At 69.2% G+C, this 57,070-nt stretch carries 54 protein-coding genes and 3 tRNA genes (1 of these 57 cut by a window edge); 21 read left to right on the top strand and 36 right to left on the bottom strand.

The window, feature by feature from the left end; translation table 11 throughout:
* From M9914_00285 to M9914_00260, 6 genes are all read right to left on the bottom strand, one after another.
* On the bottom strand, positions 1-696 hold the beginning of the coding sequence (locus M9914_00285) for a DUF3084 domain-containing protein (protein ID MCO5172608.1). 1,140 nt of this gene lie to the left of the window's left edge; the window shows 696 of its 1,836 coding nt (coding positions 1-696); the start codon lies at positions 694-696; the stop codon falls past the left edge of the window.
* Positions 697-741: 45 nt separating this feature from the next.
* Complete coding sequence (gene lptB, locus M9914_00280; protein MCO5172607.1) at positions 742-1,515, bottom strand: LPS export ABC transporter ATP-binding protein; 774 nt, start codon at positions 1,513-1,515, stop codon at positions 742-744.
* Between the two features lie 60 nt (positions 1,516-1,575).
* Positions 1,576-2,937, bottom strand: a complete 1,362-nt coding sequence (locus M9914_00275) for a 2-oxo acid dehydrogenase subunit E2 (protein MCO5172606.1) — start codon at positions 2,935-2,937, stop codon at positions 1,576-1,578.
* 22 nt (positions 2,938-2,959) lie between these two features.
* Complete coding sequence (gene aceE / locus M9914_00270) at positions 2,960-5,686, bottom strand: pyruvate dehydrogenase (acetyl-transferring), homodimeric type (GenBank protein MCO5172605.1); 2,727 nt, start codon at positions 5,684-5,686, stop codon at positions 2,960-2,962.
* Between the two features lie 186 nt (positions 5,687-5,872).
* Complete coding sequence (locus M9914_00265; GenBank protein ID MCO5172604.1) at positions 5,873-6,556, bottom strand: 5'-methylthioadenosine/adenosylhomocysteine nucleosidase; 684 nt, start codon at positions 6,554-6,556, stop codon at positions 5,873-5,875.
* Between the two features lie 48 nt (positions 6,557-6,604).
* Entirely contained in the window at positions 6,605-7,198 is a 594-nt protein-coding gene (locus M9914_00260) for a hypothetical protein (protein ID MCO5172603.1), read from the bottom strand.
* A 75-nt stretch (positions 7,199-7,273) separates the two neighbouring features.
* On the opposite strand from M9914_00260, the gene lysA reads away from it, so the two are divergent.
* The 3 genes from lysA to M9914_00245 all read left to right on the top strand — a co-directional run bounded on the left by lysA (position 7,274) and on the right by M9914_00245 (position 10,531).
* Positions 7,274-8,485 carry a diaminopimelate decarboxylase gene (lysA, locus tag M9914_00255; GenBank protein ID MCO5172602.1) on the top strand — a complete coding sequence of 404 codons (1,212 nt, stop codon included), beginning with the start codon at positions 7,274-7,276 and terminating at the stop codon, positions 8,483-8,485.
* 184 nt (positions 8,486-8,669) lie between these two features.
* A complete protein-coding gene (locus tag M9914_00250) occupies positions 8,670-10,109 on the top strand; it encodes an NAD-dependent succinate-semialdehyde dehydrogenase (protein MCO5172601.1) in 1,440 nt (479 codons plus the stop codon).
* Entirely contained in the window at positions 10,106-10,531 is a 426-nt protein-coding gene (locus M9914_00245) for a hypothetical protein (protein ID MCO5172600.1), read from the top strand. Before M9914_00250 ends, M9914_00245 begins: the two co-directional genes overlap by 4 nt.
* Positions 10,532-10,541: 10 nt before the next feature.
* Here M9914_00245 and M9914_00240 read toward each other — a convergent pair whose 3' ends face one another.
* Entirely contained in the window at positions 10,542-11,099 is a 558-nt protein-coding gene (locus tag M9914_00240; GenBank protein ID MCO5172599.1) for a hypothetical protein, read from the bottom strand.
* Positions 11,100-11,229: 130 nt separating this feature from the next.
* Between M9914_00240 and M9914_00235 the strand changes: the two genes are divergently transcribed.
* Together M9914_00235 and M9914_00230 are read left to right on the top strand one after the other, a co-directional pair.
* Positions 11,230-11,874: a MarR family transcriptional regulator gene (locus M9914_00235; protein ID MCO5172598.1), complete on the top strand. Its 645-nt coding sequence runs from the start codon at positions 11,230-11,232 to the stop codon at positions 11,872-11,874.
* Positions 11,875-11,975: 101 nt separating this feature from the next.
* Positions 11,976-13,295 carry a hypothetical protein gene (locus tag M9914_00230; GenBank protein MCO5172597.1) on the top strand — a complete coding sequence of 440 codons (1,320 nt, stop codon included), beginning with the start codon at positions 11,976-11,978 and terminating at the stop codon, positions 13,293-13,295.
* A 28-nt stretch (positions 13,296-13,323) separates the two neighbouring features.
* On the opposite strand, the gene M9914_00225 is transcribed toward M9914_00230, so the two are convergent.
* Entirely contained in the window at positions 13,324-14,982 is a 1,659-nt protein-coding gene (locus M9914_00225; GenBank protein MCO5172596.1) for an aminotransferase class V-fold PLP-dependent enzyme, read from the bottom strand.
* 236 nt (positions 14,983-15,218) lie between these two features.
* Here M9914_00225 and M9914_00220 point away from each other — a divergent pair, with 236 nt between their 5' ends.
* Entirely contained in the window at positions 15,219-16,169 is a 951-nt protein-coding gene (locus tag M9914_00220) for a TerC family protein (GenBank protein MCO5172595.1), read from the top strand.
* 89 nt (positions 16,170-16,258) lie between these two features.
* Here M9914_00220 and M9914_00215 read toward each other — a convergent pair whose 3' ends face one another.
* Positions 16,259-16,867, bottom strand: coding sequence for a dihydrofolate reductase family protein (locus M9914_00215; GenBank protein ID MCO5172594.1), 609 nt, complete (start codon positions 16,865-16,867; stop codon positions 16,259-16,261).
* A gap of 29 nt (positions 16,868-16,896) precedes the next feature.
* On the bottom strand, positions 16,897-18,312 hold the full coding sequence (locus M9914_00210) for a glycoside hydrolase family 5 protein (GenBank protein MCO5172593.1): 1,416 nt from the start codon (positions 18,310-18,312) through the stop codon (positions 16,897-16,899).
* Between the two features lie 174 nt (positions 18,313-18,486).
* Between M9914_00210 and M9914_00205 the strand changes: the two genes are divergently transcribed.
* The 7 genes from M9914_00205 to M9914_00175 all read left to right on the top strand — a co-directional run bounded on the left by M9914_00205 (position 18,487) and on the right by M9914_00175 (position 24,860).
* Entirely contained in the window at positions 18,487-19,380 is an 894-nt protein-coding gene (locus M9914_00205; GenBank protein MCO5172592.1) for a hypothetical protein, read from the top strand.
* Between the two features lie 104 nt (positions 19,381-19,484).
* Entirely contained in the window at positions 19,485-20,240 is a 756-nt protein-coding gene (locus M9914_00200; protein MCO5172591.1) for an ATP-binding protein, read from the top strand.
* Positions 20,237-20,953 carry a response regulator transcription factor gene (locus M9914_00195; GenBank protein ID MCO5172590.1) on the top strand — a complete coding sequence of 239 codons (717 nt, stop codon included), beginning with the start codon at positions 20,237-20,239 and terminating at the stop codon, positions 20,951-20,953. Before M9914_00200 ends, M9914_00195 begins: the two co-directional genes overlap by 4 nt.
* A 149-nt stretch (positions 20,954-21,102) precedes the next feature.
* The gene (locus M9914_00190; protein MCO5172589.1) at positions 21,103-21,993 is read left to right on the top strand and encodes a phosphate/phosphite/phosphonate ABC transporter substrate-binding protein; all 891 of its coding nucleotides are present in this window, start codon (positions 21,103-21,105) and stop codon (positions 21,991-21,993) included.
* 132 nt (positions 21,994-22,125) lie between these two features.
* On the top strand, positions 22,126-22,875 hold the full coding sequence (phnC, locus tag M9914_00185) for a phosphonate ABC transporter ATP-binding protein (protein MCO5172588.1): 750 nt from the start codon (positions 22,126-22,128) through the stop codon (positions 22,873-22,875).
* Positions 22,876-22,896: 21 nt separating this feature from the next.
* Complete coding sequence (gene phnE / locus M9914_00180) at positions 22,897-24,558, top strand: phosphonate ABC transporter, permease protein PhnE (protein ID MCO5172587.1); 1,662 nt, start codon at positions 22,897-22,899, stop codon at positions 24,556-24,558.
* Positions 24,559-24,620: 62 nt separating this feature from the next.
* Positions 24,621-24,860, top strand: coding sequence for a helix-turn-helix domain-containing protein (locus M9914_00175; GenBank protein MCO5172586.1), 240 nt, complete (start codon positions 24,621-24,623; stop codon positions 24,858-24,860).
* A gap of 155 nt (positions 24,861-25,015) precedes the next feature.
* On the opposite strand, the gene M9914_00170 is transcribed toward M9914_00175, so the two are convergent.
* Positions 25,016-25,645: a dihydrofolate reductase family protein gene (locus M9914_00170; GenBank protein ID MCO5172585.1), complete on the bottom strand. Its 630-nt coding sequence runs from the start codon at positions 25,643-25,645 to the stop codon at positions 25,016-25,018.
* A gap of 143 nt (positions 25,646-25,788) precedes the next feature.
* Here M9914_00170 and M9914_00165 point away from each other — a divergent pair, with 143 nt between their 5' ends.
* Entirely contained in the window at positions 25,789-26,466 is a 678-nt protein-coding gene (locus M9914_00165) for a Type 1 glutamine amidotransferase-like domain-containing protein (protein MCO5172584.1), read from the top strand.
* A 109-nt stretch (positions 26,467-26,575) separates the two neighbouring features.
* Here the strand turns inward: M9914_00165 and M9914_00160 are convergent, their stop codons facing one another.
* The 3 genes from M9914_00160 to M9914_00150 form a co-directional block, all read right to left on the bottom strand.
* Entirely contained in the window at positions 26,576-27,253 is a 678-nt protein-coding gene (locus M9914_00160; protein ID MCO5172583.1) for a S41 family peptidase, read from the bottom strand.
* Entirely contained in the window at positions 27,220-27,741 is a 522-nt protein-coding gene (locus M9914_00155; GenBank protein ID MCO5172582.1) for a hypothetical protein, read from the bottom strand. Before M9914_00155 ends, M9914_00160 begins: the two co-directional genes overlap by 34 nt.
* Positions 27,742-29,133: 1,392 nt before the next feature.
* Positions 29,134-29,397, bottom strand: coding sequence for a hypothetical protein (locus M9914_00150; GenBank protein ID MCO5172581.1), 264 nt, complete (start codon positions 29,395-29,397; stop codon positions 29,134-29,136).
* 74 nt (positions 29,398-29,471) lie between these two features.
* Here M9914_00150 and M9914_00145 point away from each other — a divergent pair, with 74 nt between their 5' ends.
* From M9914_00145 to M9914_00135, 3 genes are all read left to right on the top strand, one after another.
* Positions 29,472-29,669, top strand: a complete 198-nt coding sequence (locus tag M9914_00145; GenBank protein ID MCO5172580.1) for a hypothetical protein — start codon at positions 29,472-29,474, stop codon at positions 29,667-29,669.
* A 107-nt stretch (positions 29,670-29,776) separates the two neighbouring features.
* A complete protein-coding gene (locus tag M9914_00140; GenBank protein ID MCO5172579.1) occupies positions 29,777-29,992 on the top strand; it encodes an AbrB/MazE/SpoVT family DNA-binding domain-containing protein in 216 nt (71 codons plus the stop codon).
* Entirely contained in the window at positions 29,979-30,320 is a 342-nt protein-coding gene (locus M9914_00135) for a type II toxin-antitoxin system PemK/MazF family toxin (GenBank protein ID MCO5172578.1), read from the top strand. The genes M9914_00140 and M9914_00135 overlap by 14 nt, the downstream gene beginning before the upstream one ends.
* A gap of 144 nt (positions 30,321-30,464) precedes the next feature.
* Here M9914_00135 and M9914_00130 read toward each other — a convergent pair whose 3' ends face one another.
* Together M9914_00130 and M9914_00125 are read right to left on the bottom strand one after the other, a co-directional pair.
* Entirely contained in the window at positions 30,465-30,749 is a 285-nt protein-coding gene (locus M9914_00130; protein ID MCO5172577.1) for a hypothetical protein, read from the bottom strand.
* Positions 30,750-31,248: 499 nt separating this feature from the next.
* Positions 31,249-32,109 (bottom strand): AMP nucleosidase, encoded by an 861-nt coding sequence (locus M9914_00125; GenBank protein MCO5172576.1) that lies wholly within the window; start codon positions 32,107-32,109, stop codon positions 31,249-31,251.
* Between the two features lie 243 nt (positions 32,110-32,352).
* Here M9914_00125 and metH point away from each other — a divergent pair, with 243 nt between their 5' ends.
* A complete protein-coding gene (gene metH / locus M9914_00120; GenBank protein ID MCO5172575.1) occupies positions 32,353-36,033 on the top strand; it encodes a methionine synthase in 3,681 nt (1,226 codons plus the stop codon).
* A gap of 8 nt (positions 36,034-36,041) precedes the next feature.
* On the opposite strand, the gene M9914_00115 is transcribed toward metH, so the two are convergent.
* The 20 genes from M9914_00115 to M9914_00020 form a co-directional block, all read right to left on the bottom strand.
* On the bottom strand, positions 36,042-36,785 hold the full coding sequence (locus M9914_00115) for a methylenetetrahydrofolate reductase (GenBank protein MCO5172574.1): 744 nt from the start codon (positions 36,783-36,785) through the stop codon (positions 36,042-36,044).
* 122 nt (positions 36,786-36,907) lie between these two features.
* Positions 36,908-38,317, bottom strand: coding sequence for a tryptophanase (locus M9914_00110; GenBank protein MCO5172573.1), 1,410 nt, complete (start codon positions 38,315-38,317; stop codon positions 36,908-36,910).
* 73 nt (positions 38,318-38,390) lie between these two features.
* Complete coding sequence (locus M9914_00105) at positions 38,391-39,545, bottom strand: pyridoxal phosphate-dependent aminotransferase (GenBank protein MCO5172572.1); 1,155 nt, start codon at positions 39,543-39,545, stop codon at positions 38,391-38,393.
* Positions 39,546-39,547: 2 nt separating this feature from the next.
* A complete protein-coding gene (gene ndk / locus M9914_00100; GenBank protein ID MCO5172571.1) occupies positions 39,548-39,964 on the bottom strand; it encodes a nucleoside-diphosphate kinase in 417 nt (138 codons plus the stop codon).
* 42 nt (positions 39,965-40,006) lie between these two features.
* Positions 40,007-40,480 (bottom strand): DinB family protein, encoded by a 474-nt coding sequence (locus M9914_00095; GenBank protein MCO5172570.1) that lies wholly within the window; start codon positions 40,478-40,480, stop codon positions 40,007-40,009.
* 34 nt (positions 40,481-40,514) lie between these two features.
* A complete protein-coding gene (locus M9914_00090; protein MCO5172569.1) occupies positions 40,515-41,558 on the bottom strand; it encodes a response regulator in 1,044 nt (347 codons plus the stop codon).
* A 203-nt stretch (positions 41,559-41,761) separates the two neighbouring features.
* A complete protein-coding gene (locus tag M9914_00085; GenBank protein ID MCO5172568.1) occupies positions 41,762-43,219 on the bottom strand; it encodes an NADH-quinone oxidoreductase subunit N in 1,458 nt (485 codons plus the stop codon).
* On the bottom strand, positions 43,216-44,691 hold the full coding sequence (locus M9914_00080) for an NADH-quinone oxidoreductase subunit M (protein MCO5172567.1): 1,476 nt from the start codon (positions 44,689-44,691) through the stop codon (positions 43,216-43,218). The genes M9914_00085 and M9914_00080 overlap by 4 nt, the downstream gene beginning before the upstream one ends.
* Positions 44,688-46,610 (bottom strand): NADH-quinone oxidoreductase subunit L, encoded by a 1,923-nt coding sequence (gene nuoL, locus M9914_00075; protein ID MCO5172566.1) that lies wholly within the window; start codon positions 46,608-46,610, stop codon positions 44,688-44,690. Before nuoL ends, M9914_00080 begins: the two co-directional genes overlap by 4 nt.
* Positions 46,607-46,927, bottom strand: a complete 321-nt coding sequence (nuoK, locus tag M9914_00070; GenBank protein ID MCO5172565.1) for an NADH-quinone oxidoreductase subunit NuoK — start codon at positions 46,925-46,927, stop codon at positions 46,607-46,609. The genes nuoL and nuoK overlap by 4 nt, the downstream gene beginning before the upstream one ends.
* The gene (locus M9914_00065; GenBank protein MCO5172564.1) at positions 46,927-47,535 is read right to left on the bottom strand and encodes an NADH-quinone oxidoreductase subunit J; all 609 of its coding nucleotides are present in this window, start codon (positions 47,533-47,535) and stop codon (positions 46,927-46,929) included. The genes nuoK and M9914_00065 overlap by 1 nt, the downstream gene beginning before the upstream one ends.
* Before the next feature lies 1 nt (position 47,536).
* A complete protein-coding gene (gene nuoI, locus M9914_00060) occupies positions 47,537-48,064 on the bottom strand; it encodes an NADH-quinone oxidoreductase subunit NuoI (GenBank protein ID MCO5172563.1) in 528 nt (175 codons plus the stop codon).
* A gap of 42 nt (positions 48,065-48,106) precedes the next feature.
* Positions 48,107-49,126 (bottom strand): NADH-quinone oxidoreductase subunit H, encoded by a 1,020-nt coding sequence (locus tag M9914_00055; GenBank protein ID MCO5172562.1) that lies wholly within the window; start codon positions 49,124-49,126, stop codon positions 48,107-48,109.
* Positions 49,123-51,570, bottom strand: a complete 2,448-nt coding sequence (nuoG, locus tag M9914_00050) for an NADH-quinone oxidoreductase subunit NuoG (GenBank protein ID MCO5172561.1) — start codon at positions 51,568-51,570, stop codon at positions 49,123-49,125. The genes M9914_00055 and nuoG overlap by 4 nt, the downstream gene beginning before the upstream one ends.
* Positions 51,567-52,916, bottom strand: a complete 1,350-nt coding sequence (gene nuoF, locus M9914_00045) for an NADH-quinone oxidoreductase subunit NuoF (GenBank protein MCO5172560.1) — start codon at positions 52,914-52,916, stop codon at positions 51,567-51,569. Before nuoF ends, nuoG begins: the two co-directional genes overlap by 4 nt.
* A gap of 1 nt (position 52,917) precedes the next feature.
* The gene (gene nuoE / locus M9914_00040; GenBank protein MCO5172559.1) at positions 52,918-53,517 is read right to left on the bottom strand and encodes an NADH-quinone oxidoreductase subunit NuoE; all 600 of its coding nucleotides are present in this window, start codon (positions 53,515-53,517) and stop codon (positions 52,918-52,920) included.
* Between the two features lie 8 nt (positions 53,518-53,525).
* Positions 53,526-54,749 carry an NADH dehydrogenase (quinone) subunit D gene (gene nuoD / locus M9914_00035; GenBank protein ID MCO5172558.1) on the bottom strand — a complete coding sequence of 408 codons (1,224 nt, stop codon included), beginning with the start codon at positions 54,747-54,749 and terminating at the stop codon, positions 53,526-53,528.
* Positions 54,746-55,387 carry an NADH-quinone oxidoreductase subunit C gene (locus tag M9914_00030; GenBank protein ID MCO5172557.1) on the bottom strand — a complete coding sequence of 214 codons (642 nt, stop codon included), beginning with the start codon at positions 55,385-55,387 and terminating at the stop codon, positions 54,746-54,748. Before M9914_00030 ends, nuoD begins: the two co-directional genes overlap by 4 nt.
* Positions 55,384-55,920: an NADH-quinone oxidoreductase subunit B gene (locus M9914_00025; GenBank protein MCO5172556.1), complete on the bottom strand. Its 537-nt coding sequence runs from the start codon at positions 55,918-55,920 to the stop codon at positions 55,384-55,386. Before M9914_00025 ends, M9914_00030 begins: the two co-directional genes overlap by 4 nt.
* A gap of 2 nt (positions 55,921-55,922) precedes the next feature.
* A complete protein-coding gene (locus M9914_00020; GenBank protein ID MCO5172555.1) occupies positions 55,923-56,270 on the bottom strand; it encodes an NADH-quinone oxidoreductase subunit A in 348 nt (115 codons plus the stop codon).
* A 325-nt stretch (positions 56,271-56,595) separates the two neighbouring features.
* Here M9914_00020 and M9914_00015 point away from each other — a divergent pair.
* From M9914_00015 to M9914_00005, 3 genes are all read left to right on the top strand, one after another.
* Positions 56,596-56,671, top strand: a tRNA-Lys gene (locus M9914_00015).
* 28 nt (positions 56,672-56,699) lie between these two features.
* Positions 56,700-56,774, top strand: a tRNA-Glu gene (locus M9914_00010).
* Between the two features lie 154 nt (positions 56,775-56,928).
* A tRNA-Val gene (locus tag M9914_00005) sits at positions 56,929-57,003 on the top strand.
* The last annotated feature ends 67 nt before the right edge of the window (positions 57,004-57,070 follow it).

Raw genomic sequence — 57,070 nt, 5'->3', positions numbered from 1 at the left:
CAACTGCGACCTGGCATCCGCCAGGCCGAGTTCCAACGTCGCCGTCTCCTCCTGAGCCTGCGCCGCGGCCGCGCGCGCCTCGTCGGCCTCCGACATGGCCCTGTCGCGGTCCGCCCTGGCGTCGCCGAGGGCCGCGGTGGCGTCGTCCAGCTCGATCTGCGTGTCGCGCAGCCGCTCCTCGGCGGCCTTGACCTCCGCATCCGCGTTCACCACGCGCTGCTCGGCGTCGGCCACCTGGCTCGCCAGGTCGTCGCGCTGCGTCTGGAGGGCGTCGCGCTCCTGCATGGCGGTGTCGCGCGCCTCTTGCGCGGCGTCGCGCTGCGCCTCGGCGGTCGCGATGGTCCGCTGCGCCTCCTCGAGTTGGCTCTCCACCTCGGCAAGCTGCTGGTTGGCGTCGGCCACGTTCTGGTTGAGCACGCGCTGCTGGGCCCTGAGCTGGTTGAGCTCGTCCAACGTGCGCTGCACGTTGAGGATCGTACGCGTGGCGTTCTGGAACGCCAGCGCGAGCACGCCGATGGTCGTGAGCATGATCAGGATGCCGGACAGGACGCCGACGAGTTGGCCCGTCGTGCGCGGCCGCGTGCCGAAGAGGCTGAGACGCCGCCTGCCGACGTACGTGCCGAGGCGGTCGCCCAGGTAGGCGATGACGCCTGCCAGGAGGACGAGCAGGAGGACGAGCAGGGCTACGAGGGTCATGCCTTGGCCCCGCGCGCGCCGGGCTCATCGCCCCTTACGCCGCGGTCAGAGCTGGAACTCATTACCGAGATAGTACGTGCGGACGTCCGGGTCGGCGGCGAAGTCCGCTGGTGTGCCGTCGAAGCGGACGCGGCCGTCGAACATCAGCACGACGCGATCGGCGATGGCGAGGGTCTCCCTCACGCTGTGGTCGGTGAGGAGCACGCCGAGCCCACGCCTGTCGCGCAGGTCTCGGACTATGGTCTGGATCTCCCTGATGGACTTGGGGTCCACGCCGGTGAACGGCTCGTCGAGCAGCAGGAAGTCGGGGTCGACGGTCAGGCTCCTGGCGATCTCCAGGCGCCTGCGCTCGCCGCCCGACAGCGTGTCGGCCCGGCTCCTGGCCAGGTGGGCGATATGGAACTCCTCTAGGAGCGCCTTGGCGCGCTCCTCTTGCTCGGCGCGACCGAGGCCCTGGAACTCGAGGATGGCTAGGAGGTTGTCGAGGACGCTCAGGCGCCGGAAGGCGCTCGGTTCTTGCGCCAGGTAGCCGAGGCCGATCCGCGCGCGCTCGTGCATGGGCCAAGCCGTTATGTCCCGGCCGCCCAACGTTATGCGGCCCGAGTTGGGGCGCACGAAGCCGACGACCATGTAGAAGCTCGTCGTCTTCCCCGCGCCGTTGGGGCCGAGAAGCGCGACGATCTCGCCCCGCCTGAGCACCAGGTCGACCCCGTCGACGACCCTACGCCTGCCGTAGCGCTTCACTAGGCCGCTCGCGCGCAGCTCTACCCCGTTCGGGGCCGGCGAGACACCGTTGGAGACGCTAGCAACGGCCCGCATACCGGGGCATGGTATCACGCGAGGTCGTGAGAGCCGGGTGAAGCTCTTCGTACGGCCGGGTCAGCCCTCCAGCGCGATGAGGAACGGGTCCTCGAGTGCGGTGCAGACCCAGCGCAGGAACCGGGCGGCGGCGGCGCCATCGATGAGCCGGTGATCGTAGGTGAGCGACATGGGCAGCATGAGGCGCGGCTCGAACTCGCCGGTGGCGGCGTTCCATACGGGCTCCATGCTCGAGCGCGAGACGCCGAGGATGGCCACGTCCGGCGGGTTGACGATCGGCGTGAAGCCGTACCCGCCGATGCCGCCGAGGTTCGAGATGGAGAAGTTGCCGCCCTGCATCTCGTCCGGCGAGAGCTTGCGGTTCCGCGCCTTGACGGCCAGCTCGCCGAGTTCGACGGCCAGCTCGAGCATGTTCTTGCGATCGGCGTTCTTCACGACCGGCACGAGGAGGCCCGCGTCCGTGTCGACGGCCACCCCGACGTTCACGTAGCGCTTGTGGACGACCTCCTGCGCGGCGACGTCGATGCTGGCGTTGAAGTCCGGGAAGCGCCTGAGGGCGCCGGCCACGACCTTGAGCAGGATGGCGGTGGGGGTCAGCTTCGCGCCGAGGGCCTCGGCCTTCGGCTGGTAGCGCTTGCGGACGACCTCCAGCTCCGTGATGTCGGCCTTGTCGAACTGGGTGACCATCGGCACGCTCGACCAGGCGTTAGTCATCGACCGCACGGTGGCCTTGCGCACGCCGCTCATGGGCGAGCGCTCCGTCTCGCCCCAGCGCGAGAAGTCGGGCAGCGCGACCGGCTGCACCGCGGCGGGCGCAGCCGCCGGGGAGGCGGCCTCGGCGCCCGCGACGGTCGGCGCTACGGCGCCGCCGTCCGCGTACGCGCGCACGTCGGCGGCCGAGATGCGGCCGAGGACGCCGCTGCCTGGCACGGCGCGGATGTCGACCCCGAGCTCCCGGGCGAGCCGCCTGACGGACGGCGCCGCCGGCACCGTCCCGCCGGTCTCGTGCGCCGGCGCGGCGGCCGGCTTCGCGGCCGGGTCGGCCTGTTCTGGGGCCGGGGCTTCTTGCGCGGGGGGCCGGGAGGCAGGTGTAACGGGGGCCGGTTCCGCGCTCGACGTGGTGGCTGGGGCGGCAGGGGCGGTGGCCGGCGCGACCGGCGCCGGGCTCACGGCCTGCGCGGAGGCCTCCTCGTCGACGACGACGAGCACGGAGCCTACCCGCGCTTCCTGGTTCTCGCTGACGTTGATCTTGCTCACGACACCGCTGGCCGACGAGGGGATCTCCACGACGGCCTTGTCGGTCTCCAGCTCGACGAGCGGCTGGTCCTTCGCGACCGTGTCGCCGACCTTCACGAGGACGCCGACGACGGTGCCCTTCTCGATACCTTCGCCGATGTCGGGCAGCTTCACTTCAGTTGGCACGAGCGGTTCCTTTCGGCGTGCTTCAGTCGACGTAGGGGTCGGCCTTGGCCGGCTCGATCTCGAGGGCGTCGCGGGCCGCGACGAGCGCGGCGGTGTCGACGAGCCCGTCGCGGTGCAGGGCGGTCAGCGTGGCGTAGACGATGTGGCGGGCGTCGACCTCGAAGAAGTCGCGGAGCTCGCTGCGCGCCTCGCTCCTACCGTAACCGTCCGTGCCGAGGGAGAGCATCGGGCGGGGTAGGTAGGCGGCAAGCGAGTCGGGGAGGATCTTCATGTAGTCCGAGGCGGCCACGAGCACGCCCTTCGCCCCCTCGAGCAGCTCCGTGACGTACGGCTTGTGCTGCTCCTGGTCCGGGTTGAGGCGGTTGTAGCGCTCGACCTGCAGGGCGTCGCGGTGGAGCTCCTTGTAGGAGGTGACGCTCCAGACGTTGGTCGCGACGCCGTAGTCGCGTTCCAGGATCTCCTGGGCCTCGAGCACGCAGGTCATGATGCTGCCGCTGCCGAAGAGCTGGGCGTGCAGCTTGCTGCGCTTCCGGCTGGCGGGGCGGAAGAGGTACATGCCCTTGAGGACGCCCTCCTCGAGGGCCTCGCGCGAGAGGTGGGCGGGCGCGCCCGGCTGCAGGTAGTTCTCGTTGCCGACCGTGACGTAGTAGAAGACCTTCTCCTGCTCCTGGTACATGCGGCGCAAGCCGTCGCGGACGATGATGGCGAGCTCGTGCCCGAACGCCGGGTCGTACGAGAGGAGGTTAGGGACGGGGTAGGTGAGGACGTGGGAGTGGCCGTCCTGGTGCTGCAGGCCCTCGCCCGCGAGCGTCGTGCGACCGGCGGTGGCGCCGACGAGGAAGCCCCTCGCGTGGCTGTCGCCGGCAAGCCAGATGAGATCGCCAACGCGCTGGTAGCCGAACATCGAGTAGTAGAGGTAGAAGGGCACCGTGTTGACACCGTAGTTCGCGTAGGCGGTGCCGGCCGCTATGAACGAGGCCATGCCGCCGGCCTCGGTGATGCCTTCCTCGAGGATCTGACCGTCGCGCGACTCCTTGTAGTACATGAGGTGCGCGCTGTCGACGGGCTCGTACAGCTGCCCGACGGGCGAGTAGATGCCGATCTGCCTGAAGAACGCCTCCATGCCGAAGGTGCGCGCCTCGTCGGGGATGATCGGCACGACGAGCTTGCTCCAGTTCGGGTCGCGCAGGAGCTTGCGCATGATGTTCACGATCACCATGGTCGTCGAGACGGTGTGATCGCCGCTCGAGGCCATGAACTCCTCGAAGGCTTCGGCGGGCGGGGGGGCCAGCGGCTCGGACTGCACGCTCCTGGCGGGCAGGAAGCCGCCTAGCTTCTCGCGATGCTCGACGAGGTACTGGTGCTCGGGGCTGTCCTCCGCCGGGCGGTGGAACGGCTCGTTGGCGATCTGGTCGTCGGTGATGGGCAGGTTGAAGCGGTCGCGGAACGCGCGCATCTCGTTCTCGTCGAGCTTCTTCTGCTGGTGCGTGATGTTCTGCGCCTCACCGGCCGTGCCGAGGCCGTAGCCCTTGACCGTGCGGGCGATGATGACCGTCGGCTGGCCCTTGTGCTTGACCGCGCGGTCGAAGGCCGCGTACACCTTGACCGGGTCGTGACCGCCGCGGTTGAGCTTGGCGAAGTCCGCGTCGGTCCAGTCGCTGACGAGCTCCTTGAGCTCCGGCGTGTTGAAGAACCGCTCCTTCAACTCCTGGCCGCCGAAAGCCGCGTAGCGCTGCGACTCCCCGTCGACGAGCTCCTCGAAGCGCTTCACGACGATGCCTTGCGTGTCGCGCTTGAGCAGGTCGTCCCAGGCGCTGCCCCACGCCACCTTGATGACGTTCCAGCCCGAGCCGCGGAAGATGCCCTCGAGCTCCTGGATGATCTGGCCGTTGCCGAACACGGGCCCGTCGAGGCGCTGGAGGTTGGCGTTCAGCACCCAGATCAGGTTGTCGAGCTTGCTGCGGGACGCGACGCGGATGGCGCCGAGCGTCTCCGGCTCGTCGGTCTCGCCGTCGCCGATGAACGCCCACACCTTGCCCGTGCCCTTCGGGTACAGGCCGCGGTCCTCCAGGTAGCGCCTGAACCGCGCCTGGTAGATGGACGTTATGGGGCCGAGGCCCATGGAGACAGTGGGGTAGCTCCAGTAGTCCGGCATGAGCCAGGGGTGCGGGTAGGACGAGAGGCCCGGGCCTGCCTGCAGCTCACGGCGGAAGTTGTGCATCTGGGCGTCGTCGAAGCGATGCTCCAGGTAGGAGCGGGCGTAGATGCCCGGGCTCGCGTGACCCTGGAAGTAGACGAAGTCGGAGTCCGGCCCCAGCTTCGGACCGCGGAAGAAGTGGTTGAAGCCGACCTCGTAGAGGATGGCGGCCGACGCGTAGGTGGCGATGTGCCCGCCGATGCCGGGCGAGTGCTTGTTCGCCTGCACGACCATGGCCATCGCGTTCCAGCGGATGAGGTTCGTGATCTTGCGTTCCAGCGCGAGATCGCCCGGGTACTCCGGCTGCTCCTCGACGCTGATGGTGTTGACGTAGGACGTGTCGGACTCGAAGGGCAGGCGGATGCCGTACTTCTCCGCGTGCGCCTCGAGCCGCTCCAGGATCTCGACGACGCGTCCGGCGCCGCCGCTGGCGAGAACGTAGTCGAGCGACTCCAACCACTCGCGCAGTTCGACGGCGTTGAGCTGCGTGAGCTCGTCCGGCGCCAACTGGGAGCGGTCCAGGTCTAGTAGTCGATCCAGGACGTCAGCCATTCTCATCACCTTCTCGTGCGCACCCTCGCCTGGGGGCGGCCTTCCAGCCGCTCGAGCAGGTCTCGCCCGAGACCGGCCCCACGCGCGTCACGCATCGGCCCGACCAGCGGTCGGCGCCGCAGTCAGACCATGTTACGCCATCGGGGGCTCGGTTTCCGCGTTCCGGTTAAACGTTTCACCACTACGTCAGCACGGCGGGTCTCCGGCGGCCAGGCGTCGCAACAACCCTCGCACCACGCTTTCGGCGCGCTCGGCGGCCACGCGCGTGAAGGCCCTGAAGTCGACGCCTGCCGAATGGTCGGCCGTGTCGGAGATGCTCCTGACTATCACGAACGGCACGCCCCACCGAGCGCAGACCTGTGCCACGGCGGCCCCCTCCATCTCCGCGCACGCGGCGCCGAAGGTCTGCCGCAGTTGCAGCACGCGCGCGGGGTCGGAGACGAAGGCGTCGCCGGACGCTACCCGGCCCTCGACGACCCGCACGCCCGCCAGCGCGCGCGCCGCCGCCAGCGCCGCGGAGCGCAGCGCGGGGTCGGCCCCCCATACCTTCCCAACCCCGGGCACCTCGCCAGGCTCGTAGCCGAGGCCGGTGACGTCGACGTCGTGCTGCACGGCGTCCGAGCTCACGACCACGTCGCCGATGCGCAGCGAGTCGGCGACCGCGCCGGCCACCCCGGTGAACACGACGCGAGCAGCCCCGGCGGCCAGGAGCGCTTGCGTGAGGGCGGCGGCGTTGACCTTGCCTACGCCGCATTCGGCGAGCAGAACGGGCACGCCCTCGAGCGACCCGCTCTCCCAAGCGAACGGCCCGCAACGAGCGGCCGCCGCGTCCGCCAGGCCGGCGCGCAACCGCGCGACCTCCTCGGTCATGGCGCCTATGACCGCCGTAGGGCGGCAGGCGGTCTCAGTCGGCACCGGTCAGCGGCGCGGTGCGGGCGGCGCGGCGTAGAAGACGAGGCGCCCGAGGTAGGCGCCGGCCACGACGCCGACGGCTCCGACACCGACGAGCAGGAGGAAGTTGAGATCGAAGCCGGCGTTCGGCCCGAAGAGCCTGGTGGCGAGCATGCCGAGCGTGAGGGCGAGACCCGTGATGAGCGTGAAGGTCAGGGCGTTGCCGCGCCCTTGGCGGAGCTGGAACAGCACGGAGAAGTAACCGAACAGGAGGTAGAAGCCGGCGCCCGTGAGGCTCGTTCCGACGGTGCTCTCGGTGGGGGGCACGGCCGCTTGCAGGACGATGAAGAAGACGGTGGCGATCATGAGCGCGCCGGAGAAGCGCCCCGGCAGGCGCTTGCGCTGCTCCGGAGTTAGCGACTTGACGTTCACGGTCTTCAGGTCGGGCGCGGCTTCGCCGCCGGCCTTCGCGGCCGCCTTCGCCCCGCTCTTGGTGGACCTGGCGCCGCGCTGGGCCCTCAGCGCGGCGAGCCGCGCACGGCGCTCCTGGCGCTTCCTGTCCTTCTCCTTGGCGGCCTTCTCGTCGAGCTTCGCCTGCGCTCTGCGCAGCTGTCGGTTCATGCCGGTAGCATAACCGGACGGCCTCGGAGCCTCGCGGTCCGGGCTCCGCGGCGCCGTGCTAGGCTCGCGCAACCGATGACGGACGCCTTGTTGAGCCTCATTGCAGGACGCTTCGGCACCCCCACCTACGTCTACGACCTGGACGTCGTGACCGAGCAGGTCGCGCGCCTCGCAGCCGCGTTCCCCTTCGCGGACATAAGGTACGCCGTGAAGGCCAACGCCAACGGCGCGCTGCTTCGGCACCTCGTCTCCCTGGGAGTCGGCGCCGAGGCCCTCACCGAGGGCGAGCTGGAGCGCGCGCTGCGCGCGGGCTTCGCTCCGGCGCGCATCGTCCTCGGCGGCCCCGGGCATACCCCCGCGCTCGCGCGGAGGGCTGCGGAGGCCGGCGTCGGACTCGTCAGCCTCGACTCGGTCGGAGTCTGGCGGGTCTGGCGCGAGGCGGACGCGCCCGACACGCGTTTCCTCGTGCGCGTCAACCCCGGCTTCGACCCCCATACGCACGAGCACCTAGCCACGGCCGCCGCCACCTCCAAGTTCGGCGAGCCGGCCGCGGCCGCCCTCGCGGTAGCCGGCGAGGTGGCAGCGACCGGTCGCTTGGCCGGCTTCCACGTCCACGCCGGCTCGATGCTCGACGACGAGACGGTGGCCGACCTGGTGGTCGCCGCCCTCGAGCCGCTCTACGCGGACTTCCCGGATGCCGACCTCGTGGACTTCGGGGGCGGGCTCGCCGTGCCGCACGCGCCCCTCGTGGGCTTCGCGGCGGCTTACGAGCGGTTCGTCGAGCGCTCCGGCAAACGCGTGCTGCTCGAGCCGGGCCGCTTCGTGATCGCCGAGGCGGGCACGCTCCTCACCCGCGTGCTGCACGTCAAGGAGGGCGCGAGGCGGCACGTCATCGCCGACGCCGGCATGGCCGACCTCCTGCGACCGGCGCTCTACGGCGCCCGCCATCCGGTCCACCTCGTCGAGGCCGGGGGAGGCTCCCGCGGGAGCGAGGGCAGCAGCGTCGAGGAGGGCGGCCGCGGGGGCGTCCAGAGCGGTCTGCCGACGGACGTCGACGGGCCCCTATGCGAGAACGCCGACCGCCTAGGCCAGGACGTCGAGCTCCCCGCAGCCGCGGCGGGCGACCTCCTGGCCGTAGGGACCGCGGGCGCCTACGGCTTCGCCATGGCGTCGAACTACGCCGGGAGCCTGCGCCCCGCCGAGGTCGCCGTGCGCGCGGGCGAGGCGCGCCTCGTGCGCCGGCGGGAGCGGCCCGAAGACCTCTGGCGCCTGGAAGACGAGGCGTAAGCGCCGGGCGCTTGGCGGGTCCGGCGGCTGGACGCCCGGCTGGACGCCCGGCCGGAAGACCGGCCGGAAGACCAGCCCAGGCGGGCACGGCCGGCGCCCAGATCGCCGCGACCCGGGACTGGCCGCGGCGCTACACTCGGACCATGGAACCGCGCCGACTCAACCCCGATCGTGAACCGGCAGCATGAAGACGCTCGCCGACGTCACCGCCAAGTACCTCACCGACGAATGGCAGGCCGCAACGAGGACCTTCGAGGTCGTCGAGCCGGCCTCGGGCAAGGTGCTCGCCAACGTCGCCGACTGCGACGCGCAGACGGCCCGCCGGGCCGCCGACGTGGCGTGGGGGGCCTTCGAGAAATGGCGGGCCACGAGCGCGTTCGAACGCTCGGACGTGCTCACCCGCTGGCATGACCTGATCATCGAGAACACCGAGGCGCTCGCGACGACCATGACGCGCGAGATGGGCAAGCCCCTGAAGGAGTCCCGCGGGGAGGTCAAGTACGCCGCCGGCTTCGTCAGGTGGTACGCGGAGGAGGCCAAGCGCGTCTACGGCGACCTCTTCCCCGCCCAGGACCCGAGCAAGCGGCTGCTCGCCGTCCCGCAGCCCGTCGGCCCGGCCTTCGCCATCACCCCGTGGAACTTCCCGCTGGCCATGGTCACGCGCAAGGCGGCACCCGCGCTCGCCGCCGGCTGCACGTTCGTGCTCAAGCCGGCGGAGCAGTCGCCCGTCTCCGCGCTCCTCCTCGCCGACCTGTGGCTGGCGGCCGGCGGGCCCGCCGGTACGCTCCAGGTGCTGCCCACGTCCGATCCGGCGCCCCTCTCCACCGTGCTCATAGAGGACCCGCGCATCCGCAAGCTGACGTTCACCGGCTCGACCGAGGTCGGACGCATCCTCTACGCCCAGGCGGCCGCCACGGTGAAGCGCATCTCGCTCGAGCTCGGCGGCCACGCCCCGTTCCTCGTCTTCGCGGACGCCGACCTCGACGACGCCGTCGCGCAGGTGATGGCCAGCAAGTTCCGCAACGCCGGGCAGACCTGCGTGTGCGCCAACCGGATCTACGTCCACTCCTCGGTAGTCGAGGAGTTCACCGAGCGGTACGCGGCCGCGGCCGCGCGTCTCGTGGTCGGCGACCCCTTGGACGCAGCGACCGACGTCGGTCCGCTCGTCGACGCCCAGGCGGTCGCGAAGGTCGAGCGCCACGTCGCCGAGGCGGTCGGCGGCGGTGCGCGGATCGTGACAGGCGGGAAGCGACTCGACGGGCTCTACCACGCTCCCACGGTGCTGGCGGGTGTACGGCGCGACGCGCTGCTCATGCGCGAGGAGACGTTCGGGCCGGTGGCGCCCATCGCGGCGTTCGAGACTGAGGACGAGGCCGTGAGGCTCGCCAACGACACGCCCTTCGGCCTGGCCGCCTACTTGTACACGCGCGACCTCGGGCGCGCCTTCCGCGTCTCGGAGGCCCTGGAGTACGGCATCGTCGGCGTCAACGACGGCGTGCCGTCCGCACCGTACGCGCCGTTCGGAGGGGTGAAGCAGTCCGGCATCGGGCGTGAGGGCGGGCCATGGGGCATCCACGAGTACCTGAGCGTCAAGTACGTGGCCATGGGGCTCGGGCGGGCTTGAGCGACCGCTATGTCGCGGGGGCGGCAGCCGGCGAGCCGGACGGCACCGGCGCAGACGGAGACGGCGGGGTGGCCGGCGAGGCCATGGCGCTGCTCAGCGGGCTGGCGGCGGCAGTGGGCGGCGGGGAGAAGGCGGCCGCGCACTTCTACGCGCACGCTTCCGACCGGATGCGCGGAGCGCTCGGCAGCGAGACGCATTTCGTGCGCGCGTTCACCAACGAGCGCTTCGCCCCCCTCGCGCACGGCAACGCCGCCAGGCTCACGGAGGTCAGACAGGTCGGCGATAGCGCGAGGGCGACGCTTGCGGTGGACGCGGGGGCCGGCACGGTGACCTACATCGTGGCCGTGGCGAGGGCGCGCTTCGGCGAACGCGCCGGCATGTGGTGCCTCAGCGGCGTGGCGCGTGAGGGCGTCGACCTATAGCCGTTGACTGCTACTTCGGCTGCACGTCCAGCGTGGCGGCGAGCGGCACGCTCTTGCCGCCGCGCGCCTGCAACGTGGCGCGCAAGCGGTAGGGGCCCGGGATGATGTCCTGCGGCACCACGACCTTCACCACGGACCATAACGAGTAGTCGGTCGTAGTGGTGTTGAACGACGCGCTCGTCGAGTTGCGCTGCTCCACCATCACGTTACTGAGCGTCACCTGCCAGCCGTCCGCCACGCGCGCGTCGAGGAGACCGAACATGCTGGCGGCGTCGCCGCGCGACGCGTTGTAGCCGGACGGCACCCACAGGCTGACCTCGAGGTCCTTCGGCGCCAGGTCGAACTGGGCCAAAGAGTGATCGAAGCGTAGGTAGTAGGTCTGGCCCTGCTCGACCCTGATCGAGGAGCCGGCCACGACTATCGGCGTGAAGCTCGAGCTGGAGGTCGCTGGAGCGCACGCCGCCACCGCCAGCGCGAGCGCGACGAAGGCTAACGCGGTGAGGTACGAGCGCCCCGTTCGCCGGCCCGTCGTACGCCTCTCAGTTGTAGTAGCGCTGGTTCGCGTCATGGCCCGAGGCTACCAGAGGCTCATGAGCGGCGCCGCGTACGTACACCGCGCCGACATGAGGACAAGCGCACATGCCATGATGCCCCGGAAGGCGCAGGCGTAGCTCGTCTCGCTACGGCCCACCAGGACGATGAACCAGACCGACACTCGCAGGATCCCGACGAACCGCCACCTCTCCGAGGCACGGTGGCGCCTCCTCGGCCAGGTACTGCGCCACCGCGATCGCGGTCAGACCGTCGAGGAGTTGGCGGAAGCCTTGTCGGTATCCCGCAACGCCGTGCAGCAACATGTCACCTCGCTCGAACGGGACGGTCTCCTCCGCGTCCTCGGACACCGCACGACCGGGGGTCGGCCAGGTCGGGCGTTCACGTTGACCGAGGCCGCGCTCGAGCTCTTCCCCCGGAGTTATGCGAAGCTCGCTGACGACATGCTGCGCAACGTGCGCGAGCTGTTCGGCGAGAGCGGGCTCGATCAGATGCTGGTGAAGATGGCGGACGAGGTCGCGAACGAGCTGGAGCCACGGCTGGCCGGCAAGCAGGGTGGTGAGCGGATCGCCGAGGTCGCGGCCATCCTTCACGAGCTCGGTTACGAGGCCTCCGTCGACGAGGGCGGTCGACTGCTGGCCGCCAACTGCGTGTTCCACCGACTCGCCCACTCTAGCCAGGCAGTGTGCCGGTACGACCATGTCCTACTGAGGCGATTGCTGGGCGACGAGGTCGATCAGCTGGCCTGCATCACCGACGGTTCGGCCGCTTGCGTGTTCACGCTGAGGTAGGCCGACTCCAGCGCCTCCTCGAAGGCCGGACGGGCAGCGCGACGTAACTCCCGGTGGCGCAAGCCACCCGCGACCCCACGGCGGATGTACAGTTCTCGCCAGTGACAGAAGCCGGCCAGCCCGTCCGCTTGGGAGACGTCTTCAGGACGTGGCTCCCGCTCGCGGCGAGCTGGTTGGTGATGGCCATGGAACTGCCGGCGGTCAGCGCCACCGTGACGCGCCTCACCGACCCGGAGCTGCACCTCGCGGCTTACGGCGGCGTGGTCCTCCCCGTCTCGCTCATCATCGAGGCGCCCGTGATGATGCTGCTGGCCGCCAGTGTGGCCCTGGCCAGAGACCGGGCCTCCCACCGACTCATCTACCGTTTCATGATGGCGCTCGGCGTGGGGCTGACGGCGCTGCACGCCTTGCTGGCGTTCACGCCCCTCTTCGACCTCGTCATCGTCCCGCTACTCGGGCCACCCGCGAGCGTCGTCGAGCCGGCCAGGCTGGGCCTGAAGCTGATGCTCCCCTGGACGTGGGCGATCGCCTATCGGCGGTTCCATCAGGGTCTGTTGATCCGGTTCGGGCGTTCTCACCACGTCACCATCGGCACGGCGCTGCGCCTCGTTACCGTCGTCGGCGCGGCGGCCTTCCTCGGCTTCGCGCTCGGCGCCCCCGGCGTGGTGACCGCGACGTTGGCTGTCATCTGCGGCGTGACGGTGGAGGCGCTTTACAGCGGTCTCGCCGCCCTACCCGTAGTGCGCAAGCAGCTCGACCAGGCCGTGACCGTCACGCCTCCCTTGACCGTCGGCGCCTTCCTGGCCTTCTTCCTCCCCCTGCTCCTCACGAGCCTCCTGTCGCTCCTCGTGCAGCCGCTAGGCAGCGCGGCGCTGGCGAGGATGCCGGAGGCGCTCGCGTCGCTCGCGGTCTGGCCGATCGCGAACGGCCTACTGTTCATGCTGCGGTCGGTGGCGTTCGCCCTCAACGAGGTGGTCGTCGCGCTCCTAGACCGTCCCGGTGCCTACCGCACGCTGCGGCGCTTCACGTGGCTACTGGGAGGCTCTCTCCTGCTGATCATGCTGGCGGTCGCGTTCACGCCCCTCTCCCGCTTTTGGTTCGGGACGGTCTCGGGCCTCAGCCCGTCCCTGGCCGCCCTCGCGACCGTCGGGTTCACCTGGGCGCTCCTCTGGCCGTCCCTCGACGCCTTCCGCAACCTCCTACAAGGCGTGGCCGTGCATGCCAAGCGCACGGCCGTCATCGGCTCGGCTACCGTCGTCTTCCTCGGTGTCAGCGCGGCCCTGCTCGTAGCCGGCATCGTTGTCCAACGCTTCCCGGCCCTGCCCGTCGCGATGTTCGCGTTCGTGGTCGCCACGCTGGCACAGGTGGTCTGGCTGAGCGTCAACCTGCGGCGCGAGACCGCTGCCCTGGCCGGACGCTAGCTTCCGGGACGCCGGAACCCCGGCCCGGTCAGTACTGGAACCGCGCTAACGCGGTGTCGGCCGCAGTGGCGCGGTCCGGGGCGACGGGCGGGGCGATGCGCAGTTGGGCCGCCAAACGCCGCGCTTCGGCGAGGTAAGCAGCGTAGTCCTCGGGGCGTCTGCGCGGGGAGGTCGCGACGGGCGCCCAGGACTCCGGCTCGAACGCCCCTTCCGCATACCCGTCGCCCGCCCTGGACGCATGCCGCCACGCGCCGCTACGCCAGTCGAAGTCGTAGAGGGGTAGGAACGCGTCACCCTCCTCGGCCAGGAACTCGACGGCCGACAGGAGGAAATCGAACTCCGCCTCGTCGATCATGAAGTGGAAGCTCAACCGGCACCACCCAGGCTTCAGGCCGTCGTAGCCGGCCTCGATCTGTCCCAGGTACCTGTTCGAGACCGTCTCGTCGATCCCGAGGAGGTCGTGTCCGTAAGGGCCGGCGCAGGAACAGCCGGCCCGCCCCTGGATGCCGAAGAGGTCCGAGAGGAGCCTGACGACGAAACGCGGGTGGAGGTAGCGTCCGGCGGGCTTCAGGAGGAACGACACCACGGCCAGGCGCGGCGCCTCCAGGTTCCCCAGGATCTCGACCTTGGGGTTGCCGACGAGCCGCGCGATGGCCCGGCGGATGTAAGCCTCCTCGCGCTCGGCGATCAGGTCCTCACCGACGCGCTCTTTCACGCGGAAGGCCATGGCGGCGCGGAGCTTCTGCAGGATGCCGGGCGTGCCGGCGTCCTCCCTCGTCTCCACGTCGGCGACGTAGCGCTGCTGATCGCGGTTGACGAAGGTGACCGTGCCGCCGCCGGCCGTCGTCGGGCAACTGAGCGAGTACAGCGACTCGTGGATGAGGAGCAGCCCCGTGGAGCCCGGGCCGCCGAGGAGCTTGTGGGGGCTCAGCACCACGGCGTCCAGGCCATCGTTCGCGCCGGGAGCCGACTCGCCCACGTCGATTTGCACGTATGGCGCGCTGGCGGCGAAATCGAAGGCGGCGAGGGCGCCGTGCTCGTGAAGCAGCTTGGCCACCGCCCTTACGTCGGTCAGGAGACCGGTCACGTTGCTGGCCGCCGAGAACGACCCTAGGCGCGGCCGGTTCAGGTAGCGTGGATCGCTGAGCGCGCGCCGCAACGCGGCGAGGTCGAGCGTGCCATCGCGCGCCAACGGGATCGGCACCCGCTCGGCCAACGATTCGCGCCACGAGACGTCGTTCGAGTGATGCTCGTAAGGCCCGACGAAGACGACCCAGCGGTCGTGCGGCTCGAGCATGCCGACGACCTTGTCGCGCAAGTGCGGAGCCACGCTGACGCCGAGCACTTCCTGCAGCCGCTTGAGCGCGCCGGTGGCGCCGGTGCCGGCGAAGATGAGCTTGTGGCGCTCACCGCCGCCGAGCCGGCGCTTGAGGTAGGCGCGCGCCGACTCAGTCAGCTCCGTCGTATGGGCGCCCGTGGCGCTGTCCTCGGTGTGGGTGTTGGCGTATAGAGGGAGCACGGCGCGCGCCAACGCCTCCTCGATGGACGCGAGCGGGCGGCCCGAGGCGATATGGTCGGCGTAGGTGAGGCGCCGTGCCCCGAAGGGCGTCGCGAAACACGCCCCCTCGCCTATGACGTCGGCCCGCAGCTCCTCCAACGTGAGCCGCACCTGCTTCTCGGTAGCCATGGCCTGCCTCCGCTCGACTTGCTCCCAGGTTACAACCTGCCGCATCCGGTGGCCGGACGTGCCGCATGGGCCACGTGTCGGTCCGCTCGCTCGCTCCCCCCTGTCCACGGGTTACACTCGTTGGCCGTTGAGGGGGAGTAGCCGCCCGCACCCCGCGGGAGCCCGCCATCGTCAACACGGCGACCAAAGGTCGTCCGGTGGCGCGCGTTCAGGCGAGACCCTAACGGGAGGTCATCATGACCGAACCGCTATGGGCCTGGTTCGCCTTCATCGGCTTCGTCTTCGCGATGCTTGCCATCGATCTCGGCGTCTTCCAGCGCAAGGCGCACGTCGTCAAGCCCCAGGAGGCCGCGCTCTGGACCGGCGTCTGGGTGAGCCTGTCGCTCCTCCTCGGACTGGCCTTCAACTTCTGGCTCGGCCCCGAGAAGGCCATCCAGTACGTGACGGGGTACGTGCTCGAGTGGTCGTTGTCCGTCGACAACATCTTCGTGTTCGTGCTCGTGTTCTCGTACTTCAAGACGCCCTTCAAGTACCAGCAGCGCGTCCTTCTGTGGGGCATCGTCGGCGCGCTCCTGCTGCGGGGCATCATGATCGTGGTCGGCGCCACGCTCATCCAGGCGTTCAGTTGGGTGCTCTACATCTTCGGCGCCTTCCTCCTCTTCACCGGCGCGCGGATGCTCTTCCAGAAGGGCGACGGCGAATCGGACCTCGAGAAGAACCCCGCCCTGCGCCTGGTCAAGCGCCTCATGCCGGTGAGCGCCGAGTACGACGGCCAGAAGTTCTTCACGATCAGGAACGGCGTGCGCATGGCGACGCCGCTGCTCCTCGTGCTGGTGGTCATCGAGTTCACCGACCTGCTCTTCGCCGTCGACTCCATCCCGGCCATCTTCGCGGTGACCACCGACGGCTTCATCGTGTTCACGGCCAGCATCATGGCGGTGCTCGGCCTGCGCTCCATGTACTTCCTCCTCGCGCACGTCGTCCACCGCTTCGTCTACCTGAAGACCGGCCTGGCGATCATCCTCGTCTACATAGGCGCCAAGATGTTGCTCCTCGACGTCTTGCACATACCGAGCCTCGTGTCGCTCGCGGTGGTCGTCGGCATCCTCGCGCTCAGCGTCGTGGCCTCGCTCATATGGGGCAAGCCGCAGGCGCCGGCACACCAGGACTCGCTTCCGCCCAGCTGAGCGCCGGCCGAGCCGTCGCCAGGGCGACCGGACCCTCTACCCGACGGTCGCCCCGGGCGGCGGCGGCGTCGCCGCGCGCCGAAGACCGGTCAACCGACTTCGTAGCGGTGGGTCACTATCCCGGAACCCGGGTACGTCCTCACGTCCAAGAGCTTGAAGGGCACTTCGGGCCGGCGCTCGAACAGGGGCACGCCGCCGCCCGCCACCAGGGGGAAGTAGGTGATGTGCAGCTCGTCGACGAGAGCCTCGGCCAGCAGGTGGTTCCAGAGCAACCGCCCCATCAGGACGAGGATGTCGCGTCCCTCACCGGTCTTGAGCGCCGCGACGTGAGCGACGGCGTCCGCGACGGGCACGACGGTGGTCGTGCCTCGCCAGGCGGCGAGGTCGCCGCCGGCCAGCTTGTCCGAGACGGCCACCTTCTCCACTTCCCGGATGAGCCTGGCGAACTCTCGCCTCACGGGCGTGGCGGCCGGGTCCGCCTCGACGCCCGTCCAGTACGCGTAGTTGCCCAGGAACGAGGTCCTGCCGCTCAGCAACAGGGTGTCGGCCGCGCCGAGGCGCTCGACGTTGTAGTGGTCGAACGCCCCGTCACCCCGGTAGTCGGGGTGGAAGTACTCGAAGAACGGCTCGATGCTCTTGTCGAGCGCCTCGTAGTAACCGTCCAGGGTCGCGAAGTTGTTGACGACGACCTTGCGCAAGGGCAGCCTCCAAAGTTGTCGAAGCGGCGTCAGTCCCCGACGAGCGCCCCGAGCAGCCCGGTGCGCCACGCGCCGGCCACCGGGTCGTACGCCCCGAAGCCGTCCGCGAACTCCCAGTACGCCCAGTTGAGACCGCGCGCCTCGGCCGCCTGGCGAACGGCGCGGGTCCACCGGACGCGCGAGGCCGTGTCGGCCTTGCCGTACGCTCCGAACTCGCCGACGAGAACGGGTGGGGCGCCGTGCGCTTCCGCCCACTCCCTCACGAAGTCGAAAGCCGCCTCCACCGCCTCGGTCTCGGTGACGAGAAGCGGCAGGCGCTGCCCGTCCGCCCTGAGCTCGAGGCCTTGCAGGACGAAGGGCGTCTGGGGCACGGCCGTGCGGTTCTGGAGGATGACCCGCTCCACCCCTCCTGCGCCGCCACACTCCGCCAGGTCTACGACCGTCTCGACGCCGGCCTCGGTGTCCACCGGCACCGTCGCGTTGTCGGCTTCCGGCCCGCAGGCGACCAGGAGCTCCACGGCGCGCGACGTCGTGAACGCGAGCCGGTCGTAGCCGAGTAGAGCCCCGAACGGTTGCAGGTAATAGCCCGCCCAACCGGCGTCGAAGGTGAGCGTGAGCTCGTCGCCGTAATCCCGCGTCGTGTCCCACGACCAGTCGGCCCAGGCCGGGTTCGGCGTCAGCCGCGAGCCGGTCCAGGTCGTGCCGACGGGCGGCGCGGGCTCGACCCACTCGGCACCTTGGTGCGTGAAGTAGAACGGGTCGTAGTAGTGCACGGTGAGAACGAGACGGTCGTCGTCCGGCCACGCGAGACCCGGCAGGTTGCCGATGCCGTTGAAGCCCGTCGGTCCGACCACGACCCAGCGGGTCGGGTTGGTCTCGCGCACCACGGCCAGCGCCTGGGAGACGAGGGCGTTCCAGGTCGCGTCGTCCAAGGCGTCGTGCGGCTCGTTGAGGAGCTCGAAGAGGACGCCGTCAGGGGCGTCCCGGTAATGCTCGGCGATCTGCCGCCAGATGGCGAGCCACCGCTCCGTGTGGCCGCCCGGGTCCTCGTGCAGCTCGTCGTAATGGTGAAAGTCGACGATGACGTTCATGCCGCGCTCGACGATCCAGCCGACGACCTCGTCAACGCGGGCGAAGAAGTCGGGATCGACGGTGTACGGTGCGGCGGCGGAAGCGTGCGCCGACCACTTGATCGGCAACCTGACCGTCTGGAAACCGGCGCTCCCGACGGCCTCAGCGTAGCCTTCTTGCAACGTGACGCCCCAGTCGCCTTCGTTCGGCGCCTCGAGGGCGTTGGCGAAGTTGATGCCGCGGCCGAAGGGCTCTGGCACGCCGCCGCCGGGAGGCGGGAGCGGCTGGCCGGCACAAGCGACGAGAAGCGTAAGGGCGAGGGTGAGGCTGAATGCGACGGCCAGGGCGGCGACGCGACGCGGTTCCTTGCGCATGGGCGAGTATAAGACCGGCGAAGTGCGTGCGAGCCCACCGCCGACGCGGCTTTCGACCCGTACGGCGGCCTCGCCGCCGGTGCGAGCTAGGACGCGTCCCGGCCAGGACCGGGACACGGCCCCATGACACCGGGACTCCCGGGCGCAGAGTATGCGCGTTCGGAGGTACTGATCATGTACGACCGTCAGACAGATCACCATGCGCCACGCGCGCTGGCCGCGCGGTTCGCGTGGCTTCCATTCCTCACCGTCGCGCTGGCCTCCGGCCTCGCGCACGCGGCAGCCGATGTACGCACCGAGTACGCCGACGGCAGCCTGCGGGGGCCTCAGGTGTACGCCGGGGAGGGCTTCCATTCCGTCGGGCTGGTCAACGAGAGCGCGGAGGCCGTCACTTTCAACGTGTACCGGTTGCACGATGGCGTCGGGCTCGGGGCGTTCGAGCAGACCGACGCCACACTGCAAGCGGCGCTCCAGGCCCAGACGGACGCCTCGGTCGCGGCGATGCAGGCGTTCATGGAGCAGGCCGACGCCCTCGGCGGCACCGTCGTGAAGGCGCGTGACGAGACCGACATGTTCGTCGACCTAGAGGAAGGGACGTACGTCGTATCGGCGAGCGTTGACGGGAACGACGCGAGCAAGCCGGTGTACACCTCCTTCATGGTCACGGAGGGCGGCGATCAGGGCACGGCCCCCGAGGTGGCCAACGTGGTGCACCTCTCGGACTTCGCCTTCGACTTCCCGGCTACCATAGCGGCGGGCGAGAACCTCTGGGAAGTGAGTAACACGGGCGCGCAGCCGCACATCGCGGCCTTCTTCAAACTCCTGCCCGGCAAGACGACCGCCGATCTCGAGGCGTTCCTCAACGGCGCCACGGACGAGAGCACGCCGCCGCCGTTCGACACCGGCACGGACCTGAGCATCGAGGCGCTTACCCCAGGAGCCACCGTCTACCTGCCCCTCGACTTCTCCGCCGGCACCTGGGTGGCCGTCTGCTTCGTGCCGGACATGCACGACCCTTCTACGGCGCATTACATGGAAGGGATGATCGAGGAGTTCGTCGTCGACTGAGCGCGTAGCCCGTTCCGCAGCCGCGAGGGTACGGAGCCTCATCCGTACCCTCGCTCTCATGTTCCGGGCGTAGCCTGGGCGTCGCTTAAGGAGCGGTGACCCAGGTGTTAGAACGCGCCCCCTTCAGCCGCCCGAACCGGGCCCGCCAACCGTGCCATGCCGATCGGCCACGCGACGTAGCCGCGAGCGCCGCTTCGACCCAACCACAACCGGACGACCTGCGCTGCGCTCTGCACGACCGCCTCGGCCCCGGCCTGGCCAACCTCGAGGTGAGGCTCGAGCTCCTCGAGGTGACCGCGGAGGGGCTGCCCATCGCCGCCGACGTGGCCGCGCTGAGGCTCGACGCCGGCCGACTGGTTCGTGAGCTCCGCCGCATCGTGCACGACGAGCCGCCCGCGCCGCTCGGCATGGGGCTGGTCGCAGCCATCTCCGAGGCCTGCCACGGTGCCGAACGGCCCGGCCTGCGCGTAGGGCTCCGCATCGTAGGCACACCGTGCGAGCCCTCGGCCGCGCTCGCCGAGCTGCTCTACCGCGCGGCGCTCGAAGGGATCGCCAACGTGGCGCGCCACGCCGAAGCCAGTCGCTGCTCGGTGACGCTGCGCTTCGGCCCCACCTCCATTTGCTTCCAAGTACGCGACGACGGTATCGGCCCCGCCGGCGCCTCGCACGGCGTCCGCGCCGGTCGGCGCGGCCTCGGCCTCGCCTCGCTGCGCCGCACGGCACGACTGCTCGGCGGCACGGCCCACTTGCTTCCCTCGCCGGCCGGCGGGTCGTGTCTCTCGGTGACGCTGCCGCTGCTACCGGCGACACGCGCGAGGCGTGGGCAGCACCCTCAGCCGCTCGAGCGCCGCCTACCGTGAGGGAGCCGGGTACCACCCGGGCGGGGCTCGGCATGCCCGTGGCCGGACCCGACGCGACCGTTCCCGTCACCGTCCTGGTGGCAGACGACCACGAGCTGTTCCTCGAAGGCCTCTCCCTGCTCGTCGCCGCCATGCCCGGCTGCGAGGTCGTCGGGACGGCGCACGACGGCGCTCAAGCCGTCGAGCTGGCCAAGCGGCTGTCTCCTCGCGTAGTCCTCATGGACGCGCGCATGCCCCGGCTGTCGGGGCCGGAGGCCATCGCCCACCTGGTGGCGGAGCTCCCGGGAACGGCCGTCGTGATGGTGACGATGTTCGCGGACGACGAGCTCGTCTTCCACGCCATGCGCGCGGGCGCCAAGGGCTACGTCCTGAAGGGCGCCTCGAAGGCCGAGCTGGAGCGGGCGATCATGGCGGCGGCGAACGGCGAGGCTCTGTTCGACCACGACATCGTGGAACGGTTCAGCCGCTACTTCGCGGCCGGCGCGGCGAGCGGCGCCCTACCGTTCGACCTGACGCCACGCGAGCGCGAAGTGCTGGCGCTCCTGGCACGCGGCCTGCGCAACCCCGCGCTGGCCAGGGAGCTGCGGGTGACGACCAAGACCGTGAGGAACCACGTGTCCAACGTCATCGGCAAGCTCGGGGTCAGCACTCGGCAGGAGGCGGCCGCGAAGGCGCGGGAGGCGGGCCTCGGAGGGGACAAGGAGCCGCTCTGACCGCGCGGGAGCGAGTGAAGCATGTCCGTTGGCCGCGCGCCCGACGCGGCATGGCCGTCACGGCAGCCGCCGACTGCCCCCGTGCTACAGTCTCCCTGCGAAAAGCATCCATAAGCGCAACGCAAGTCGTTGAACCTGGGAGGCGTTCAATGAAACAGGCCCTCGTCAAGCTCGTGTTCCTTGCCGCGGCGATCACCACGCTGTTCTCCGTCGCGATCGCTCAGGCCCCTATAACGGTGAGGATCGGTTTCAACCCGACCCAGAACTCCGACCTGCTGACCGCCGCCTCCGAGGGCATCGCCAACTACCTCGAGTCCCAGTTGGGCGGCGCCGTCGAAGTGCAGGTCTTCATCCCCACGGACTACCGCGGCCTGATCGAGGCCATGGGCTCCGGCAACCTCGACTTCGCCTTCTTCCCACCCGACGGCTTCGTGGTGGCGAACCAGGAAGTCGGCGCCATGGTCCTCCTCAAGTCCGTGCGCTCAGGCAACCCGTACTACTGGTCCGCCATAGTCGTGCGCAAGGACAGCGGCATCGAGAACATCGGCGACCTCGAAGGCAAGTCCATCGCCTGGATCGACCCGAACTCGGCCGCCGGCTACACGTTCCCGCGCGCCGAACTGATCACGGCCGGCATCAACCCGGACGACTTCTTCAGCAACCAGGTCTACGCCGGCGGGCACGACGCCGCCGTTCTGGCCGTCCTCAACGGCTCCGTCGACGCGGCGGCCACCTTCGCGAACGACGACCAGAACATCTCCGGCGCCTGGACGCAGTTCCTCGACGCCGACCAGGCCAGCCAGATCACCGCGATCTTCTACACGCGGCCCATCCCCGGCGACACGTTCAGCGTCTCGCAACAGTTCGCCTCGGAGCACCCGGCCCTTACCTACCAGATCGCCGCGGCCATCGCCACCATCAAGGCGCCCGACAACAACCTGCTCACCGACCTCTACCGCATCGACTACATGATCCCGGCGGACAGCTCCGACTACGCCGTGGTGCGCGACACCCGTCGCATCCTGGGGCTCGACCAGTAGCCGACGGCGGACGCGGGGTGGGCGCCACTTGTGACAGTGGCGCCCACCCCGCGTCGCTCCCTGGCCGGCACGCGCACACGATGACCGCTCTCACACGTCGGATCCCATGCCGCAACTGACCCAGCCCATCACATGATCGAGGTCTCGAACCTCGGCAAGGTCTTCCCCGACGGCACGCAGGCGTTGTCCGGCGTGAACGTCAGCGTGCCGGACGGCGACTTCATCGCGGTCATCGGCCTGTCCGGCGCCGGCAAGTCGACCTTCCTGCGCTGCCTGAACCGGCTCGTCGACCCGAGCGAGGGCTCCATCACGGTGGGCTCCAAGGACGTCGCGCGGCTGCGTGGCAGGCAACTGCAGCACTACCGCCGCACGGTCGGGTTCATATTCCAGCAGTTCAACCTCGTCCAAAGGCTATCGGTCCTGGACAACGTCCTCAGCGGACGCCTCGGCTACCACCCGACGTGGCGCGGCCTGCTCGCGCTCTACACGGAAGGCGACAGGGAGCTCGCCATGTCCGCCATCCGCGAGGTGGGCCTGAGCGGCAAGGAGGACGCCAGGGTCGACCAGCTCTCGGGCGGCCAGCAGCAGCGCGTGGCGATAGCGCGCGCCATGGCCCAGGAGCCGCAGCTCATCCTCGCCGACGAGCCCATGGCCAGCCTCGACCCGCGCCTGTCGGACGTGATCCTAGGTATCTTGCGCGACTACAACGAGACCAAGGGCGTGACCGTGCTCGTCAACATCCACGTGCTCGACCTGGCCAAGCGCTACGCCAAGCGGGTGTTGGCCTTCAACAAGGGCAAGCTCGTGTTCGACGGACCCGTGTCGAGCTTGGACGACGACCTCGAGACGCGCATCTACGCGGGCTCGTTGGAGGCCCTCTGATATGGGTAGCCTGCCGATAGCGTGCAGCTCGCCGACGAAGGCGGTCCGCTGATGTGGGGCGCGTTGGCGGTCGGCGCGCTCGTGGCCGTACTGGCCGGGTTCGCGCGCGCTTCGATGCGCCGCCTCGTGGTGACGGCTAGCCTCGCGCTGATCGTCGCCTATCTCGCCTTCCCGTTCTCCACCACCGTCGGCTTCGTCAGCCGCGACACCATCCGGCCGACCCTCTTAGGGCTGACACCGTTGCAGCCGCTCCTGGCGGTCGTCCTCCTGGCCGCCCTTGTCGCCCTGGTGGTGGCACTGCGGAGCCCGCGCGCTGGAGGGCTCGTCGCCGTGATAGCGGCCGCCGCGAGCCTGGCGGCGATCCTGGTCTGGCGCGCCCAGACGCCCGTGCTCGTCCACCTGCTCCCGCTCGGCGGCCTCATGGAGGTGCTCACGGCGGCGGTGCTCGGTGCGGCCATCGCGGCAGCCGGCTGGGGCGCGCGACGCCTACGTTGGCCGCTCCTGGGGCTCGGGCTCGTGGTGGGCGTCCTCGCCGGCGTCCTGCTCCTCTCACCCGCCGGCCATCGGCTGTTCCCCAACGCGGTCGGCTACTACCGGCTCGTGACGAAGACGTCCGCGAACGAGCAGGAGACCATCGTCGAGGCTTACAACGCCAACCTCGACGTCACCAATGCGCAGCGCCAACGCATCGGCCTGCGCCCGCTGCCGCCCATCGAGAGCACGGCGGGGCTCGCCACCGAGCGCCTGCCCGAGGAGGCGGCCGCGACCGGCTACCGGATGCTCAGGCCGGCGGAGGGCGGCTACGGCGTCGGCGTTGCCTTCCTCCTCTGCGGGCTGCTGCTCGGCAGCGGCGCCATGCTGGCCGCCAGACCCAAGCTCAAGAGCGGTAACGACCTCGTGACCGGCCTGGTGTACGCCGCCGCGCTCGTCGTCCTCGCCCCCGCGTTCGCCTCTACGAGGTTCAGCCTGGGGAAGATCGTCGAGGGCTGGCCGTTCCTCCTCAACTTCCTCGACCGCGCGTGGCCCCCGCTCCTCGCGGACCCGAGCTACGGGCAGTTCGGCCTCTTCCCGCTGCAAGAGGTCGCGAGCCAGATGCTGATAACGCTGGAGATCGCGCTCGTCGGCACGTTCCTCGGCGCCATCTTCGCCGTTCCCTTGAGCTTCCTCGCCGCCCGCAACCTCACGTCCGGCAACCCGCTCATGCGCGCCGCGTTCGTGATCACGCGCGGCTTCTTCAACCTGGACCGCGGGGTCGACACGCTGATCCTCGCCCTGATCTTCGTCGCCGCCGTCGGGCTGGGGCCGCTGGCCGGCGTGCTCGCCATGGCCATCCACTCGATCGCGGACCTCGGCAAGCTCTACTCGGAGTCCATCGAGAACGTCGACCGAGGCCCCATCGAGGCGCTCGAGTCCGTAGGGGCCGCTGGCAGCAACGTGGTCCGCTGGGCCATCCTCCCCCAGGTGTCGCCCCTGTTCCTCGGCTGGACCCTCTACCGCTTCGAGATCAACTTCCGCGTCTCGATCGTCCTCGGCCTCGTTGGCGCCGGTGGCATCGGCTTCTTCATCCAGGACAAGATGGCCTCCGGTAAGTACGACCAGATGATCATCGCCATCATCGCCATCGTGATCGTGGTGAACATCATCGACTTCGTGTCCTCCTGGTTGCGGGGGAAGTTGGTTTGAGGCGCTTGACTACCGTTTAGTAGTCGACTACTCTGACTACGATGTAGTAGTCAGGAGGCGGCGTGAAGTACAGCGGGAAGGTCACCGGTCCAGAATCGCTGGGAAGGATCCTGCAGCAGGCCAGGTTGCTCGGAGGGCTTAGCCAGCGCGAGCTGGCCAAGCGCCTCGGGACGACCCAGCGCTACGTTTGGGAGATGGAGGCCGGCAAGCCCTCCATATTCGTCGAGCGCCTCTTCGCGATGATGAAGGAGACCGGGGTCGAGCTGACCGCCACGATAACGACGGGCGATCACGATGCCTGAGTTGGTGGTGGAGCTGTACGGAGTGCAGGTTGGCGTGCTCCGTGAAGAACGAAGCGCGTTCGACTTCATCGCCACTTCCGACGCTCTCAGAACCTTCGGCATCGATAGCTTGATTCTTTCCGTAGCCGCCCCGCTCACGCAGCCTCGCCCGAAGCTCACTCGCCGTCATGCGGAGGATCGCCCTGGACTTCCGGCCGCGTGAATCCAACCGACTCGACCGCAGCGCCGGACGCCAACCTGTAGGTATGCACAACGACGCCGTTCCTCCAGCGCTCGGATTCGACCAGGTCCAGGTCGACCCGCTCGGTGAACAGCGGTCGACCACGCCCTAGCGCGACCGGATGGACCATGAGCCGGTACTCGTCTATCAAGCCCAGCTTAGTTAGCTGCTGCACGACACTTATGCTGCCGTCGACGCGGACACCCTTCTTCGACTCCGCCTTGAGTTCGCGGACGCGGTCGGGCTCGATGCTGTGCATGACGGTCGTCTCGAGCCAGTCGGCTCTCGTCAGAGTCGTGGAGAACAAGACCTTCCGCATGGCGTTGTAGTGCTGCCCGATGGTCTTCTCCGCCGGCGTTGCATTAGGGTTATTCGGAGCGCCCGGCCAGAACGTGATGAAGCCTTGGTAGCTCCGACGCCCCAAGAGGAGCGTGTCGGCACGCTTGCTCCACTCGGCCATGTAGTCCGCGCGCTCGTCACCCATGATGAGCCAGTCCAGGCTGCCGTCCTCACCGGCGATGAAACCGTCAAGCGTTGTCGCCAGTATCACGTTCAGTTCGGCCATAGCGTCGGCACCTCCCGTCCCTTGGTCGAGAGACAAGGTAGCACCGCCGGGGGATCTTTCAGAGGGCCGCTTCGTCCGCGCCTCGGCACCGGCTGGATCGGCGCTATAGTCGGCGAACCGCATCACGGCCAGGAAAGGACCTCATGCGACTCCTTCTCACCTCCGGCGGGGTCAAGAACAAGAGCATCAACGACGCGCTCGTCGACCTGCTTGGCAAACCGATCGCCGAGTCGAACGCGCTATGCATACCCACAGCCTCCTATGGGCATCCGTGGGTCAAGCCGCAAGGGACATGGCGCTTCATCAGCGGGAACTCCCCCGCGCCGATGTGCGACCTAGGGTGGAACTCCGTGGGGATGCTGGAGCTCACGGCGCTGCCCAGCATCGGGGCCGAGCGCTGGGTTCCCTGGGTCAAGGAGACCGACGCGCTGCTGGTGGACAGCGGCGATGCGCTCTACCTATGCCACTGGCTGCGCGAGTCCGGCCTGGCCGACCTCATGCCGTCGCTCGACAACCTCGTCTGGGTCGGACTCAGCGCCGGCAGCATGGTGATGACGCCCCGCATAGGCGAGGAGTTCATCGCGATGAAACCGCCCCTCACCGGCGACGACCGGGCGCTTGGGATGGTCGACTTCTCGATCTTCCCGCACCTTGACCATCCGATGCTGCCGTCCAACACGATGGCCGCCGCCGAAGCTTGGGCCTCGTGGCTGGGAGTGCCGGCCTACGTGATGGACGACGACACCGCCATCAAGGTGGTCGACGGCGCCGTCGAAGTCGTGTCAGAGGGGAAGTGGCGGTTCTTGGGCCTCGCGGGGTGACCGTGAGCCCGGCCGGCTGCGGAGGGACTCTAGGCCAGGGCGTCTTGCCTGTCGGGGCCAACCCTCTTCACAAGGCAGGTCGAGCGGAGACCGGCGCGGGGTAAGGCTCTCATGCCGCTCCGGCGACGACTTCCAACCCCTTCTCGAGGACCGCGTCCGCGCCTCCGACGAGGAAGAACTCGTAGGCCGGCGTCGCGACCACGTCCGGCAGGACGCCCCGTCCGTCGAACAGCTCGCCCGATGCCTGGAACGACGCCATGGACGCGAAACGGACCTTGAGGCCCGAGGTTGGCAACTCGACCACCTGCGCCCTAGCGCTGCCGCCTCCGCTCGCCTCTCCCATCAGCGTCACGTTCGGCAAACCCTTGAGAGTCGACAGGAACACGTCCGTGGCGCTGAAGCAGGCCGCGTCCATCAGTACGACCACGGGTCGACCAAGGTAACGCGACCTCTCGTCCGCCTGACCGGGCGACACCACCATCGCATGCCATGGACTGAACCGTTCAGCAGGCGGCGACCACTCCGGCATGAAACCGACCAAGAACAGCTCCAGCGCCTCCCTCTCAGGCGCTGACCAGTGGTCCGAAGCTACCGGGAACAGATACCGGTTGGCCAGATGGTCCGCCGGGAACCCTTCCCAAGCGCGGTAAGCAGCCACGTTCGCCACGCGCGGCTCCGCCTGCGGCCGCATGAGCAGCGGCACGAGCGCCCGCAGCGCCTCGCGGCTGCCACCGCCGTTGCCGCGCACGTCGATCACGAGCCCGTCGGTCCGGGCGAACCGCGCCATCGAACCCGGGAGTCTTCCGCCGCCTCGCTCGTCATGGTCTCCAGACGCAGATAGCCCACGTTGCCATCGAGCGTTCGCGACTCGCCACGTGGCCATGTGCCGAACTGAGGCGCCCTATCCGCAACGGCTAGTCGCAACGTTCGCTTGGACGCGCCGCCCGCCCCCGCCACGGTCACCGCCACGTCCTCGACTTGCGGCAGCCCGAGATCGGCCCGCAACATCTGCACGGCTCGCAACCACCGCAGCGAGCCGCGTTTCACGAACTGCGGCGAACCCGCCGGCACGTAAGCCGCGGCCGCGGTGAGCCAACTCGCGACGTCCACGCCGTCGATGGCGACGAGATACGGCCGCTCGGGGTCCAGCAAGGCGGAGCGGTCGGCCTCGAACGCTACGAGGGTGTCGCCCGTCCAGCCGGTCAGGAACGGCAGAAAGCCGCGCGGGTGGGGCGGGGCGTTGACCGCCGCGTGACCGTCGATGAACCTGGCCATCAGCTTCTGCAGCCTAAGGCCTAGCCACGACGTTTCCAACTCGGCCGGTAGCGCAAGGCGCAGGTCCTCGAAGAGGACACGGTGATCAGTGGAACCAACATCCAAGTATGCGAAGCGGTCCTCCAAGACATGCTCCAGGAAGCTGATATCAGCAAGCGCATCGTCCCTAGTCAAGTCGTACCTCCGAGCTGGGGTTTCTTGGAGGTTAGCACGGTCGGTGATGTCGTCTAGGGACTTAGGTGGTGCTGCCCGGCGCACGTTGGAGGACGTGTCAGCGGCTAGCTGGTGCGCAGCGCCAACCGTAGGTCTTCGTGCTCGAACGCGGTGCTCATGCGTTCAATCTCGTAGCCCGGCGCCCCAAGGCCCGCAGCCACGTCGCGCCAAGTCCGAGTCGCGCGCCCGACTTCCTTAACGATCTCGCTCGCAGCCTGAGGACTCAACCCGAAGTATCGAGCCGATCCGAGCGCGAGTTCCAGATCGCAAACGCGCTCCTCACCGTCGATGGCCGTCGTCAGAACCCTAGGCCGGACATCGGCTGGCGTGGGGTTCAAGTCGTAGGCCGGCGAGAGCGTCCATCCTCGCCTGGTCCGACACACCAAGGAGGACGTCGAGTTCTTGCAGGGCGCGGACGGGACGGTTCTCGCGTCTCGCGTTTCTGCGCTCGGCTCGCCGCAGCAGGCTGCGCCCCCAGGTATCTGGCGCTGAATCGCCGAACGCCCCTAACACCACCTGTCCCCGGTTTGGCACGAACGGGGGCAGGATCTAGCCGAAGTGTCGGTCGGGGGGAAAACGCATTCGGGTTCGCAAGCCAAGACGACGCGTACCTGAAGCCGCTAGCTTCGAATCCTTTATGCGGTCGTCGATACAGTGAGCCTACGAGATAGTCCTCGCCAGCTTGTTGGATGAAGACCTCGATCTCATCCTTCATCGCTAGCACCCTTCGACGTGTTCCGCTTCGACCTGGCTCGCCGAGGAAGCGCCTGCTCGGCATGGGCCAGCCCGATCTCGTCGACTCCTGGACCAGCAAGCTTGCCGAGGTTCTCGAGGAGGCCCAGCGCTTGAAGGACACTCGCGTAGATCCCCATGCCGACTCCGGGGTCGCCAGCCTCTAAACGCTGGAGCGTTGGGCGGCTGGTGAACGCGCGCTCGGCAACGGTATCCATCGTGAGGTTCCGCCGCAGGCGGGCCACCTTAACGTCGTGCCCAAGCTCTCGCAAGGCGCGGCGCACCGCTAAGGACGGACGATGAGGGGTGGCCATATGTAAACATCCTATGTCATTAACTAGACTTAGCGCAATGCCAAGCTTACGTTACTGGAGCTGCGTCGAGGGTGCGCCGGGTAATCGACTTCTCGGCGCCACAAGGCAGCAGCGCCGACGCGCCGATCCGACCCTAGCCCCGCCCCGGCCCACCCTCGTCCAGCCTGCGCTGGATGACCACGACCGCACCGAGTAGTAGGGCCGGAAGGACGTACTGCAGAGCGTCGGAGAGCCCGTACCAGAAGCCGGCTTGAAGCGGAGCCGGCTCCCCAGGTCGACCGAGCAGATCCCGGGTGAGCGAGAGCGCCGCGACCGCCAGGTAACCGGCACCCAGCTGCCAGGCCACCATCCCAACCAACGCCAGCGCCGACCAGAGCGAAGAGCCGATAGCGCTCACGTCTCGGTGCCGATCTGGGCGCCGAGGCCCGGAGCAGCGTTCGCAACCAACCCCTCGAGTACTACCTGGGGCGCATGGCGGTAGTTCGCTCGAGGACCCTGGGGGAGTTCGCGAAGCGCGACGATGCATGGCTCTTGGAAGCCACTCCCTTCCGCGATGGGGCTTTGGCGAACAACTACTGGAAGTGGTTCCACGTCATGGAGGACGAACTCTCGCATCGAGGGCAGATCCGGCTGATCCGCAAGCGCCTCCCGAAACTTCCGAGAGCCTAGGTTCGCCGGACGACGCTATATAAACCGGATCGAGCCACAGAGCCCTGCTAGGCAACCGACCCTGGCGCCAAGTAAGGAAGCTCCTTACAATGTCCTAGGAGGTCTTCATGGTCACTAGCCGCCTTACCAGCAAAGGTCAGACGACCATCCCGAGAAGCGTGCGCCAAGGGCTGCAGCTCCGCGAAGGTGACGCACTCGAGTTCGAGTTGATGGACGGTTACGTCATCCTTCGCAAGGCACAGCCCTCCCACAGCGAAGACCCGTTCGTCACGTTCGAGGAGTGGGCCAGTGAGGCAGACCAGCGCGCCTATGCCGACCTTTGAGCAAGGCGCCGTCATCCGCGTTCCGTTCCCCTACACCGATAGACCCGTACGCCAGTACCGTCCCACTCTCGTGGTCTCCAGTACAGGCGTGGGTGAGAACCAGAGTCTCTTGTGGGTGTTGATGATCACAAGTGCAGAGAACCGTCGCTGGCCAGGAGATGTGGATGTGGGTGAGCGGCATAGGGAGATGGGCCTGCCCGCGCCGTCACTGGTCAGGACGGCGAAGATCGCCACGATCAAGGGCACGCAAGCGGATCAGATCGGTCGTCTGCGCGGCGACATCCTCGACGAGGTGCTCGACAACGTGGGCGCGACGCTACGACGGTAGCTTGGCTGCACCAGAGGAGCCGGCCACTTCACCTCAGGCCCTCCAACCCCCAGCCTGAGGAACCGCCGTAGGATCCATACCAGGAACGCCGGCCTGCCCGCTGAGGGCTCGGCGGGGTACTCCCGCAAGAACGTCCCCAGGTGTCTACGGAAGTAACGTTTGAAACGCGATACCCGTTCCAAGCTTGAACGGCTCGATACGCTCGGCCAGGTCCTTCCCATACACGCAGCCGGACTCGACCTTTAGGACGAACGCGTCTGGCCCGGCGCCGTCGGCTACCGCTTCGAACGACACCGTGCCGACTTCCACACCGGTCACGGCAGCGTCCCAAGGCACCTGGACGGGCCGGTCCTTCGCGACACATTGCAGGTAGCCGTCTGCGTCCGCCTCCAGGTGAACGCCGATGCGCCTTGGGCTACGGTCCGTCACTCCGACACGATAGCGGCATGAGCAACGCTCGTACGGTTTCGTGTCATCGCGCCGTGAGATCGCGCCGTGAGATCGCGTCGTTAGCGGACTCTAGCTCGATACTCGCCGCGCGTCTCCGCCAGTTCCTTGGTTCGGCGAGGCCCCCACCGGATCTTGCGCATGACTCTTGCCCGACCAACTAGCTTCACATCCAGTCCGTACCCGCCCTACCCCGCGGGCCGATACGGCAGGGCTCGCTAGAGCCCGACTCCAAGCGGCTCACCGCGTACCTTAACTTCGTTCCCCACGCATACGTTGCGGGATGCGCTTAATAGGACCGAACGCCAACCTCGACGGTGGCAACCCTGTGCACTCGGACCCACGTATGGTCGGCGACCAGGGCCCACCGCGCATGACACCGCGCGCCTAGCCTGCTTCCGTAGCGGCGGGCCAGCCAAAACCCCGAATGAACTGGGACGTAGCAACCTCGCTTCACGACCCTTGCATACAGGGTTGCCGCTCACCACCGATAATGCCGAATATGCTCCCCACGCTCCGCGATCTCGCTCATGGACTGGATGCCGATCTCGATGTGCCTGTCCGTGAACTCGCGGAAGACGGCCCGGGCGGAGTCCTTCGTCTTGATGCCGTCCTTCCGCAGGGGTAGGTCGGAGACGAGGAGGAGCGCCCCAATGGGCACCTTGCTCGCGAAGCCCACGGAGAAGAGCGTGGCCGTCTCCATGTCTATCCCGAGCGCCCGCTCGTCGTAGAGCTGCTGCTTGAACCCCTCGTCGAACTCCCAGAAGCGGTAGTCGGTCGTGTGGACCACGCCCGTGCGGTAGTCGAAGCCGCGCTCGACGATGATCTGCGAGACGAACTTCTGCACCTTGAACGTCGGCAGGGCCGGCACCTGCGGCGGCATGAAGTGCGTGGAGGCGCCCTCGTCGCGGATGGCGGCCGTGGGCAGCACGAAGTCGCCGATCTGCAGCGACCGGTGCAGGCCGCCGCACATGCCGAGGAACAGGACCGCCTTCGGGTCGGCGGTGGCGAGCACCTCGATGATGAGCGCCGCCACCGGTGAGCCGACGGAGAAGTTGATGATCGACACGCCCAGCTTGGCGCTGTGGCGCGCCATCATGGCGGAGCCGCGCGTCGTGACGACGTCGTCGGCCATGCCCTCGAAGCGGTCGAGGTAGTACTGGAAGTTCGTGAGCAGGATCTGCTTCTGCAACGCCTCGGGGGCCGCGCCCGTGTAGCGCTCCAGGATCTCGCGACCGATGCGCCACTTCTCCGGGTTGTTGTAGATGAGGTTCGGGTTCAGTACCGGGCTATCGCCGTAGGCGTCCGCGTGCCCGTGCTCCGCCGGCTGCCTCGGCTCCACTGCGTGCCGGGCCTCCGCGGCGGTCTGACCGGGCCCGACGGCAGCGGCCCGACCCGTCCCGGCCGCCCCGGATCCACCGGACCCGCCGTCCGCAAGACCCCTTGAAGGAACGACCTGCCCAGTGGGAGGCGACTGCTCACCGTCGTGCGACATGCGCCATCATAGCGCCGCGCAACACTACGCCGCAGCCCCGCGCAGCGCCGCCACCGGCCCGAACGGCGAACGGGGTTACTATTGCCCCTCATGAGCACCCCAGCCGACGCCGCGGCCGCCCTGAGGCAGCAACTGCAAGAACGAGTCCTGATCCTGGACGGCGCCATGGGTACCATGATCCAGGCAGCGCGCCCCACCGAGGCGGACTTCCGAGGCGACCGGTTCACCGCGCACCCCAAGGACCTGAAGGGCGCGAACGACGTCCTGGTGCTCACCCGACCGGAACTCATACGCTCCATCCACGAGGCGTACCTGCGCGCCGGCGCGGACATCATCGAGACGAACACGTTCAACGCCACGCGCCTGGGCCTCGCCGAGTACGCCTTGGGCGACGTCGTGGCGGAGATCAACGAGGTCGGCGCCCGCCTGGCGCGCCAGGCGGCGGATGCGTTCTCGACCGCGGAGCGCCCCCGTTGGGTGGCCGGCTCCATCGGTCCGACGAACAAGACGTTGAGCTTGAGCCCCCGCGTCGAGGACCCGAGTTACCGCGAGGTGACGTTCGAGCAGGTCTACGAGGGTTACCTCGAGCAGACGCGCGCGTTGATAAGAGGCGGCGTCGACCTCCTCATCGTCGAGACGGTGTTCGACACCCTCATGGCCAAGGCCGCCATCCTGGCATGCGAGGATGCCGCCGCCGAGGCGCCGCGCCGCGTGCCGCTCATCGTCTCCGGGACCATCACGGACGCGTCCGGTCGCACCCTCTCAGGCCAGACCCTCGAGGCGTTCTGGACGTCGGTAAGCCACGCCGACCTGCTCGCCGTCGGCCTCAACTGCGCGCTCGGGCCGAAGGAGCTCCGGCCGCACGTCGAGGAGCTCGCCGGGCTGGCCGACGTGTTCACGATCGCGTACCCCAACGCCGGCCTCCCCAACGCGTTCGGCGGTTACGACGAGACGCCCGAGAGCATGACGTCCGTGCTGCGCGAGTTCGTCGAGCGCGGCTGGGTCAACATCCTGGGCGGCTGCTGCGGCACCACGCCCGATCACATCAGCGCGTTCGCCCGTGCCGCGGAGGGTGTGGCGCCGCGCAGACCCACCGCGCAGGACCCGCGCCCGCGCTTCGCCGGGCTCGAGCCGCTCGTCATACGGCCGGACACGAACCTCGTGAACGTCGGCGAGCGCACCAACCTCACCGGATCGAAGCGCTTCAAGCGCCTCATCGCGAGCGGCGACTTCAACGCGGCGCTCGAGGTCGCCCGCGACCAGGTCACGGGCGGCGCGCAGCTCATCGACCTGAACTTCGACGAGGGCCTCATCGACGGGCCCGCCACCATGGCGCGCTTCCTCGACCTCCTCGCGGCGGAGCCCGACATCGCCAAGGTGCCCGTCATGCTCGACTCCTCGAACTGGGCGGTACTGGAGACGGGTCTCAGGCACCTGCAGGGCAAGGGCGTCGTCAACTCCATCTCCCTCAAGGAGGGCGAAGCCCAGTTCCTGGCCCAAGCGCGCGTCGCCAAGCGTTACGGCGCGGCGGTCGTCGTCATGGCCTTCGACGAGCAGGGTCAGGCGGACACGTTCGAGCGGCGCTGCACCGTCTGCGCGCGGGCGTACCGGCTCCTCGTCGAGGAGGCCGGCTTCGCGCCGCACGACATCATCTTCGACCCGAACATCCTCACGGTCGGCACCGGCATGCGCGAGCACGCGCGCTACGCCATCGACTTCATCGAGGCCGTGCGCTGGATCAAGGCGAACCTGCCCGGCGCCCTCACGTCGGGCGGCGTGTCGAACGTGTCGTTCTCCTTCCGCTCGAGCCCCCAGGTGCGCGAGGCCATACACGCGAGCTTCCTCTACCACGCCGTGGCGGCGGGCCTGGACATGGCCATCGTCAACCCCGAGACCCTCGGCGTCTACGAGAACGTTGAGAAGGGCTTGCTGGAGCTCGTCGAGGACGTGCTCTTCGACCGTAGGCCGGACGCCACGGAGCGCCTGGTCGCGTTCGCCGAGACCCTCGCCCCGGGCGCCGAGAACGCCAAGGCGAAGGACGTGGAGTGGCGCGCGTGGCCCGTGCAGCGGCGCCTCAGGCACGCCCTGGTGCTGGGCCTCGACGAGCACGTGGAGGCGGACGCCATCGAGGCCATGCACGAGCTCGGCCGGCCGCTCCCGGTCATCGAGGGGCCGCTCATGGACGGCATGAACGAGGTGGGCGACCTCTTCGGCTCCGGCAAGATGTTCCTGCCGCAGGTCGTTAAGAGCGCGCGCGTCATGAAGAAGGCCGTCGCCGTCCTGACGCCCTACCTGGAGGCCGAGAAGGACGCCGGCGCGCCGACGAGCGCCGGGAAGATCGTCATGGCGACGGTGAAGGGCGACGTCCACGACATCGGCAAGAACATCGTCGGCGTGGTCCTCGGCTGCAACGGCTACGAGGTCGTCGACCTGGGCGTCATGGTCCCGGCCGAGAAGATCCTCGACACCGCCATCGCGGAAAGGGCGGACGCCGTCGGCGTGTCGGGCCTCATCACCCCTTCGCTGGAGGAGATGGTGCACGTCGCGAGCGAGATGGAGCGGCGGGGCTTCACGCTCCCGCTGCTCGTCGGCGGCGCCACGACCTCCCGCGCGCACACGGCGGTCAAGATCGCGCCCGCCTACTCCGGCCTGACCATCCACGTGGCGGACGCCTCGCGCGCCGTCGGCGTGATGAGCAGGGCGACGTCGCCGGAACAGGCGCCCGTGCTCAAGGCCGAGACGGCCGAGCAGTACGAGGAGATCCGTCGGCTGCACGCCGGGCGCAAGGCGCCCGACATCGTGCCGCTCGCTGCGGCCCGCGCCAACGCTCCGCAGGTGGGGGGCTGGGAGGCGGTCGCGCGCCCCGCCAACCCAGGCGTGCGGCGCATCGTGCCCGTTCCCCTCGCCGAGCTCCGCGAGGTCATGGACTGGGGCCCCTTCTTCCACGCCTGGGAGCTCCCAGGCAAGTACCCGCAGGTCCTGGACGACCCACGCGTGGGCGAGACGGCGCGCGAGCTCTTCGAGGACGCCAACGCCCTCCTCGACCGGGTGGTCGCCGAGGAGTGGCTGGAGGCGCGCGCCGTGTTCGGGCTCTTCCCCGCCAACCGCGACGGCGACGACCTGGTGATCTTCACGGACGAGGAACGCGGTGAGGAGCGCACCCGGGTGCCGACGCTACGCCAGCAGCTGGCGAAGCGCGACGGCCTGCCGAACCTGGCCCTGGCGGACTTCGTTGCGCCACGCGGCGCGGCGGCGGACTGGCTCGGCGCCTTCGTCGTGTGCGTCCACGGCGCCGAGGAGCGGGCCGTAGCCTTCAAGCGCGCCAACGACGACTACTCCGCCATCCTCGTCCAGGCCCTCTCCGACCGCCTCGTTGAGGCGACCGCCGAGTACCTCCACCGCGCCGTCCGCACGGAGCACTGGGGCTACGTGCCCGGCGAGAGCCTGACGCGCGAGGAGCTGATCGCGGAGAGCTACCGCGGCATCCGCCCCGCGCCCGGCTACCCCGCCAGCCCGGACCACCGCGTGAAGCGCGCCATCTTCGACCTGCTGGACGCCACCGCCGCCGTGGGCGCCGAGCTCACCGACTCCATGTCCATGCGGCCCGGCTCGTCCGTCTCGGGGCTCTACTTCGCCCATCCTCAGGCCCAGTACTTCGACGTCGGCAGGATCGGGCGCGACCAGGTCGAGGACCTGGCGGCGCGTACGGGCGAGAGCGTCGCCGAGACGGAGCGGTGGCTGGCCCGTTCGCTCGCCTACCAGACCGGCTGAGGCCGACCTCAGGCGAGCAGCTCGCCCAGCCACGCCCCGATGTCAACGTTGATGGGCATGAAGTAGAGGTTGGCGTCGTACCGGGCGGCGAACTCGATGGCCTCGGCCGCGAAGCGCGTATGCCACGCCATCGTCGTCTCGAAGCCGGCCGGGAAGACGGCACGGTTGCGCGTCAGCCAGTAGTTCATGGCGCGCTTGCTCGTCACGCTCGTCAGACCCCAGAACACGGGCACGCCGGGCAGCAGCTCACGCCACACGCCCATGAGCCTGGTGTCGAAGAACGGCTGGGTGAAGAAGCCGTCGGCGCCGGCCTCGAGCTTGCGCACGGCGTACTCGAGCTCCTGGCTGAAGCCGGACCGGTACGGATCGAGCGCGGCGTACACGCGCCAGCCAGGGTGCGCGGCCTTGAAGGCGCGGATGACGTCGGTCGGGTGGGCCCCCGTTATGGGCCTGGCCATCGTGGCCGGCGGGTCGCCCGCCACGACGAGGACCTCGTTCACGCCGGCCGCCTCGAGCTTCGCGCCGGGCGTCCAAGGCCTATGCAGCTCGACCTCCATGGCGCGCACGTGCGGCACGGCCGCGAGACGCGGGTGGCTGGCCCGCAGCCTGAGCGCCGCCTCCCAGCCCTTGAGCTCGAACTGGGTGAGGTCGGGCACGTTCACGGCGTCCACGCGACGCAGGCGCCCGACGTCCGCCAGCTGTGCGGCCAGGCTCTCCTCGCTGCGCGGTACCACCTCTACTGCGATGCGCATCCGAGGAGCATACACGCTCGCCCCGGCGGTAGCGGAAGGGGCGCGGCGCGGCTGCCAGGGTCCACCCTAGCGGGCCCGGCCGGCAGCCGCACGAGCCCGGCGAACACTGGGCGGCCGGCCGCCTAGCCGATGAGCGCGCCTTCCACCGGCTCGAAGCGCGCGCTGAAGTGCCTGAGCACCGGCGGCGCCTCGACGATGCGCACGCCGCGCACGCGGTCACGCAGCGAGCCGACGTGGAGGAGGACCTCGGCCAGGTAGTCGACGTGGCTCTGGGTGTAGGTGCGGCGGGGGAACGCGAGCCTGACTAGCTCGAGGGGTGCCGGCTTCTCGCTGCCGTCAGGCTGCAGCCCGAACATCACGGAGCCGATCTCTACGGAGCGCACGCCGCCTACGAGGTAGAGAACGCACGAGAGCGCCCAGGCCGGGTACTGCGAGGCCGGAACGTGGCTCAGGAGCTTGCCGGCATCGATGTAGACGGCGTGACCGCCCGTCGGTTGGATGATGGGGATGTCGGCCGCCAGCAACCGCTCGCCCAGGTACTCGATGGAGCGCAGGCGGTAACGCAGGTACGACTCCTCGAGAGCCTCACCGAAGCCGACGGCGAGCGCGTCGAGGTCGTAACCGGCCAGCCCGCCGTAGGTGGGGAACCCCTCTCCGAGGATCAGGAGGTTGCGGGCGCGCTGCGCGAGCTCGGCGTCGTTGAGGGCGAGGAAGCCGCCGATGTTCGCCATGCCGTCCTTCTTGGCGCTCATGGTGGCGCCGTCGACGTAGCCGAACATCTCCTGGGCTATCTCGCGCGGGCTCTTGTCCTGGTAACCCGGCTCACGCAGCTTGATGAAGTAGGCGTTCTCGGCGTAGCGGCAGCAGTCGAGCATGAGCGGCACGCCGAACCGGCGGCAGAGGGCGCTCACGGCGCGGACGTTCTCCATGGAGACGGGTTGGCCGCCGCCGGAGTTGTTCGTGACGGTGAGCATGACGAACGGCACCCGGTCGCGGTCCTCTTCGAGGAGCAGGCGTAGCGCGTCGACGTCCATGTTCCCCTTGAAGGGGTGCAGCACCTCGGGGTGGCGGGCCTCGGGCAGCGGCAGGTCGACGGCCACCGCTCCGACGGCCTCGATGTTGGCGCGCGTCGTGTCGAAGTGCGTGTTGCTCGGCACGATGTCCTTGGGCTCGAGCGCGGCGCCGCAGAGGATGCGCTCGGCCGCCCTGCCCTGGTGGGTCGGGAAGATGTGCTTGAGGCCCGTGATGCCCTTGACGGCCGCCTCGAACCGGTCGAAGGAGCGGCTGCCGGCGTAGCTCTCGTCGCCGCGCATCATGGCGGCCCACTGCTCGCTCGACATGGCTCCCGTGCCCGAGTCGGTCAGCAGGTCGATGAGGACGTCGTCGGCGTGGAGGTTGAACGGGTTGTAGCCCGCCGCCTCCAGCGCCCGTTCCCGCTCCGCGGCGGTGGTGAAGCGGATCGGCTCGACGGACTTGATGCGAAACGGCTCGATGATGGTGTGGAACTGCGGGTCGACGCTGCTGCGGGCCATAGGTACTCCCCCTCCAAGTCGCTCGGCCGAGCGGGTTCGGGGCCGAGCGCAACGTCAGCCACCGGGCAAGGCCTCAGCCCAGCAGCGCCTCTATCCTCTGCAACGCCTCACGCACCTGCTCGAGGCTCGTGGCGTAGCTCATGCGCACCTTGCCGGGCGCGAGGAAGTCCGTGCCAGGCACGACCGCTACCCGCGCCTCGTCGAGGAGCTTGATGGCGGCGCGCTCCTCGTCCGGGTCGATGGCGGTGGTGTCCGTCATGACGTAGAAGGCGCCCGCCGGCAGCGGCGTGCTCAAGCCCAGGCGGTTCAAGCCGGTCACGAGGACGTCGCGCCGCTCGCGGTACGCCGCGCGCGTCATGGCCTGGAAGGCGGCCGTCTTCTCGACCTCGTTGAGGGCCGCGACGGTGGCGTGCTGGGCGAGCGAGTTCGCGCCCGACGTGGACTGCCCCTGAAGTCGGTTCATGGCGGCGATGAGCGGCTTGGGGCCGGCCCCGAAGCCGATGCGCCAGCCCGTGAGCGCGTAGCCCTTGCTGGCGCCATGCACGACGAGCGTGCGGTGCGGCACGTAGGCTGCGGCCGTGGTGAACTTCCCGTCGTAGACGAGGTGCTCGTACAGGTCGTCGGAGAAGAGCCACAGGTCGTGCTCCTCGGCGAGCTCCGCGAAGCCGCGCACGAGCTCCGGCGGGAACACGGCGCCCGTCGGGTTGGACGGGGAGTTGATCAGCAGGACCTTGGTGCGCGGGGTGATGGCGGCGCGCACGTCGGCGAGGTCGGGCACGAAGCCGTCCTCGGCGCGCGCGGTGACGACCACGGGGACGCCGCCGGCGAGCTGGACCTGGGCCGGGTAGCTCACCCAGTAGGGCGCCACCATGACGACCTCGTCGCCCGGCTCGATGACGGACATGAACGCGTTGTACAGCGTCTGCTTGCCGCCGTTGCTGACGAGGACCTGGTCCGGGGCGTAGGTGAGGCCGTTCTCGCGCTTGAACTTGGCGGCGACGGCCTCGCGCAGCTCGGCCGTGCCCTCGGTGGCCGTGTACTTGGTGAGGCCGAGCCTCAGGGCCTCGCGAGCCGCCTCGAGGACGTGCTCGGGAGGGAGGAAGTCGGGCTCCCCCGCGGTCATGGAGATGACGTCGACGCCCTGGCGCGCGAGCTCCTTGGCGCGGGCAGCGAACGCCACGGTGGAAGACGCCTTCAGCGAGTTGACGCGCTCGGCGAGCCCCGGCACGCTCAGCCCTGCAGTTCCGGGAAGAAGATGCCTATCTCTCGCTCGGCCGTGGCCGGCGCATCGGAGCCGTGGGCCACGTTCTCGTCGATGGTCGTGGCGAAGTCGCCGCGCACGGTGCCGCACGGGGCGTCCTTGGGGTTCGTCGGGCCCATCATGCCGCGCCAACCGGCGATGGCGTTCTCGCCCTCCAGCACCATGGCCACCACGGGGCCGGACGTGATGAACGAGACGAGCCCTTCGAAGAACGGCTTGCCCTTGTGCTCGCCGTAATGGCGCTCGGCCAGCTCGCGGCTGATGGTGAGCTGCTTGAGGCCGACGATGGCGTAGCCTTTGGCCTCGATGCGAGAGACGACGTTGCCGACGAGCCGGCGGCGGACGCCGTCGGGCTTGACCATTGCGAAAGTGCGTTCGACTGCCATAACGGCTGACGATATCACGCCGGCCGCGGGCTCGAAGAGCCGCTAAACCCGCTCCAACTGCTCCAGATGGTTGAGGTCGTGAGCGGCGAGGTAACGCACGAGGTCGTCGATGCTCTGCTGGCCGTGCGCGGGGTGGAGGCCCTCGGAGAGCCAGCCCTGCAGGTCGAGGCCGGAGAGCCAGGCGAGGTTGAGCGCACGCAGGGCACGGAACGCCTCGAGCGCGACGCCGGCGTCGATGCGGACGTTGCGGCTCGCCCACACGTCCTGATCGAACGGTACGAACCTGGAGCCGGGCTCACCGGCCGCCTGGCGCATCCGGTAGGAGAAGGCCAGCTCGACGTCGGCCAGGTGCGCGATGACCTCGCGCCTGCGCCACTTGCCGGGCCCGTATGGCTCCTCCAGCCAGCTCGGGGAGTTCGTCTCGACCAGCACGGCCAGCCGCAACGGGGTCGCCTGCAAGACGCCTATCGGGTCACCCTGGTCGCTCGCCGGCTGCGCGGCGCGTTCGTCTGCCATAGGCCTAGGGTACAGCGCCGCGCGGCGCCCGAGCTCAACCGAAGTTCAGCTGCGGCATGAAGGTGCCGGCCGCGAAGGCCCGCTCGAACGCAGCCACCACCGTGGGGTCGAACTGGGTGCCGGAGCCGGCGCGGATCTCCGCCGCGGCCTCGGCCGGGCTCTTCGCCTTGCGGTGGGCATGGTCGTTGACGAGAGCGTCGAAGGCGTCCGCCACCGCCAACACGCGCGATTCGACGGGGATGGCCTCGCCGGCCAGGCCTTGGGGGTAGCCCCGCCCGTCCCACCATTCGTGGTGCGTCAGGGCGATCGTCTCGGCGAGCCGCATCATGGGCGAGCGGCTGCCGGAGAGGAGCTCGGCACCGGCGCGAGCGTGGCCCTTGACGACGGAGAACTCCGCGTCGGTGAGGCGCCCGGCCTTGAGGAGGATGCCGTCGGGGATGGTGATCTTGCCGACGTCGTGGAGCCTGGCCGCGCGCAGGAGGAGCTCGACCTCGGGCGTCGCCATGCCGAGCTCCCTGGCGAGGACGCCGCACATGTGCGCCACGCGCCAAGTGTGCTCGCCGGTGGAGTCGTCGCGGTACTCGGCGGCGCGCGCGAGCCGCACGAGCATCTCGAGCTGGGAGAGCTCCAGCTCCTGGGTCCGGCGCCTGACGGCGGCCTCGAGGCGCTCGTTGTGCTTGACCAGTTCGCGCTGATAGTGGCGCGTCTCGAGGAGGTTGCGGATGCGCAGCCTGACCTCGGTGGGGTTGAAAGGCTTGGTGAGGAAGTCCTTGACGCCGCTCGCGAGAGCGGACTCGCGCAGCTCAGTGCGCGAATCGCCGGTGATCATCAGGACCGGGAACGCCTCGGGCAGCCGTGTTCCCAACTCGGCCAACACGGAGAGCCCGTCCTTGCCGGGCATGTGCTGGTCGATGACCAGCAGGTCCGGCTGCTCCTCGACGAAACGCGCGGCCGCGTCGAACGGCGACTCGCACGTGCGCACGTCGCTGTAGCCCGCCCGCGTGAGCAGCCCGCGCACGAGTACCAGCGCGGACTCCTCGTCATCCACGAGAAGTATGCGCATGCCCGTCAGATCCACTGCCCCCGCATGATATGGCGCCGCAGTCGCTAACACTGCTTAAAACTCCCCATCTCCCCCCGGCACGCATGCCCCCTGGCAGGCGTGGTCTCTCGCGCAGGAGCGTAGCAACGGGAGGCTGACGGGGTTCTTACGGGTGCGGCCGAGGCGGGCGGCCGAGCATGAGCTGGGCCTTCCGCCTCGGCCGCGTGGTCCTCGGAAGCTCAGTTACCGGCCAGGAAGCGCGGCCCGACGCTGAGGAGCGTATGCCACCAGCCCGGCAGGATGCCGAGCAGCACGGTGCCGGCCAGCGCGATGACGATGGCGACGCGCGCGGGTGCCGACCGGAAGGTGTGCGGCGCGTGCGAGCTCTCCCTGAAGTACATGTACGCGATCACGCGGAAGTAGTAGAAGAGGGCCACGACGCTCGTGGCGATGCCGAGCACGGCGAGCCAAACGTAGCCGGCGTCGATGGCCGCCTGGAACACGAGGACCTTGCCCGTGAACCCGCCGAGGAGCGGGATGCCCCCGAGGCTGAGCATGAACACGGCCATCGCGGCGGCGAGCCCGGGGCGCGTCCTGCCGAGGCCGGCGAAGCGCTCGAGGTCGTCGCCCTGGTCGCTCGCGTCCATCACGAGGGTGAGCACGGCGAACGCGCCCGCGTTCATGAGGGCGTACACGCTCAGGTAGAAGGCGGCCGCGGCCACGCCGCCGTGGTTGGCGGCCAGCAGGGCGAGGCCAAGGTAGCCGGCGTGGGCGACGGACGAGTAGGCGAGCATGCGCTTCACGCCGCGCTGCATGAGGGCCGTGAGGTTGCCGACGACGAGCGTGAGGGCGACGATGACGGCCAGGGCGGTGAGGAGCCACGGCTGCAGCGCCGGGAACACGGTCGCGGCGATGCGCAGGAGGGCGGCGAAGGCGCCGACCTTGATGACCACGCTCATGAACGTGACGACCACGGTCGGAGCGCCCGTGTACACGTCGGGCGCCCACTGGTGGAACGGCGCGAGGGCGGCCTTGAACCCGAGGCCGGCGAGGACGAGCGCGCCACCGGCTGTCGCGAGGAGCGTGAGGCCGCCCCCTGTCAGGGAGGCCGCCACGGTGCCGTACACGAAGGAGCCGCTCGCGCCGTACAGGAGGGCCGTGCCGTAGATGAGCATGGCCGAGCCGAAGGCGCCGAGCAGGAAGTACTTCATGCCGGCCTCCTCGGACTGCCTGTCGCGCGTCCGCCAGGCGGACAGGGCGTAGGCGGGCAAGGACATGATCTCGAGGCCGAGGATCAGCGTGATGAGGTCGCCGGCCGACGCCATGACGACGGCGCCGAGGGCGGAGAGGACCATGAGCGGGTAGTACTCGGGTTGGCCCATGCCGCCCCGCTCGAGCTGGTCCCAGCTAACGAGGATCGCGATGGCCGTGCCGACCAGGATGACGAGCGTGAGGGCCGTCGCGGGCACGTCGCCGAGGTAGCGCAGCCCGAAGCTGGCCGCGCCCTCGTTGCCCGAGAAGAGGTGCGCGACGGTGAAGATCGCGGCGGTGAGGACGCCGAGGAGCGCCACGGCCGCCGGACCGCGCGAGTCGCGCGAGGACAGGCCGAAGACGAGCGCCGCGATGGCCGTGATCAGGAGCGCCACGGCCGGGGCCATGACGTTCCAGTCGATGTCGAGGACGCCGGGGAAGCTCACTTGGCACCTCCGAGGCTCAACGTCTCCCCGGGCATGGGCGGCGTTGCTACCCGCTCGAGCTGCAGGGTCGTGAGCTGCGACTGCGCCTCGATGCGGCGCAGCTGCGGGGCCGCCATCACCCCGAACCAGAGCACGCCGACGACGACGGGCAGCAGCACGTACATCTCCAGAGCGTCGAGGTCCTTGACCGGCGCTTCGCCATCCCCCTGGAAGACGCGCTGGTAGAGGTTCACGCCGTACACGCCCGCCGCGATGACGGCGAGGGTGGCGACGGCGGCCGGCCATGGCGCGTTCTGGAAGGCGCCCATGAGCGACATGAACTCGCCAGGGAAGTTGGAGAGGCCGGGCACCCCGATGAAGGCGAAGATGACGAGCAGGCCGAGGGCGGCGAGCGCGGGCGCGGACTTGGCGAGGCCGCCGTAGTCGCGCAGGTCGAAGGTGCGCCGGCGGTGGTAGAGCATGCCGCCTACGAGGAAGAGCCCGCCGGTCGAGACCATCTGGGCTGCCAGGAAGTACATGGCGCCGTTGAGGCCGGCCAGGTGCATGCCGAAGATGCCGACGCCGATTATGCCCATGTGGGAGAGCGACCCGTAGGCGAGGAAGCGCTTCAGGTGCGTCGAGCCGATGGCGCCGAACGCGCCGTAGAGGGCCGTGACGGCGGCCAGGGCCAGGAGGATGGGCCCGACGCGCAAGGCGCCGGCTGGCAGGAGCGGTATGCCCCAGGCGAAGAAGCCGAACGCCCCGACCTTGTAGAGCGAGCCGAGCACGTCGGCGGCGCCGGACGGGTGGTTCTGCTCGTTCAGGTCGACCAGCCAGGAGTGCAGCGGCCAGATGGGGAGCTTGACGGCCATCCCGACCGCCAGGCCGATGAAGAGCCACGTCTGCGTGGCGACCGGCAGGTCGGGCGTGACGAGCATGAGGTCGATGACGTCGAACGACGCCGCGCCGGAGAGCGTCTTCAGGGCGAGGATGCCGACGAGCATGAAGAAGGAGCCCGTGACGGCGTACACGAGGTACTTGGCCGTCGCCTCGCGGCGCTTCTCGCCCCCGTAGAGCCCGAGGAGGAGGAGGCCGGGCACGAGCGTGGCCTCCCAGAAGACGTAGAAGACGATGAGGTCGCGCGCCATGAAGATGCCCGCGAGCCCGGCCTCGGCCGCCAGCAGGAGCGCGGCGAAGCCGGCGGCGCCCTTCTCGACGCGTGTGAGGGCGACGAGGAGGGCCGGGATCATCATCAGCGCGACGGCGAAGACGAGCACCGAAGCAGCGCCGTTGCCGTCGACGCTGAAGCTCACGCCCAGGCCGGGGAGCCACTCGGCGGAGAACGGCCGCGAGCCTGGCAGGAGGACGGCGAGCACGAGCGTGGCGACGGCGCCCGCCATGGCGACGAGCCGCGTGAGGAGCGTCGAGCCCCTCAGCAGCAGCACGAGCGCGGCGGTGACCAGGGGGACGAGGATGGTGAGGACGGCGGTCACTTGAGCACCCCCACGAGGGCGGCGGCCGCTACTAGGCCTGCCGCTCCGAGCAGCATCGCGAAGGCGTAGGCGCGCACCCGGCCGGACTGAACGCGCCGCAAAAGGCCACCGATGAGCGGCACGACGCCGCTCAGACCCAGGAGGCCGCGGTCGACGACCTCGCGGTCGAAGAGCGTGACGGCCTCGGCCGTGCCGCTGCCGGTGTCGACGAACAGGGCCTTGTAGAGGCCGTCCACGCCGAAGGCCCCGCGCGAGGCGCTTGCCAGGGGCGTGCCGCCGAGGCGCTTGGCCAGGGCGCCCTTACCGAGAACGTAGACCCAGTACCCGAGGGCGAGGCCGATGAAGGCCACCACCACCGAGGCGAGGAGCAGCAGCCACTCGGTGGCGACGCTCGGGTGCGAGAACTCGCCGGCGGCCGTGGCGTGGCCGAGCCAGGCGCCGATGCGGTTGTCGGCCAGGAAGGCCGGCAGCCCGAGGTAGCCGACGAGGACGCTGCCGACGGCGAGGATCACGAGCGGCACGGTCATGACGCTCGGCGACTCGTGGACCTTGGCGCTCACGCCGCGCTCCATGCGCTCCTCGCCTGCGAAGACGAGGTAGTACCAGCGGAACATGTAGAACGCCGTGATGCCGGCCGTGACCATCAGGAGGGCGTAGAGCACCTCGCCGCCCACCCCGGCGAGCACGCCGCTCGTGAAGGTGGCGACCACGATGGTGTCCTTGCTGAAGAAGCCCGACAGGAACGGCACGCCCGCGATGGCGAGGGTAGCGATGAGCGCCGTCGTGCCCGTGACCTTCATCCGCCTGCCGAGGCCGCCCATCTTGCGCACGTCCTGCTCGCCGCCGAGGGCGTGGATGACGGAGCCCGCGCCGAGGAAGAGGAGCGCCTTGAAGAAGGCGTGGGTGAGGACGTGGAAGATGCCGGCCCAGTAGGCGCCCGCCCCGACGGCGGCGATCATGAAGCCGACCTGCGAGATCGTCGAGTACGCGAGGATGCGCTTGATGTCGGTCTGCCCGACGGCCGCGATGGCCGCCACGAGCGCCGTCAGGACCCCGACCCAGGCGACGGTGGCGAGCGCGCCGGGCGCGACCGCGTACACGGCGCTGGTGCGCGCGATCAGGTAGACGCCGGCCGTGACCATGGTGGCCGCGTGGATGAGCGCCGAGACGGGCGTCGGGCCCGCCATGGCGTCCGGCAGCCAGACGTGGAGCGGGAGTTGCGCCGACTTGCCGGCCGCGGCGAGCAGGTACAGGAGCCCGATGCCGGTGAGCACGGCGGAGCCGTACAACATGGTGGGCGCCATGGCGCTGACCGTCTGGATGTCGAGGCTGCCGAAGACCTTGAAGGTTAGGAACATCGCGAGCAGGAAGCCGACGTCGCCGACGCGGTTGACGATGAACGCCTTGCGGCCGGCGCTCGCGTTGGCGAGGTCGCGGTACCAGAAGCCGATGAGGAGGAAGGAGCAGACCCCCACGCCTTCCCAGCCGACGAACATGAGCACGAACGAGTCGGCCATGACGAGCACGAGCATGGAGGCGACGAAGAGGTTGAGCTGGGCGAAGTAGCGGGAGTAGCCCGGGTCGCCGTGCATGTACCCGATCGAGTAGACGTGGATGAGGAACCCGACGCCCGTGATGATCAGCATCATCAGGACGCTGAGCTGATCGAGGTGGAAGCCGAGCGCGAGGGTGAAGCTACCGGCGGTGAGGAAGTCGCCGAAGCCGACGCGCACGGCCTCGCCGGAGCCGGCGACGCCGAGGAAGGCGACGAGCGAGAGGACGAAGCCCGCCCCGACGGCGGCGCTGCCGATGATGCCGGGGGCGGGCTCCTTGAGGCTGCGGCCGAACAGGCCGTTCACCAAGGCGCCGGCGAGGGCGAGCAGCGGCGCGAGGGCGGCCCACTGGACGAGGTCGGTCATGCGCGCACCTCCGATAGCTCGTCCACGTCGGTGCTCACGCGGTTACGGAAGATGGCGACGAGGATGCCCAAGCCGACGGCCACCTCGGCGGCCGCGACGGCCAGCACGATGAACACCGCCGTCTGTCCGTTGAGGGCCGTCGCCGCGCCGCTGGCGCTCCAGCTGCGGGCGAAGGCGACCATGGCCAGGTTGGCGGCGTTGAGCATCAGCTCGACGGACAGGAAGAGCATGATGGCGCTCCGCCGCGTCAGGACCCCGACGCCGCCGACGGCGAAGAGGACGGCGCTGAGGGCGACGTAGTACTCGGTGCCGACCATCAGTGGCCTCCGTGCACGAGCTCGTCGTCGAGGGCGACGCCGGTAACGGACGCGGAGGTCGGCTCATGCGGCGCCGAGCGCGCGGCGGAGCCCCGCTGGGGGCGCGTCTCCGGCGCGGCGCGCTGGACGAGGCTCACGGCCGCGACCACGCCCGTGAGGAGCAGCACGCCGACGAGTTGGAAGGCGAGCAGGTAGTCCGTGAAGAGGACCTCGCCTATGCGCTCGGCGCCGCCGCCGCCAAGGGCGCCGTCGACGACGGCGGCACCGGGCAGCGGCTGCCGCTGCAGGAAGTAGACGACCACGAGCCCGGCGACGGTGACGCCGGCGCTGGCCCAGGCGGCGGGCTTGAGCCACTTGAGCTTGTCGCCGGTCCGCTCGCCGCTCACGTTGAGGAGCATGATCACGAAGAGGAAGAGCACCATGATGGCGCCCGCGTAGACGATGACCTGGATGGCGGCGAGGAAGTGCGCTTGCAGCGTCACGTAAGTGACCGCGAGGGCCAGGAGCGTGCCGACGAGCGCAAGCGCGGCGTGGACCGGCTGCCGCAGCGTCACGACCCCGATGCCGCCGGCGAGCATGAGCGCGGCTAGGATGACGAAGGCGACCATGTCAGTAGTCGACGCCTTCCAGCTCGGGACGGGGTCCGGCCTCGAACCCCAGCTTGACGTCCTTGCCCTTCGCCTCGGCCTCCCGGCGCTGCCACTTGCCGCCCTTCGTGCCTACGAGCATGTCCTCCTTGCGGTAGACGAAGTCCTGGTAGCGGAAGTCCGCCATCTCGAACTCGTGGCCGAGCACGACGGCCCCGGTCGGGCACGCCTCCTCGCAGAAGCCGCAGAAGATGCAGCGCAGCATGTTGATCTCGTAGATCTTCGCGTAGCGCTCGCCCGGCGAGACGGGGTCGGCGGGGTCGTTCTCCGCCGCCTCGACGTAGATGGCGTAGGCGGGGCAGGCCGCGGCGCACAGGCTGCAGCCGATGCACTTCTCGAGGCCCGTGTCAGGGTGCCTGAGGAGGTGGTGCCGGCCGCGGAAGCGCGGCTGGATCGTGACCTTGTCGCGCGGGTACTGGACCGTCACGGGGCGCTTGAACATGTACCCCAGGGTCAGCCCCATGCCCTTGGCGATGTCGATGACGCTCATGCTGGAGTACCTCCGTGACCGGTGAGCGGCTGGGTGGCGCGATCAGATGACAAACGCGACCACCGCCCCCGTGATGAGCGCCGCCGCCAACGCGAACTCGAAGACGTAGATCCAGCCGAAGCGCATGAGCTGGTCGTAACGCAGGCGCGGCAGCGTCGCCTTGAGCCAGATGAACATGAACATGAAGATGGCCATCTTCACGAACAGCCATATGAACGGCCACTCCGAGACGCCGGGGATGAGCGCGTCGAGGAAGCGCGGCCCCCGGTAGCCGCCGAGGAAGAGCGTGGAGATGAACGCGGAGGCCGTCAGCATGTTCACGTACTCGGCCATCTGGTAGAGCGCCCACTTGATGGAGGAGTACTCCGTCAGGTAGCCGGCCACGAGCTCCTGCTCGGCCTCGGGCAAGTCGAACGGCGTGCGGTTCACCTCGGCCGTGCCGGAGATGACGAACGTGGCGAAGGCGAGGAGCAGCCCAGGCCAGAGCCAGGGGCTCACAGACCAGATGTTGAGCTCGACGATCTCGCGCAGGTTGAGCGTGCCGGCCACGATGATGACCGCGAGCACGCTCAGGCCCAGGCCGAGCTCGTACGAGATGATCTGGGCGCTGGAGCGCAGGCTACCGAGCAGCGCGTACTTGCTGTTGGCCGCCCAACCGCCGAGGAAGATGCCGTACACGCCCAGCGACGTCGCCGCGAGGATGTAGAGGAGCCCGATGTCGAGGTCCATCACCCACGGGTTGAAGCCGAAGAGGCTGCCGGCCGGCCCGGCGGGGATGGCGCCGAAGGCCGAGAGCGCGAAGACGATGCTGATGGCGGGCGCGAGGACGAGCACGAACTTGTCGGCGGCCGTGACGTTGAGGTCTTCCTTGAAGATCGTCTTGATGGCGTCGGCGATGGGCTGCAGCCAGCCGCCGGGGCCGACCATGTTCGGGCCGGGGCGGTGCTGGAAGCGCCCGAGGAGCTTGCGCTCGATGAGCGTCATGTATGCGAACGCCCCGAGGAGCAGCACGCAGACGACGAGCGCCTTGATGAACGTGATCCACAGCGGGTCGTGGGTCACGACGCCACCTCCAAGCGGACCTGCTCGACGACGATGCTCGCCAGGTCGGCCTGCGCCAGCCCCACGGGCTGCTCGGGGAGGCTCGGGATGGTCATCAGCCCGCGCGGCACGCCGTCCGTGACGTGGACGACGGCCTGGCGCCACGTGCCGCCGACCTTCAGGCGCACCTCGGCCCCGGCGGTGAGGTTGTGCTTCGCGGCGTCCTCCGGGTTGACGCGGAGGCGGTTGCCACCGACGGCGGCGGCGAGGTGCCGGTTGCGGCTCAGGTACTCGGCCCTGGCCATGCTCGGCACGACGAGGACGTTGCCGGTGGCGGCGGGCGCCTCGCCGGCGAGGGCCTTGGCCGGGCCCCTGCCCTTGGTGCGCGGGAGCAGCCCGGTATCGGGCAGCTCCGCGAAGTCGATGTCGAAGCGTTTCTTGAGGACGCGGCGCGCGGAGCGCACGCTGCGCCCCTCGAGCCGCTTGCCCATGGCCTCGCCGAGCGCGCGCGCGACGCCCGTGAGGTCCGTGCTGCTGCCGGCGTCGACCGGGGCGGCCCGCACGGGCAGGAAGCGCCCTTCGAGGTTCACCACGGTGCCGTCGCGCTCGTAGACGCTCGCGGCCGGGAGGACGACGTCGGCCAGGTGGGCCGTCTCGGTCATGAAGATGTCGTGGACCACCAGGAGGTCCTTGCCGCGCAGCCGTTCGGCGACCTCGCCGTCTTGCGCGGGGTCCAGGTGCGAGAGGATGAGCGCCTTGGAGCCCTCGAGCATGCCGGCGTAACCGTAGCGCTCGTGGCTGGGCAGCACGCCGAGGAGCTCGAGGCCGTAGCTGTTGGCCATCGGGCCGACCGCCAGCTCCTTGGCGCCGACGGCCTTGATGAACGCGCGCGCCGCCTCCGCCGACTCGCGGCGGGTGAGGGCGAGCCCGCCCAGCACGACGACGGCCTGCTTGGCGGCGCCCAGGCGGGCGACGAGGGCCCGCGCCTGCGCGGTGCTCATGCCGGTGGCGGCCTCGTCGGCCTCGACCAGCACGGCGTTGGCGTCGGCCGCCAGCTTGCCGAGCGCGCGGAAGAACGCCGCCTCTCCCCCGGCCGGGTAGTGGACGGCGGTGCCGGCGTGGCGCATGAGGTCGACCCGGTAGGGCGCGGCCACCGCGAGGATCTCGCGGCGGCGCGGCATGCGCTCCTTGAGGCGCAGGTCGGCGATGGGCACGCCGTGCGGCATGAGCGTCGGCGGCGTGACGCCCTTGAGCGCGTCCTTGACGCGCAGGTCCAGGATGCCGGCCTCCTCCGTGAGGTCGCCGACGACGAGGATGGCGTCCGCCGTCGCGAGGTCGGTGATGGTGGCCGTCTGGTTGCCGATCAGCGTGGCGGCGGGGCGCGGCGCGTGGTCGAGCTGGCCCGTGCCGAGCTCCTCGGCGAGGGCCATGGCGGCCACGCCCTCCTCGAGCGTCGCGTCGGCGCGGACGGCGATGCCGACGTCCTTGCCGGAGAGCCCCTTCAGGCGCTCGGCGATGAAGGCCGTCGCCTCGTCCCAGGTCGCGGGCTCGAGCTTGCCCTGGCGCCTGACGAGGGGCGTCGTGAGGCGGTCGGACGAGTCGACGTACTCGTGACCGAAGCGCGCGCCGTCGTCGATCCAGGTCTTGTTGACGTCGGGGTTGAGCGCGGCCTTGATGCGCTCGATGCGGCCCGTCCGCGCGTCGACGATGATGGCGGCGCCGGTGGCGTCGTCCATGCTCGTGGTGCGCGTGTGGTCGTACTCCCAGTTGCGGCCGCGGAAGCGGCTCGAGGCGTCGAGGAGCGCGCCGACCGGGCAGATGTCTGCGATGTTGCCCGTGAAGTTGCTCGGCAGGCCGTGGTCGGCCGTGCCGATGTAGGTGTGCGCGGTCCGCTCGATGAAGTCGAGGACCTCGTCGCCGGGGACCTCCTCGAAGTAGCGCACGCAGCGCTTGCACTGGATGCAGCGCTCGCGGTCGAGGGTGATGAGGTCGGAGAGCGGGTGGTGCTTCTCGTTGTGGCGCTTGTCGAACTGGAAGCGCGAGAGGCCGTCGCCGAACTCGTAGGAGCGGTCCTGCAGCTCGCAGGCGCCGCCCTTGTCGCAGACGGGGCAGTCGAGCGGGTGGTTGATGAGGGTGAACTCGACCATGCCGTTCTGAGCGGTCTTCACGCGCTCCGACAGGGTGTCGATGACCATGCCCTCCATCACCTGCGTCGTGCACGTCGCCATGAGGTTCGGGAACCAGAAGATCTTCGGTTGGCCCGTCGCCTCGTCCATCACCCAGGAGCCGTCACGCTCCTTGCGCGGCGCGCCGACCTGCGCGAGGCACATGCGGCACGCTCCGATGGGCGACATGTACTCCTGGCTGCAGAAGTACGGCACGTCGCCCCCGGCGGCGAACACCGCATCGATGGCGCTGGTGCCGGGCGCGAGATCCAGTTCGACGTCGTTGACACGTACCTTCATGCCTGCCACCAGTCGTTCTTGGGGTACTTCGACTTGCCGTTCGCCGCGAGGTACTCGTACTCGTCCCTGAACCACTTGAGGCTCGCCTGCACGGGGCCGATGCACGCGTCGGCCAGCGGGCAGAACGCGTTGCTTTTGATGTTGCTCGCGACGCTCTCGAGGAGGGCGATGTCCTCGGGCTGACCGAGGCCGGACACGAGCTTCTGGTACATGCGCGGCAGCCAATGACCGACGCCCTCGCGGCACGGGGTGCACTTGCCGCACGACTCGTGGGCGTAGAAGCGCACGAGGTTGTAAAGGGCGTCGACGATGCACTTGTCGCGCGGGATGACGATCACGCCGCCCGTGCCGAGCATCGAGCCGTTCTTGGCCAGCGTGCCGTAGTCCATCGGCATGTCGAGGAAGCGGTCCTCCCACGGGAACATGGGGGTGGACGAGCCACCGGGGATGAACGCCTTCGGCTCCATGGTCGGCCCGCCCGCGAAGTCGTAGATCAGCTCGCGGAACGTGGCCCCCATGGGCATCTCGTAGACGCCCGTGCGCTTGACGGGCCCGGAGATCTGGTAGAGCTTCGTGCCCTTGCTGTCGTCCGTGCCCATCCCAGCGAACCAGGCGGCGCCCTTGTCGATGATGTGCACGGCGCTCGTGAGGCTCGTGACGTTGTTGATGGTGGTCGGCCGCCCGTACATGCCGGCCGCGGCCGGGAAGGGCGGCTTGAGGCGCGGGTTGGCGCGCAGGCCCTCGAGCGAGTTCATGAGGGCCGTCTCCTCGCCGCAGATGTAGGCGCCGGCGCCCCGGTGGACCGTGATGTCGAAGGAGAAGTTCGTGCCGAGGATGTTCTCGCCGAGCAGGCCGGCCGCGCGCGCCTCCGCGATCGCGGCCTCCATGCGCGTCGTACCCAGGTAGTACTCACCGCGCACGTAGAGGAAGCCGAAGGTCATCTGCATGGCGTAGGCGCCGATGATCATGCCCTCGACGAGCTGGTGCGGGTCGTCCTCGAGGATGTAGCGGTCCTTGAAGGAGCCGGGCTCCGATTCGTCGGCGTTGCACACGAGGTAGCGCGGCTTGCCGTCGGGCGGGGCCATGAACGACCACTTGACGCCCGTCGGGAAGCCGGCGCCGCCGCGGCCGCGGAGCCCGGACGCCTTGACCTCGTCGATGACCTGGGCGGGCGTCATGCCCGTCAGAGCCTTCTTGGCCGCCTCGTAACCGCCGTGGGAGCGGTAGAAGTCGAGCGTGTGCGCCCCCTCCACGCCGACGTAGCGGTACATGGTGACCTCGTAACGCGGGTCGTGCCGGCTAAGGATGGGGGCCGGCTTCGCCGCGGTGGCGGCTTGGTCGCTCACGTCACCCCTCCCTTACGTCGGTCGGCTTCTGGAGCGGCTCGGCCTTGGCGGCACCGACCGTGTCGCCGCCGCGCTCGCGCCACACGGGCGGCATCTCACCCTGCCTGAGCGCGTCGACGAGGCGCCGGCAGCGCCCGCGGCCGACGCGTTCGAAGTAGGTGTCGTTCACCTGCACGACGGGCGCGGTGCCGCAGGAGCCGACGCATTCGACCTTCTGCAGGCTGAACCTGCCGTCCGCCGTGGTCTCGCCGTTGACGATGCCGAGCTCGTTCGAGAGGAAGTCGAACAGCTCGTCGGAGCCCGCCAGGGCGCACGAGAGCGTGGAGCAGACCTGGATGTGGAACGTGCCGACGGGCTGGTCGTGATAGGTGGAGTAGAACGACATGACGCCCTTGACTTCCGTGGCCGTCGTGCCGACGATCTCTGCGAGCTCGCGCATGCGCTCCTCGCTCACGTAGCGCTCCTCGCGCTGGACTTCCCAGAGGAGGGGCATGAGGGCGCTGCGGCGCCCATCGGCCGGGTAGCGCGAGAGGATCTCGGCGAGCTTCTCCTGCTTGTCGGCGAAGAATGGCGTCTGGGTGTGAGTATGGGTCTCGTTCATCGGCTCACTTACTTGTCCACGTCGCCGAGCACGGGGTCGAAGCTGGCGATGTTGATGACCATGTCGGCGAAGAGCCCGCCGATGCTTGAGGGTTCGAGCGACTGGAGGTTGGCGAGGCTGGGCGCCTTGACCTTGACCCGGTAGGGCATCGAGCCGCCGTCGCTTATCACGTAGTAGCCGAGCTCGCCGCGGGCGCTCTCCGTGGGCACGTACACCTCGCCCTTCGGCGGGTGGAAGCCTTCCGTGACGAGCTTGAAGTGGAAGATGACCGCCTCCATCGAGTTCTCGAGCTCGCGCCTCGGGGGGAGGCTGATGCGCCTGTCGGGGTCCTTGACGGGTCCGGGCTCGAGCATGTCGAGGGCCTGGCGCACGATCTTGCAGCTCTCGAGCATCTCCTCGAAGCGCACGGCCATGCGCGCGTAGATGTCGCCTTCCTCGCGCGTCGGCACGTCGAACACGTACTCCTCGTAGCCCGAGTACGGCGCCGCCTTGCGGTAGTCGAGGGGCACGCCGCTCGCACGGGCGCTCGGGCCCGTCAGGGCGTAGTCGATCGCCATGTCGCGCGTGACGACGGCCACCCCCTGCGTGCGCGCCTTGAGGATGCTGTTCGCCATGAACAGGTTGTAGTACTCGTCGGCGTGCTTGGGGAAAGCGTCGATCCACTTCCGCACCATCGGCTCGAACGTGTCCGGGACGTCCTGGTAGAGACCGCCGACGCGGAAGTAGCCGTAGTTCATGCGCACGCCCGAGACGGCCTCGAAGATGTCCATCAGGCCCTCGCGCTCGCGCATGCAGTAGAAGTACGGGGTGAGGGCGCCCATGTCGAGCATGCCCGTCCCGAAGAAGACGAGGTGGCTCGCGATGCGGTTCAGCTCGGTGAGGATGACCCTGACGCGCTGGGCGCGCACGGGGACGCGCGCGTCCATGAGCTTCTCGACTGCCAGCACGTACGCCAGGTCGTGGGCGAACGCGTGGAGGTAGTCCATGCGGTTGGAGTAGGTCACGCACTGCTGGTACGTGCGGTTCTCCATCGTCTTCTCGAAGCCCGTGTGGAGGTAGCCGACCTGCGGCTTGAGCGACACGATCTGCTCGCCGTCCAGGTCGACGACCAGGCGGAGCACGCCGTGGGTGCTCGGGTGCTGCGGGCCGACGTTGATGCGCATGTAGCGCGTCGAGAACGAGCCCGGCAGCTCGGCTTCCGCCTGCGGGGGGTTGACCGTCTTGACGCTCACGCCTTGCCCCTCCCATCGCCGGGGAGCGTGCCCTCGGTGCTGGTCACGCCGCGCCTGGCGCCGCCCATCCAGCCCGTGAGGCCCTGGCTCCGCCCCGTGAGGCCGGCGCGGAAGGCGGCCGGGTCGAGGAAGCGCCCGTCGTTGAAGAGCGTCGGGGTCTCGCCGAGCGGGAAGTCCTTGCGGTGCGGATGACCGTCGAGGTCCTCGGGGGTGAGGAGCTTGCGGAGGTTCGGGTGGCCTTCGAACTCGATCCCGAGCATGTCGAACGTCTCGCGCTCGAGGAAGTCGGCGCCCCGCCAGACCTCGGTGGCGGTAGGGACGCTCTCGCCGTCGTCGACCTCGACGCGTACGAAGAGCCGATCGGTACCGCGCACGTCGTGCACGTTGTAGACGACGACGAAGCGCTTGCCGCGGTGCCCCGGGTAGGTCAGGTAGTCGATCCCGAAGACGTCGGTGAGCATCTCGAGCCCGGCCGCGCGGCAGGCGCGCAGGGCCTCGACGATCCTGGCCTTGGGGACGGTGACGTTGACCATCTCCTTGTCCTCGCGGACGACGCCGCCGAGCTCGGCGAGCGCCACCAGCGCGGCGTTCCGGTTCGCCCCTAGCGGGACGCTGTCCGCGAGCAGGGCGTCGCTCATCTCCTCCACCCCTCGACCGGCGCGAGTTGCTCGCCGCGCGCGTCGAACGCCTCGCCCCTGATCTTCTTCTGGAGCTGCATGACGGCGTAGATGAGCGCCTCGGGCCGCGGCGGGCAGCCGGGCACGTAGATGTCGACCGGGACCACCGAGTCGACGTTCTGCACGATCGCGTAGTTGTTGAACATGCCGCCGGACGACGCACACGCGCCCATGCTGATGACCCACTTGGGGTCGGGCATCTGGTCGTAGACGCGCCGCATGATGGGGGCCATCTTCTTGGAGAGCCGCCCGGCCACGATCATCACGTCGGCCTGCCGGGGGCTGGCGCGGAACACCTCCGAGCCGAGGCGAGCCATGTCGTTGCGGGGGTTCGTCGACGCCATCATCTCGATGGCGCAGCATGCCAGACCGAACGTGGCGGGCCACACGCTGTTGGAGCGCCCCCACGCGACGAGCTTGTTGAGGCTGGTGAAGAGGATCCCCTCGGCCTCCAGCTCCTGCACGTCCTTCTCGAAAAGCTCCAGGAGACCCATGCTCACTTCCAGTTCAGGACGCCCTTGCGCAGCAGGTACACGTACCCGACGGCAAGGATCGCCACGAAGATGACGGCGTTGGCGAACAGGAACTGCGGCGCGGCCTGGAACTTCACCGCGAGCGGGTAGAAGAAGGCCGTCTCCAGGTCGAAGATGATGAACACCATCGCCACCAGGTAGAAGTGCACCGGGAAGCGTTCGCGCGCGCTGCCGACCGCCGGCACGCCGGACTCGTAGGCCGACAGCTTCACCTCGCCCGGCTTCTTCGGCCCGAGGAGCCCGCCTACGACGAGGGCGGCGGCCGCGATGAGACCCGCCGCCAAGAACATCATGAGGACCTCTAGATACAAGGAGGCTGCTCCTTCCGCGAGCGCCCGGCTGGTTGATGGGCGCCTCTTACGACCGCTCCTGACGTGGTCGTGACCACACGCTGCCGCTCGTGCGCGTTTTCACAACCTACCTTCGGACAGTCTAGCAGGGGGGCACTGACACAACAAGGTGAGAGGTTCGAGAATCCACGGCCAGCAAAGCATAGTTGCGCACTATGCATTAGTCTCCATGCCCTCGGTACGGCCCCCGGCGAGGGGCTAGCTCGCCTCCGAGCGAGCGGTCTGCGGCGCGTGGGACGGCGCTTGACACTGCAGCGGTCCGCCTCTATATACTGCTTTGGCTGTTGGGTCGTTAGCTCAGCCGGTAGAGCAACTGACTTTTAATCAGTGGGTCGCAGGTTCGAGCCCTGCACGACCCACCAACAGAACAAGCCGGACGGTCGTTCACGCGGCCCCTTCGACTAGCGGTTAGGTCACAACCCTTTCAAGGTTGCGGCACGGGTTCGAATCCCGTAGGGGTCACCAGCAAGAGGCGCTCTGCGAAGGGCGCCTTTAGCTATTTTTCTCGCTCGAGTCTCCTCGCCGACCAGACGTCCCGTCCGCGCCCGCGAACCAGCTTATGGCTGACGACACGGCTATGCCATAATGCCGAGGCCGGCATGCCGGTTACCGCCAGCAAGGGCGATTAGCTCAGCGGTAGAGCGTCCGCTTTACACGCGGAGGGTCGGGGGTTCGAACCCCTCATCGCCCACCATCCGGACGGGGGGGGGGGGCCCCACAGCAGAGCCCCGCCCCCCCCCCCCCCCGCACCCCGGCGCCCC

Source organism: Trueperaceae bacterium (assembly GCA_023954415.1).
GTDB lineage: Bacteria > Deinococcota > Deinococci > Deinococcales > Trueperaceae > JAAYYF01.
This window is presented reverse-complemented; position numbering and strand designations above follow the sequence as displayed.

Bases quoted from the DNA above. Each gene is read 5' to 3' on its own strand.
- M9914_00250 (MCO5172601.1), top strand. From the start codon at position 8,670: ATGAAGACGCTCGCCGACGTCACCGCCAAGTACCTCACCGACGAATGG.
- M9914_00190 (MCO5172589.1), top strand. From the start codon at position 21,103: ATGAAACAGGCCCTCGTCAAGCTCGTGTTCCTTGCCGCGGCGATCACC.
- nuoI (MCO5172563.1), bottom strand. From the start codon at position 48,064: ATGAGCGTCATCGACATCGCCAAGGGCATGGGGCTGACCCTGGGGTAC.
- M9914_00030 (MCO5172557.1), bottom strand. From the start codon at position 55,387: ATGAGCGACGCCCTGCTCGCGGACAGCGTCCCGCTAGGGGCGAACCGG.
- nuoK (MCO5172565.1), bottom strand. From the start codon at position 46,927: ATGGTCGGCACCGAGTACTACGTCGCCCTCAGCGCCGTCCTCTTCGCC.
- M9914_00260 (MCO5172603.1), bottom strand. From the start codon at position 7,198: ATGAACCGACAGCTGCGCAGAGCGCAGGCGAAGCTCGACGAGAAGGCC.
- M9914_00115 (MCO5172574.1), bottom strand. From the start codon at position 36,785: ATGCGCATCGCAGTAGAGGTGGTACCGCGCAGCGAGGAGAGCCTGGCC.
- M9914_00110 (MCO5172573.1), bottom strand. From the start codon at position 38,317: ATGGCCCGCAGCAGCGTCGACCCGCAGTTCCACACCATCATCGAGCCG.
- nuoL (MCO5172566.1), bottom strand. From the start codon at position 46,610: ATGACCGACCTCGTCCAGTGGGCCGCCCTCGCGCCGCTGCTCGCCCTC.
- aceE (MCO5172605.1), bottom strand. From the start codon at position 5,686: ATGGCTGACGTCCTGGATCGACTACTAGACCTGGACCGCTCCCAGTTG.
- nuoG (MCO5172561.1), bottom strand. From the start codon at position 51,570: ATGAAGGTACGTGTCAACGACGTCGAACTGGATCTCGCGCCCGGCACC.
- M9914_00135 (MCO5172578.1), top strand. From the start codon at position 29,979: ATGCCGACCTTTGAGCAAGGCGCCGTCATCCGCGTTCCGTTCCCCTAC.
- M9914_00235 (MCO5172598.1), top strand. From the start codon at position 11,230: ATGAACCAGACCGACACTCGCAGGATCCCGACGAACCGCCACCTCTCC.
- phnC (MCO5172588.1), top strand. From the start codon at position 22,126: ATGATCGAGGTCTCGAACCTCGGCAAGGTCTTCCCCGACGGCACGCAG.
- M9914_00145 (MCO5172580.1), top strand. From the start codon at position 29,472: ATGGCGGTAGTTCGCTCGAGGACCCTGGGGGAGTTCGCGAAGCGCGAC.
- M9914_00160 (MCO5172583.1), bottom strand. From the start codon at position 27,253: ATGGCGCGGTTCGCCCGGACCGACGGGCTCGTGATCGACGTGCGCGGC.
- M9914_00165 (MCO5172584.1), top strand. From the start codon at position 25,789: ATGCGACTCCTTCTCACCTCCGGCGGGGTCAAGAACAAGAGCATCAAC.
- M9914_00225 (MCO5172596.1), bottom strand. From the start codon at position 14,982: ATGGCTACCGAGAAGCAGGTGCGGCTCACGTTGGAGGAGCTGCGGGCC.
- lysA (MCO5172602.1), top strand. From the start codon at position 7,274: ATGACGGACGCCTTGTTGAGCCTCATTGCAGGACGCTTCGGCACCCCC.
- M9914_00095 (MCO5172570.1), bottom strand. From the start codon at position 40,480: ATGGCAGACGAACGCGCCGCGCAGCCGGCGAGCGACCAGGGTGACCCG.
- M9914_00170 (MCO5172585.1), bottom strand. From the start codon at position 25,645: ATGGCCGAACTGAACGTGATACTGGCGACAACGCTTGACGGTTTCATC.
- metH (MCO5172575.1), top strand. From the start codon at position 32,353: ATGAGCACCCCAGCCGACGCCGCGGCCGCCCTGAGGCAGCAACTGCAA.
- nuoE (MCO5172559.1), bottom strand. From the start codon at position 53,517: ATGAACGAGACCCATACTCACACCCAGACGCCATTCTTCGCCGACAAG.
- M9914_00140 (MCO5172579.1), top strand. From the start codon at position 29,777: ATGGTCACTAGCCGCCTTACCAGCAAAGGTCAGACGACCATCCCGAGA.
- M9914_00155 (MCO5172582.1), bottom strand. From the start codon at position 27,741: ATGGCCAGGTTCATCGACGGTCACGCGGCGGTCAACGCCCCGCCCCAC.
- M9914_00265 (MCO5172604.1), bottom strand. From the start codon at position 6,556: ATGACCGAGGAGGTCGCGCGGTTGCGCGCCGGCCTGGCGGACGCGGCG.
- ndk (MCO5172571.1), bottom strand. From the start codon at position 39,964: ATGGCAGTCGAACGCACTTTCGCAATGGTCAAGCCCGACGGCGTCCGC.
- M9914_00240 (MCO5172599.1), bottom strand. From the start codon at position 11,099: ATGACGCGAACCAGCGCTACTACAACTGAGAGGCGTACGACGGGCCGG.
- M9914_00025 (MCO5172556.1), bottom strand. From the start codon at position 55,920: ATGGGTCTCCTGGAGCTTTTCGAGAAGGACGTGCAGGAGCTGGAGGCC.
- M9914_00220 (MCO5172595.1), top strand. From the start codon at position 15,219: ATGACCGAACCGCTATGGGCCTGGTTCGCCTTCATCGGCTTCGTCTTC.
- M9914_00210 (MCO5172593.1), bottom strand. From the start codon at position 18,312: ATGCGCAAGGAACCGCGTCGCGTCGCCGCCCTGGCCGTCGCATTCAGC.
- M9914_00065 (MCO5172564.1), bottom strand. From the start codon at position 47,535: ATGGTCGCCTTCGTCATCCTAGCCGCGCTCATGCTCGCCGGCGGCATC.
- lptB (MCO5172607.1), bottom strand. From the start codon at position 1,515: ATGCGGGCCGTTGCTAGCGTCTCCAACGGTGTCTCGCCGGCCCCGAAC.
- M9914_00205 (MCO5172592.1), top strand. From the start codon at position 18,487: ATGTACGACCGTCAGACAGATCACCATGCGCCACGCGCGCTGGCCGCG.